The 55,548-nt window shown below is 71.7% G+C and carries 51 protein-coding genes, 1 other RNA gene, 2 pseudogenes and 1 riboswitch; of the genes and pseudogenes, 23 read left to right on the top strand and 31 right to left on the bottom strand.

The window, feature by feature from the left end; translation table 11 throughout:
• Positions 1-448: 448 nt before the first annotated feature.
• The 9 genes and pseudogenes from ACFULQ_RS27465 to ACFULQ_RS27425 all read right to left on the bottom strand — a co-directional run bounded on the left by ACFULQ_RS27465 (position 449) and on the right by ACFULQ_RS27425 (position 8,182).
• Positions 449-808: a hypothetical protein gene (locus ACFULQ_RS27465; protein WP_383548520.1), complete on the bottom strand. Its 360-nt coding sequence runs from the start codon at positions 806-808 to the stop codon at positions 449-451.
• A gap of 754 nt (positions 809-1,562) precedes the next feature.
• Positions 1,563-2,285, bottom strand: coding sequence for a hypothetical protein (locus ACFULQ_RS27460; RefSeq protein ID WP_383548517.1), 723 nt, complete (start codon positions 2,283-2,285; stop codon positions 1,563-1,565).
• Positions 2,286-3,187: 902 nt separating this feature from the next.
• Entirely contained in the window at positions 3,188-3,322 is a 135-nt protein-coding gene (locus tag ACFULQ_RS27455; RefSeq protein WP_383548514.1) for a hypothetical protein, read from the bottom strand.
• Positions 3,323-3,451: 129 nt separating this feature from the next.
• Positions 3,452-3,856: RNase P RNA component class A (gene rnpB, locus ACFULQ_RS27450), an RNA gene on the bottom strand.
• Positions 3,857-3,989: 133 nt separating this feature from the next.
• Positions 3,990-4,709, bottom strand: a pseudogene (locus ACFULQ_RS27445) (DMT family transporter); the annotation flags it as partial.
• Between the two features lie 82 nt (positions 4,710-4,791).
• Complete coding sequence (locus tag ACFULQ_RS27440) at positions 4,792-5,625, bottom strand: AraC family transcriptional regulator (RefSeq protein WP_383548511.1); 834 nt, start codon at positions 5,623-5,625, stop codon at positions 4,792-4,794.
• A gap of 20 nt (positions 5,626-5,645) precedes the next feature.
• Complete coding sequence (locus ACFULQ_RS27435; protein WP_383548508.1) at positions 5,646-6,221, bottom strand: TetR/AcrR family transcriptional regulator; 576 nt, start codon at positions 6,219-6,221, stop codon at positions 5,646-5,648.
• Positions 6,214-6,642 carry a DUF4260 family protein gene (locus ACFULQ_RS27430; protein ID WP_383548505.1) on the bottom strand — a complete coding sequence of 143 codons (429 nt, stop codon included), beginning with the start codon at positions 6,640-6,642 and terminating at the stop codon, positions 6,214-6,216. The genes ACFULQ_RS27435 and ACFULQ_RS27430 overlap by 8 nt, the downstream gene beginning before the upstream one ends.
• 115 nt (positions 6,643-6,757) lie before the next feature.
• On the bottom strand, positions 6,758-8,182 hold the full coding sequence (locus ACFULQ_RS27425) for an RNB domain-containing ribonuclease (RefSeq protein ID WP_383548503.1): 1,425 nt from the start codon (positions 8,180-8,182) through the stop codon (positions 6,758-6,760).
• A gap of 63 nt (positions 8,183-8,245) precedes the next feature.
• Here ACFULQ_RS27425 and yaaA point away from each other — a divergent pair, with 63 nt between their 5' ends.
• Together yaaA and eda are read left to right on the top strand one after the other, a co-directional pair.
• Complete coding sequence (gene yaaA / locus ACFULQ_RS27420) at positions 8,246-9,028, top strand: peroxide stress protein YaaA (RefSeq protein WP_383548500.1); 783 nt, start codon at positions 8,246-8,248, stop codon at positions 9,026-9,028.
• Between the two features lie 63 nt (positions 9,029-9,091).
• On the top strand, positions 9,092-9,763 hold the full coding sequence (eda, locus tag ACFULQ_RS27415; protein WP_383548497.1) for a bifunctional 4-hydroxy-2-oxoglutarate aldolase/2-dehydro-3-deoxy-phosphogluconate aldolase: 672 nt from the start codon (positions 9,092-9,094) through the stop codon (positions 9,761-9,763).
• Here eda and ACFULQ_RS27410 read toward each other — a convergent pair.
• The 3 genes from ACFULQ_RS27410 to ACFULQ_RS27400 are packed head-to-tail and all read right to left on the bottom strand — an operon-like array spanning position 9,746 to position 12,582.
• Positions 9,746-10,990 carry a bifunctional RNase H/acid phosphatase gene (locus tag ACFULQ_RS27410; RefSeq protein WP_383548494.1) on the bottom strand — a complete coding sequence of 415 codons (1,245 nt, stop codon included), beginning with the start codon at positions 10,988-10,990 and terminating at the stop codon, positions 9,746-9,748. The two genes, eda and ACFULQ_RS27410, sit on opposite strands and share 18 nt — an antisense overlap.
• A gap of 12 nt (positions 10,991-11,002) precedes the next feature.
• The gene (locus ACFULQ_RS27405) at positions 11,003-11,746 is read right to left on the bottom strand and encodes a zinc ribbon domain-containing protein (RefSeq protein WP_383548529.1); all 744 of its coding nucleotides are present in this window, start codon (positions 11,744-11,746) and stop codon (positions 11,003-11,005) included.
• Positions 11,743-12,582, bottom strand: a complete 840-nt coding sequence (locus ACFULQ_RS27400; protein WP_383548491.1) for a Nif3-like dinuclear metal center hexameric protein — start codon at positions 12,580-12,582, stop codon at positions 11,743-11,745. Before ACFULQ_RS27400 ends, ACFULQ_RS27405 begins: the two co-directional genes overlap by 4 nt.
• Before the next feature lie 500 nt (positions 12,583-13,082).
• Here ACFULQ_RS27400 and ACFULQ_RS27395 point away from each other — a divergent pair.
• Both ACFULQ_RS27395 and ACFULQ_RS27390 read left to right on the top strand, forming a co-directional pair.
• A pseudogene (locus ACFULQ_RS27395) lies at positions 13,083-14,306 on the top strand (hypothetical protein); the annotation flags it as partial.
• A gap of 633 nt (positions 14,307-14,939) precedes the next feature.
• Positions 14,940-15,092: a hypothetical protein gene (locus ACFULQ_RS27390; protein WP_162952113.1), complete on the top strand. Its 153-nt coding sequence runs from the start codon at positions 14,940-14,942 to the stop codon at positions 15,090-15,092.
• A gap of 81 nt (positions 15,093-15,173) precedes the next feature.
• Here ACFULQ_RS27390 and ACFULQ_RS27385 read toward each other — a convergent pair whose 3' ends face one another.
• The 3 genes from ACFULQ_RS27385 to ACFULQ_RS27375 are packed head-to-tail and all read right to left on the bottom strand — an operon-like array spanning position 15,174 to position 18,107.
• Positions 15,174-16,124 (bottom strand): 3-oxoacyl-ACP reductase, encoded by a 951-nt coding sequence (locus ACFULQ_RS27385; protein ID WP_383548488.1) that lies wholly within the window; start codon positions 16,122-16,124, stop codon positions 15,174-15,176.
• Positions 16,125-16,132: 8 nt separating this feature from the next.
• On the bottom strand, positions 16,133-17,209 hold the full coding sequence (locus tag ACFULQ_RS27380) for a Zn-dependent alcohol dehydrogenase (protein WP_383548485.1): 1,077 nt from the start codon (positions 17,207-17,209) through the stop codon (positions 16,133-16,135).
• Between the two features lie 40 nt (positions 17,210-17,249).
• Positions 17,250-18,107: a MaoC/PaaZ C-terminal domain-containing protein gene (locus ACFULQ_RS27375; protein ID WP_383548483.1), complete on the bottom strand. Its 858-nt coding sequence runs from the start codon at positions 18,105-18,107 to the stop codon at positions 17,250-17,252.
• Positions 18,108-18,451: 344 nt separating this feature from the next.
• Between ACFULQ_RS27375 and ACFULQ_RS27370 the strand changes: the two genes are divergently transcribed.
• Positions 18,452-20,008: a histidine kinase gene (locus ACFULQ_RS27370; RefSeq protein WP_383548481.1), complete on the top strand. Its 1,557-nt coding sequence runs from the start codon at positions 18,452-18,454 to the stop codon at positions 20,006-20,008.
• Positions 20,009-20,189: 181 nt separating this feature from the next.
• Positions 20,190-20,822 carry a response regulator gene (locus tag ACFULQ_RS27365; RefSeq protein WP_383548526.1) on the top strand — a complete coding sequence of 211 codons (633 nt, stop codon included), beginning with the start codon at positions 20,190-20,192 and terminating at the stop codon, positions 20,820-20,822.
• Between the two features lie 27 nt (positions 20,823-20,849).
• On the opposite strand, the gene ACFULQ_RS27360 is transcribed toward ACFULQ_RS27365, so the two are convergent.
• The 3 genes from ACFULQ_RS27360 to ACFULQ_RS27350 are packed head-to-tail and all read right to left on the bottom strand — an operon-like array spanning position 20,850 to position 23,710.
• Complete coding sequence (locus ACFULQ_RS27360; protein ID WP_383548478.1) at positions 20,850-21,665, bottom strand: hypothetical protein; 816 nt, start codon at positions 21,663-21,665, stop codon at positions 20,850-20,852.
• On the bottom strand, positions 21,662-22,204 hold the full coding sequence (locus tag ACFULQ_RS27355) for a SigE family RNA polymerase sigma factor (RefSeq protein WP_383548475.1): 543 nt from the start codon (positions 22,202-22,204) through the stop codon (positions 21,662-21,664). The genes ACFULQ_RS27360 and ACFULQ_RS27355 overlap by 4 nt, the downstream gene beginning before the upstream one ends.
• Before the next feature lie 51 nt (positions 22,205-22,255).
• Positions 22,256-23,710 (bottom strand): MFS transporter, encoded by a 1,455-nt coding sequence (locus tag ACFULQ_RS27350; RefSeq protein ID WP_383548473.1) that lies wholly within the window; start codon positions 23,708-23,710, stop codon positions 22,256-22,258.
• 136 nt (positions 23,711-23,846) lie between these two features.
• On the opposite strand from ACFULQ_RS27350, the gene ACFULQ_RS27345 reads away from it, so the two are divergent.
• The 6 genes from ACFULQ_RS27345 (at position 23,847) to ACFULQ_RS27320 (ending at position 29,994) form a co-directional block, all read left to right on the top strand.
• Complete coding sequence (locus ACFULQ_RS27345; protein WP_383548470.1) at positions 23,847-25,580, top strand: MFS transporter; 1,734 nt, start codon at positions 23,847-23,849, stop codon at positions 25,578-25,580.
• Between the two features lie 380 nt (positions 25,581-25,960).
• The gene (locus tag ACFULQ_RS27340) at positions 25,961-26,614 is read left to right on the top strand and encodes a class I SAM-dependent methyltransferase (protein ID WP_383548467.1); all 654 of its coding nucleotides are present in this window, start codon (positions 25,961-25,963) and stop codon (positions 26,612-26,614) included.
• Positions 26,615-26,636: 22 nt separating this feature from the next.
• The gene (locus ACFULQ_RS27335) at positions 26,637-27,536 is read left to right on the top strand and encodes an N-acetylmuramoyl-L-alanine amidase (RefSeq protein ID WP_383548465.1); all 900 of its coding nucleotides are present in this window, start codon (positions 26,637-26,639) and stop codon (positions 27,534-27,536) included.
• An 86-nt stretch (positions 27,537-27,622) separates the two neighbouring features.
• Positions 27,623-28,459, top strand: coding sequence for a DUF5336 domain-containing protein (locus tag ACFULQ_RS27330; protein WP_383548462.1), 837 nt, complete (start codon positions 27,623-27,625; stop codon positions 28,457-28,459).
• 190 nt (positions 28,460-28,649) lie between these two features.
• Positions 28,650-29,660 carry an LLM class F420-dependent oxidoreductase gene (locus ACFULQ_RS27325; RefSeq protein ID WP_383548459.1) on the top strand — a complete coding sequence of 337 codons (1,011 nt, stop codon included), beginning with the start codon at positions 28,650-28,652 and terminating at the stop codon, positions 29,658-29,660.
• 40 nt (positions 29,661-29,700) lie between these two features.
• Positions 29,701-29,994 carry a hypothetical protein gene (locus ACFULQ_RS27320; protein ID WP_028810033.1) on the top strand — a complete coding sequence of 98 codons (294 nt, stop codon included), beginning with the start codon at positions 29,701-29,703 and terminating at the stop codon, positions 29,992-29,994.
• A gap of 79 nt (positions 29,995-30,073) precedes the next feature.
• On the opposite strand, the gene ACFULQ_RS27315 is transcribed toward ACFULQ_RS27320, so the two are convergent.
• Genes ACFULQ_RS27315 through ACFULQ_RS27305 form a run of 3 tightly spaced genes read right to left on the bottom strand, consistent with a single transcriptional unit; the run spans position 30,074 to position 33,602 of the window.
• Positions 30,074-31,144 carry a prenyltransferase gene (locus tag ACFULQ_RS27315; protein WP_383548457.1) on the bottom strand — a complete coding sequence of 357 codons (1,071 nt, stop codon included), beginning with the start codon at positions 31,142-31,144 and terminating at the stop codon, positions 30,074-30,076.
• Positions 31,141-31,875: a class I SAM-dependent methyltransferase gene (locus ACFULQ_RS27310; protein ID WP_383548454.1), complete on the bottom strand. Its 735-nt coding sequence runs from the start codon at positions 31,873-31,875 to the stop codon at positions 31,141-31,143. Before ACFULQ_RS27310 ends, ACFULQ_RS27315 begins: the two co-directional genes overlap by 4 nt.
• Complete coding sequence (locus tag ACFULQ_RS27305) at positions 31,869-33,602, bottom strand: glycosyltransferase (protein WP_383548452.1); 1,734 nt, start codon at positions 33,600-33,602, stop codon at positions 31,869-31,871. Before ACFULQ_RS27305 ends, ACFULQ_RS27310 begins: the two co-directional genes overlap by 7 nt.
• 227 nt (positions 33,603-33,829) lie before the next feature.
• Here ACFULQ_RS27305 and ACFULQ_RS27300 point away from each other — a divergent pair, with 227 nt between their 5' ends.
• Complete coding sequence (locus ACFULQ_RS27300) at positions 33,830-34,465, top strand: TetR family transcriptional regulator (RefSeq protein ID WP_383548449.1); 636 nt, start codon at positions 33,830-33,832, stop codon at positions 34,463-34,465.
• A 253-nt stretch (positions 34,466-34,718) separates the two neighbouring features.
• Here ACFULQ_RS27300 and ACFULQ_RS27295 read toward each other — a convergent pair whose 3' ends face one another.
• The 3 genes from ACFULQ_RS27295 to ACFULQ_RS27285 form a co-directional block, all read right to left on the bottom strand.
• On the bottom strand, positions 34,719-35,582 hold the full coding sequence (locus ACFULQ_RS27295; protein ID WP_383548446.1) for a tetratricopeptide repeat protein: 864 nt from the start codon (positions 35,580-35,582) through the stop codon (positions 34,719-34,721).
• A gap of 174 nt (positions 35,583-35,756) precedes the next feature.
• Positions 35,757-35,990 (bottom strand): ferredoxin, encoded by a 234-nt coding sequence (locus ACFULQ_RS27290; RefSeq protein ID WP_383548443.1) that lies wholly within the window; start codon positions 35,988-35,990, stop codon positions 35,757-35,759.
• Positions 35,991-35,994: 4 nt separating this feature from the next.
• On the bottom strand, positions 35,995-37,452 hold the full coding sequence (locus ACFULQ_RS27285) for an aldehyde dehydrogenase (RefSeq protein ID WP_383548440.1): 1,458 nt from the start codon (positions 37,450-37,452) through the stop codon (positions 35,995-35,997).
• Positions 37,453-37,628: 176 nt separating this feature from the next.
• On the opposite strand from ACFULQ_RS27285, the gene ACFULQ_RS27280 reads away from it, so the two are divergent.
• The 7 genes from ACFULQ_RS27280 to ACFULQ_RS27250 all read left to right on the top strand — a co-directional run bounded on the left by ACFULQ_RS27280 (position 37,629) and on the right by ACFULQ_RS27250 (position 45,261).
• A complete protein-coding gene (locus ACFULQ_RS27280; RefSeq protein ID WP_383548438.1) occupies positions 37,629-38,654 on the top strand; it encodes an MBL fold metallo-hydrolase in 1,026 nt (341 codons plus the stop codon).
• 76 nt (positions 38,655-38,730) lie between these two features.
• Positions 38,731-38,860: riboswitch (cobalamin riboswitch) on the top strand.
• A 120-nt stretch (positions 38,861-38,980) separates the two neighbouring features.
• Complete coding sequence (locus ACFULQ_RS27275) at positions 38,981-40,159, top strand: prenyltransferase/squalene oxidase repeat-containing protein (RefSeq protein WP_383548435.1); 1,179 nt, start codon at positions 38,981-38,983, stop codon at positions 40,157-40,159.
• Positions 40,156-40,785: an SCO2322 family protein gene (locus ACFULQ_RS27270; protein WP_383548432.1), complete on the top strand. Its 630-nt coding sequence runs from the start codon at positions 40,156-40,158 to the stop codon at positions 40,783-40,785. Before ACFULQ_RS27275 ends, ACFULQ_RS27270 begins: the two co-directional genes overlap by 4 nt.
• Positions 40,778-41,959, top strand: a complete 1,182-nt coding sequence (locus ACFULQ_RS27265; RefSeq protein ID WP_383548429.1) for an energy-coupling factor transporter transmembrane component T — start codon at positions 40,778-40,780, stop codon at positions 41,957-41,959. The genes ACFULQ_RS27270 and ACFULQ_RS27265 overlap by 8 nt, the downstream gene beginning before the upstream one ends.
• Entirely contained in the window at positions 41,956-43,704 is a 1,749-nt protein-coding gene (locus ACFULQ_RS27260; protein ID WP_383548426.1) for an ABC transporter ATP-binding protein, read from the top strand. The genes ACFULQ_RS27265 and ACFULQ_RS27260 overlap by 4 nt, the downstream gene beginning before the upstream one ends.
• Complete coding sequence (locus tag ACFULQ_RS27255) at positions 43,701-44,555, top strand: ECF transporter S component (RefSeq protein ID WP_383548423.1); 855 nt, start codon at positions 43,701-43,703, stop codon at positions 44,553-44,555. The genes ACFULQ_RS27260 and ACFULQ_RS27255 overlap by 4 nt, the downstream gene beginning before the upstream one ends.
• A 286-nt stretch (positions 44,556-44,841) precedes the next feature.
• Positions 44,842-45,261: a transglycosylase SLT domain-containing protein gene (locus ACFULQ_RS27250; RefSeq protein WP_383548420.1), complete on the top strand. Its 420-nt coding sequence runs from the start codon at positions 44,842-44,844 to the stop codon at positions 45,259-45,261.
• 92 nt (positions 45,262-45,353) lie between these two features.
• On the opposite strand, the gene ACFULQ_RS27245 is transcribed toward ACFULQ_RS27250, so the two are convergent.
• A complete protein-coding gene (locus ACFULQ_RS27245) occupies positions 45,354-46,604 on the bottom strand; it encodes an alpha/beta hydrolase family protein (protein ID WP_383548417.1) in 1,251 nt (416 codons plus the stop codon).
• A gap of 104 nt (positions 46,605-46,708) precedes the next feature.
• On the opposite strand from ACFULQ_RS27245, the gene ACFULQ_RS27240 reads away from it, so the two are divergent.
• Entirely contained in the window at positions 46,709-47,407 is a 699-nt protein-coding gene (locus ACFULQ_RS27240) for a YoaK family protein (protein WP_383548414.1), read from the top strand.
• 5 nt (positions 47,408-47,412) lie between these two features.
• Here ACFULQ_RS27240 and ACFULQ_RS27235 read toward each other — a convergent pair whose 3' ends face one another.
• Positions 47,413-48,246: an alpha/beta fold hydrolase gene (locus tag ACFULQ_RS27235; protein ID WP_383548411.1), complete on the bottom strand. Its 834-nt coding sequence runs from the start codon at positions 48,244-48,246 to the stop codon at positions 47,413-47,415.
• A 104-nt stretch (positions 48,247-48,350) separates the two neighbouring features.
• Between ACFULQ_RS27235 and ACFULQ_RS27230 the strand changes: the two genes are divergently transcribed.
• Complete coding sequence (locus ACFULQ_RS27230; RefSeq protein ID WP_383548407.1) at positions 48,351-50,651, top strand: ATP-binding protein; 2,301 nt, start codon at positions 48,351-48,353, stop codon at positions 50,649-50,651.
• Between the two features lie 376 nt (positions 50,652-51,027).
• On the opposite strand, the gene ACFULQ_RS27225 is transcribed toward ACFULQ_RS27230, so the two are convergent.
• The 5 genes from ACFULQ_RS27225 to ACFULQ_RS27205 all read right to left on the bottom strand — a co-directional run bounded on the left by ACFULQ_RS27225 (position 51,028) and on the right by ACFULQ_RS27205 (position 54,014).
• Positions 51,028-51,447: a hypothetical protein gene (locus ACFULQ_RS27225; RefSeq protein WP_383548404.1), complete on the bottom strand. Its 420-nt coding sequence runs from the start codon at positions 51,445-51,447 to the stop codon at positions 51,028-51,030.
• Between the two features lie 140 nt (positions 51,448-51,587).
• Positions 51,588-52,037, bottom strand: coding sequence for a pyridoxamine 5'-phosphate oxidase family protein (locus ACFULQ_RS27220; RefSeq protein ID WP_383548401.1), 450 nt, complete (start codon positions 52,035-52,037; stop codon positions 51,588-51,590).
• A 1-nt stretch (position 52,038) separates the two neighbouring features.
• Positions 52,039-52,494: a hypothetical protein gene (locus tag ACFULQ_RS27215; RefSeq protein ID WP_383548399.1), complete on the bottom strand. Its 456-nt coding sequence runs from the start codon at positions 52,492-52,494 to the stop codon at positions 52,039-52,041.
• A gap of 77 nt (positions 52,495-52,571) precedes the next feature.
• Positions 52,572-52,811, bottom strand: a complete 240-nt coding sequence (locus tag ACFULQ_RS27210; RefSeq protein WP_383548396.1) for a hypothetical protein — start codon at positions 52,809-52,811, stop codon at positions 52,572-52,574.
• 33 nt (positions 52,812-52,844) lie between these two features.
• Positions 52,845-54,014, bottom strand: a complete 1,170-nt coding sequence (locus tag ACFULQ_RS27205; RefSeq protein ID WP_383548393.1) for a steroid 3-ketoacyl-CoA thiolase — start codon at positions 54,012-54,014, stop codon at positions 52,845-52,847.
• Positions 54,015-54,253: 239 nt separating this feature from the next.
• Between ACFULQ_RS27205 and ACFULQ_RS27200 the strand changes: the two genes are divergently transcribed.
• Positions 54,254-55,492, top strand: coding sequence for a cytochrome P450 (locus ACFULQ_RS27200; RefSeq protein WP_383548390.1), 1,239 nt, complete (start codon positions 54,254-54,256; stop codon positions 55,490-55,492).
• The last annotated feature ends 56 nt before the right edge of the window (positions 55,493-55,548 follow it).

The following is a 55,548-nucleotide window of genomic DNA, read 5'->3' as shown; positions in this document are numbered from 1 at the left end:
CTTGGCCGCGGCTCGGTGACATCGACACCTGGAGACCCAATACCGCCCGCCCCGCGGCCCCGAGATGCACCAGCCAGCCTCCTGCGCTGGCCAGGCCGCAGACGAACTGCTGTCCTGGCTTGGCTGCGACGACGAGCGCAACACCCCTAACATCGTCACCGCCACCAGCCCGGCCCCCGGACCAGCTACCTCCTCCCCCGCAGCGTCGGTGCCCACGACCGTTACGTCGCCCTCGCCGGCCGCGGCAGTAAGGCTCCGGGCCCAGCGGCATGCTTCTCGGTCACCGAGGAGCGTCTGCGCGAGACGGCCAATCAGCACCAGCTCACTGAGGTAACCCGCTGTTCATCCTCTCCCCTGTGATCCCAAGGAGCTCGTCTTCGACGAAAAGTAGCTGATCAAGTCAGTGAGCGATGTTGCAGAGCCACGCCGTATAAATTGACGTGTCACATCAGGCAGCTAGAGCCTCTTTCGCTGCTTTCATGAAGTCAGAGGCCCATCGATTGGCTGCTTTGATCCCCTCAGCTGCATCGTTAGCATATCTCGTGGTATTCTTGCCGTTTTCCGCCGCTCTGACCCAAGATTCCAGGCTTGATGCCCAATCCTCAAGCCCAGAAATGATACCCCTTGAATATTCTGCGACTTTTGAAGAACCTTCTAGGCTAATCAACGTCGCCAGGCGATCTGCTTCATCTACATGTGACCGCACTTCGCTGGCCTTTGTTTTCGCCGAGAGCATTTCCGGCGGTTGAGCACTTAGCGCTTTTTCGGCGTCATTAGCCGAGTCGATGGCATGCTCGACTGCTGTCACGAAGGCGGCGTATATGTCTCGGCGACTCTGGCGCTGCCACTGTTTCCGCTCGGATCTTCCTTGGAGGAGAGTAGCGCACACAGAACCTAAGATGGCTCCAATGCCACCGGCGACGGCACCCAAGATGGCGGCAATCCCTTGATCCATGAGATCAGTATGACGCGCTGCACAATGTGCCGCAATTCAATCGGTCCCAGGCTGCCCAGGTGCCGCCGCTGCGAAGCCCAGCGGGATTTTTCCCGATGCACGGGTAGAGATCTCCGGGGGGCTTGGTCTCGATAATGTCCTTGTGGCCGCAGACTCTGCGACCGGACAGAATCGGACCCGACCTCGATTTTTCACGCGGGTCCGTCACACAGCGCTGCGTGCACACCGAGACGGCGCGGCGGCCGTCGTTAGTTGCACGTCCGAGAGCCCAAGCGCGCGTCCTCCGTCGTCCTGAAAATATACTTCCTCGAATCCTTCGGCGATGATCCCACGCATCTGCTCGTCGCTGGCGCCGGCGCCGCGGGCGTCGAAGAGGCGCTGTTGCCCCACAGTGAAGCGGAGGTCCGACCTGCACTGCTACTGATGTGCCAGATGCGTGCCAGATCTGGCGGAGCATCACGGGGAACAACGGATTCTGCATCGCGGTCGGACAGTACACCGGAGCTGCTTCGCCGCTGGTCAGCTGAGCGTCTGCCTGTCGAGCACTCGAGCGTCCAGGCTGAGGGACTGGAAGCCATCGTCACGGACCAGCCGTCATGGGCCTGCTCTACAACTCCGCATCCCAGCGCGCTCGTAGTGACGCACCACCGGCAAGGCTGTCGTCGAGGAAGCCGGACAGTTCCTGAAGTGCCCCCAAGACGCGCTGAAGGTCAGGGCGACGTTCACCGTTGGCGATGGTGAGGTGGAACCAGATGAGGGGGTCAGCCCACACTCTTCGATCCGGTTGCGAAAGGAGATCGCAAAACTCTCTGTAACTTCGGAGTCGTCCATCGGGTTCGAGAATGACGTCGGTGCCGAGGCTGGTCTGTGTTGCGTAGTAGACGTCACACAGAGCGAATGCTACATGGACCTTCAATATCAGAGCGGCCAATCTTGTGTCGTCCCTTCCGGGTAATCGCAGAAATGGTATGTCGCTACGGGCGCGAGTCATCTGGGCGAACAGGCATGCGATCATCCAGATGCTGGAAACCAGCGCCACGCCCGTCCCGGCGAACCAATCAGCGTCCTTGTTATCGATGTCCTGCGGCTTGTTGACGAGCTGAGCAGGCCGATAACAGCCGTGACGGTCGACGGCAGTGGCGTAGAGAGAGAGCCGATGGTGAGCTTCAGCGGTGTGCCACCTCAGGGGGTTGAGGTACGACATGTTGTGGTTCTCGCGTTGAGTGCGCTTGATATCTAGCCGTTGCTGTCGGCCCGTCAGCCACACGAGCCCCATGGAGATCACACCTGAAGTCAATGCCGAGACCAGCGTTACCGAGAGGGCGTTCACACGACTATCTCCTTCGATATTTCCCTGCAGCGGCCCGAACAGCCTCCTCGCCAAGAGTCCGCCGGGATGGATTCCCTCATCAAGACCGCGGCCCTATGAGTGAGGGCGCCGCAGCCCAGTCACACGGTGTGCTGTACAGCAGCCTCCCCGGCACCCGACCATGGTCGAGGGCAATTTCAGGGCACGGAGAGGGGAGAGCATGGCTGACAGGGAGACGGCAATCCGCGCTGTAGCGCGCCGATCTGACCGCGTCCACTGGGTACGGGAGTGGCCCGACCAGCCGACCTTGCGGGACCGGCTCCGCCGATTGATGAACCCTGCCTCCTACCACTTCGACGGGACCGCGACCCCATCGGAACCCTGGGTGGACCGGCCCGCCGGCTACTACGAGCGAACAGGCTGGCGCATCCGAGCGGCCTACGTCCTATCCGACCTGGCTTTCGAGGTCGAGTACGTGGTCTGTGAGCTGTGCAAGATCGGCTGGGTTGAGGCTCCTCACTCGTACGAAGGCTACAAACGTTGTGGCCTTGCCTCAGCCGCTCTCCGGTCGCTGCGCCATGGGCACTCAGAAGTCCAATGGCACACAGGCGGCGGCCATTTCCGCGAGGCCGAGCCGTTCTGGAGTTCCGTCAGCGTCGGCGTACCCGGCGGCTACACCCAACGGCAAAGGTGTCGTCACGTGGAACTGTGGCGAGCACGGTGATCGTTAACACGCTTCTGGGTGCGTGACCAGTGAACTCGTGATGGCCGTCCCTCTCAGTTTCCGTCTCATATAGCCCCGTTCACGGCCGTTCAGAGGCTGAACGCAAGATCGCAGCAAGGCAGAGCTTCGCGAGGTGCTACGAGATCCGGTACCAGCTGGAGGTCTTCGCACCGCGTGCTGTTGTTGAGCCGGCGCTGAACTACTTTCGTAGCGTCCGTCGGGCACGAGAGGCAACCATCCTGGGGGTGTCGAACGGCGATGAAGGATACGAAGTCGCGTTCCACGAGGTGATGGAAGCCCTGACCGCTGTTCGCGCCGCAATGCGCCATGACATCGGCACCGATAGGCTGCCCACCGACTGAGCGGGCAGTGCACGCTTGCACGGGCCCAGTCAGAAGCTGGAAGCGCGCCGACGCGATAAAGGGCCCGACCAGGCTATAAGACTGGGTCGGAGCCCAAATGGCAGACGAGTCGGGCTATACGCCGGGTTCTGTCACCCAGCCGCCTCGCGGCGGCCGGGGAGACGGCCATCCATCTAGGGCCTGCGTTGCCGCAGGCCTCATGCGGTCTACCCAGGGACTCGGGCGGGCAGCCCTCGAACGTCCCCGCAGGAGCGCCAAGGCGCTCCCTTTTGACCTTGCTCCGGGTGGGGTTTACCTAGCTGCCCAGGTCGCCCTGGGCACTGGTGGTCTCTTACACCACCGTTTCACCCTTACCCAGCACCGAAGCGCCGGGCGGTTTGTTTTCTGTGGCACTTTCCCGCGGGTCACCCCGGGTGGCCGTTAGCCATCACCCTGCCCTGTGGAGCCCGGACGTTCCTCGGGGGGTCCTCCAAGAGGGGACTCCACGCGGCCGTCCGCCCGGCTCGTCTGCCGTGGGGACCATGTTACCGGGGACTCGGTGCAGGCTGGTTCGGCGGTGACGCGGACCGGGCCCGCGGTGGCCAGGACCGAGCCCGTCAGGATCAGCGCGAAGGCCACGCCCACGCCGAGAGTCAGCGGCTCCGACAGGAACAGCACCCCCGCCGCCACCGCCACCGCTGGGTTGACGTACGTGATCACCGTCGCCCTCGTCGGGCCGACCTCCTTGATCAGCTCCAGGAACGCGACGAACGCCACCGCCGTGCAGATCACTCCCAGGCCTGCCAGCGCGGCCAGGACCGAGGTCGAAGGAAGAGAAGACGGCCAGGTCAGTGCCGCCCCCGGCGCATACACCACCGCCGCCAGCGCCAAGCACGGAGCCGTGAGCTGCAGCGACGGGATGTCCTTCAGCCACCGCGCCGCGATCAGCGGGGCCGTCGCATACCCCACCACCGTCACCAGCACCTCCGCCATCGACTTCGCGTCACCCCCGGTCAGGTGCGGGACGGTCAGGAATCCCACCCCGGCCAGGCCCAGTGCCAGGCCCGTCACCCGCCGAGCCCCCAGGCTCTCCGTGTCGCCGAAGTAGCGGGCCAGCAGGACGCCGACTATCGGTACGCCCGCTATCAGCAGGCCGGCCGTGGAGCTGGAGAGGTGGCGTTCCGCGTCCGTCAGCGTGTACCAGGGGCCCATGATCTCGATCACCGCGAAGGCCAGCATGGGGCGCCAGTGCGACCGTACGACATCCACAAGGCCGCCCTGCCTGATCGCGAACGGCAGCAGGAGCAGCGCGCCCAGGGCGCAGCGTACGAACACCACCATCGCCGCCGACAGCGGGGCGTCCACCGCCACTTTGATCATCAGGTAGGGGATGCCCCACACCACTCCCATCAGGGAGAACAGGAACCAGCCGCGTGCAGTCATGCGGACATCGTCGGCGCCCTCAGCGGCTCGCGTCTTGAACGCTGTTGCGGTACGCCGCCGGGGTCACCCCGAGCACCCGGCGGAACCAGCGTGTCAGGTGGGCCTGGTCCGCGAAGCCCACCAGCGCCGCCACCTCGGAGGGGCGCAGGCCCGACTCCAGCAGGCACCGCGCTCTGCCGACCCGGTACTGGGCCAGCCATGCGTACGGCGGCGCGCCCATCGTCGTACGGAAGGCTCTGAGGAGTTGGTAGCGGGACAGGCCCAGGTCCGTCGCCAGGTCGGCCAGGGACGGGGGTGACAGCATTTCGTCGGCCAGGCGGTCGCGGACCACGCGTGCCACCGCCGCCGCGCCGGGGATCGCGCAGGTCTCCACGCGCGCCGTGGAGTGCCGGCAGGCCAGGGCCGTCAGGAGCCAGGGGAGGCGGGACTCGGCCTCCAACGGGTCCGGGCAGACGCTCAGTTCGGAGTGGGCCGAGAGGATGGCCGCGGCCAGTTCCGGGTCGTCCAGCAGGGGGTCCCGGAAGTGCGGGAGGGACTCGTCGGGAGAGCCGTCCGTGAGGAGGGCGGGTGCCGCGTAGAGGGCTCGGTAGGCGTAGCCGTCCGTCGTGTTTCCCGGGCCGCCCGTGTGCATCTCCCCCGGCGCCAGGACGACGATCGAGCCGGGGCCCGTGCGGATGTGGCCGCCGCGGTAGTCGATGATCTCCGAGCCGCCCACGCAGACGCCGATCGTGTACTCGTCGTGGGCGTGCGGGGCGTAGATGTGCTTGTCGAAGCGGGCCGTCAGGAGGTCCAGGGGCGGGCCGCAGCGGCCCAGCCTGGTTCTCGTCCACAGGGCCTGTTCCCGTGCGCTCATCCCCACACCCCCGACCACGACTACTGAGGGTGCAACGTCTGAAGGCCCCGCTTCCATGCCGCGTCCAGGTCCGCGTCGTCCGGAAACCTGCCGTGGATCTCCAGGATCACCATGCCGTGGGCGAAGGCCCACACCGAGCGGGCCAGGTCCAGGTCGCCGCCGCAGGCCCGCATCAGGGGCATCGCGGCGCGGTCCTCCAGGCCCGGGGGGAGCGCGGGGCGCGGGAGGGGGCGTTCGGTGCTGAGGCAGTAGAGGTGGGGGTGGGCCAGGGCGTACGCCCGGTAGGCCTCGGCCAGGGCCGGGAGGGAGCCGGGCGCTCGCCGCTCCGCCGCCTCCAGCGCCTGCGCCGACTCCTCCAGCATCTGCGCGATCAGCTCGACCTCCACGGCCTGCTTGTCCGGGAAGTGCTTGTAGAGGGAGGGCGCCTTGATGCCGAGGCGGTCGGCGAGGGCCCGCAGGGTGAGCGCGGTGGGGCCGGACTCCTCCAGCAGTTCGCGTGCGGCGGTCGCGATCTGCCGGGCGCGGGGGGTGAGACGGTCAGCCCGCCCACGCGCTACGACGGCCCCGGCCGGCTCTCCCGGTTCGCCCTCAGCCACGCTGGAAACCCTCTTTCGTCCGCAGCCCGTACCCGAAGGCGCGATCGTACGAGATGTGGGCGAGCCAGCCGCACAGGGCCGCGAACGCCGGGGGCCAGGCCACCGGGCCAACCGCGTACAAAGCCATCAGCGCCAGCGGGACCAGCGCCCGGTGCAGCGCGTTGTAGTACGGCACCGCGCGCGGCGGCAGCTGCCCCTTCTCCATCGCCGGCGCCTCGTCGAGTGCGACCAGGAAGGTCAGGTCCGGGAGGACGAAGAAGGCGAGAGCGAGGGTGCCGGCGAGCCAGCCGTGGTTCATCGCCTCCAGGACGGCGAACGCGGACCAGAACAGCGCGCCCGCGAGCCAGGCCGTACGGCGGACGACGGTGAGGGTGCGAACTCGGCCCTTGTTCAGGCGGGCTTTGGCGGTGACAGCACTCATGATCCCCTCCGACAAGCGCGAGTAGCTAACAGCGTTAGCCGCAACCGTAGGGCTAACACCGTTAGCCGTCAAGGACAGGGCCCCCCGACGGCCTCGACGGCCTCGCACACGTAGATCACGCAGGCGCGAAGCGCACCCTCGCCACCCCCGGCCCCGGATCCGCCTGCACCACCCTCACCCGCAGCCGCTCCCCCAGCGACACCCCCTCCCCATCGATCCGGCCGATGACCGCCGGCGACTCCAACTGCACAGTCCCCACCCCCGGCCGGTGTTCGTCCACGTCCACCACGCTTCCGTCGAACACCTCCCCCACCCGGTCCTTCAGCACCGCCGCCTCGACGAGGTCGACGCACGCCCGGTCCACCGCGGCCGCGCGCCGGCCGCCCTCGGACATCTCGCGGGGCAGGGAATCAAAAGCTGCGAGCACCCATTCCGCCACCGGCTCCCCCGCCACCGCCGCCAGGCAGATCTCCGACGCGTACCGGTCGGCCAGCCGCCGCAGCGGTGCCGTGCAGTGGGTGTACGGGGCCGCGACCGCCGCGTGGGTGGTGAGGGAGGGCCGGATACCGTCCCGGAAGACCGTGTAGCCCGCGCCCCTCAGCAACGTCGTGCACTCCTGGAGGAAGGCCGCGTGCGACGGGACCCCGGGGTCCAGGGAGCGGACCAGCGCCGCGTACGACACGTGGTGCGGCCAGTCGATGTGGAGGGCGAGCGCCGTACGGCGCAGGCGACCCACCGCACCGTCCGGGGCCGCCGGGAGCGTGCGGAGCACCCCCGTGCCGTACGTCAGCATCAGGTCCGCCGCCGCCATGCCCGTGAGCAGGGAGATCTGGGCGTTCCAGGCGTCGGCCGGCACCCCGGCGCGATACGTCAGCTCATACCCGCCGTCCCGCTCCACGATCTCCTGCTCCGGGACCCGCAGGGAGATCCCGCCGCGCTCGACCTCCAGCCGTTCCCGCAGCTCACCGATCTCCTGCAGCAGGAGAAGCGGTTCCTCGGCAGTGCCCGTGTCGATCGCCTTCTGCACGCCCTCGTAGTTCAGCTTGGCGCGGCTGCGGACCAGGGCGCGGCGGACCTCGGCGGCAGTCTCACGGCCTTCCCCGTCCAGGTCGATCGTCCACAGCGCGGCCGGGCGCACCTGGTCCGGGAGCAGGCTCGCGGTGCCCTCGCTCAACACCGGCGGGTGGAGCGGAACGCGGGTGTCCGGGAAGTACAGGGTCATCACCCGTCGATGCGTCTCCGCGTCGAGCAAGCCGCCCGGTGCGATGAAAGCGGCTACGTCGGCGATGGCGTACCGCAGGCGGTAGCCCGTGCCCCGCCGCGCGAGGTGCATCGCCTGGTCGAGGTCGGTGGAGGTGGGTGGGTCGATGGTGAACAACGGGATGTCGGTGGCGTCCTCCCGGCCCTCCAGAAGAGGTGTTCGTTCCGCCTCCGCCAGCACCTCGGGCGGGAAGTCCGACGGCACGCCCAGCTCGGTGCGCAGCGCCGTGAAGGCGGCCCGCAGCGGGTCGTCGGTCACACGTATGCGGCGGCGAGGCATACAGCGAGGGTAAGCAGATCGGGCGCCGTACGCTGTCCGGAGCTCAACAGAAGGAGATCCTCCGTGCTTGTCCTGCTGCCTCCCTCCGAAGGCAAGGCGTCCTCCGGTCGTGGCGCCCCGCTGAAGCTGGAGTCGCTGTCGCTGCCCGGGCTCAACGAGAGCCGAGAGGCCGTCCTTGACGCGCTCGTCGAGCTGTGTGCCGGGGACGAGGAGAAGGCGCGCGAGGTGCTCGGGCTGAGCGAGGGGCTCAGGGGCGAGGTCGCGAAGAACGTCGAGCTCCGGACCGCGGGTGCGCGGCCTGCCGGGGAGATCTACACAGGAGTGCTTTACGACGCCCTCGACCTGGCATCTCTAGGCGCTGCCGCGAAGAGGCGTGCAGGGCGTTCCCTTCTCGTGTTCTCGGGGCTTTGGGGAGCGGTCCGGGTGACCGACCGGATTCCGTCGTACCGCTGCTCGATGGGGGTGAAGCTGCCGGGGCTCGGGGCGCTGGGCACGCACTGGCGGGCGCCGATGGCCTCCGTGCTCACCGAGGCCGCGGGGGACGGGCTCGTGCTCGACCTGCGGTCCTCCGCGTACGCGGCCGCGTGGAAGCCGAAGGGGGAGGTCGCGGGGCGGACGGCGACGGTGCGGGTGCTGCACGCGCCGACCCGGAAGGTCGTCAGCCACTTCAACAAGGCGACCAAGGGGCGGATGGTGCGGAGTCTGCTGTCGGCCGGGGTCGCTCCGAAGGGGCCGGCCGAGCTGGTGGAGGTGCTGCGGGAGCTCGGGTACGTGGTGGAGGCGGAGGCGCCCGCGAAGGCGGGGCAGGCGTGGGCGCTGGATGTGCTGGTGGACGAGATCCACTAGAGCTCCATTGCAGAGGGCGCAACGGCCTTTGCGCACATCGCACCGCTTCGGCAGGATGACGCCATGGCCTCCTCCCCGCATGCCTCTCCCCGTGCCTTCCCCCATGTCTCGCTGCTCGACCTCGCCCCCGTCGTCCCCGTCGTCGTCCTCGACGACCTCTCCGACGCCGTGCCGCTCGCCCGCGCCCTGGTCGCCGGTGGGCTGCCCGCGATCGAGGTGACGCTGCGGACGCCCGTCGCGCTCGACGCGATCCGGGCGATCGCCGGGGAGGTGCCGGACGCGGTGGTCGGGGCGGGGACCGTCATCACGTCGGCGCAGGTGGAGGAGTCGGTGGCGGCGGGTGCGCGCTTCCTCGTCAGCCCGGGCTGGACGGACGTACTGCTGGAGGCGATGCGGGCGGCCGGGGTGCCGTTCCTGCCGGGGGTGTCGACCACGTCGGAGGTCGTGGCGCTGCTGGAGCGGGGCGTCACGGAGATGAAGTTCTTCCCGGCGGAGGCGGCCGGGGGGACGGCGTATCTGAAGTCGCTCTCCGGGCCGTTGCCGCAGGCGCGGTTCTGTCCGACGGGAGGGATCGGGCCCGGGAACGCCCCCGCGTACCTGAGCCTCCCCAACGTCGGCTGCGTGGGCGGGACTTGGATGCTGCCCGGCGACGCGATCGCCGCGCGGGACTGGGGGCGGGTCGAGGTGCTGGCCCGCGAGGCCTCCCGGCTGGGGCGGCTACGGCCGCAGGTGTGACGTGTCGTTGAGGAGCCGTACGCTCGCGTTGCCGTCGGCGTAGTACGCCACCGCCGACAGCGAGGCCGCCGAGAGTTCCATGCGGAACAGGGACTCGGGCGGGGCGCCGAGGGCGAGCCGTACGAACGTCTTGATCGGGGTGACGTGGGTGACGAGCAGGACCGTGCGGCCCGCGTACGCCGCCACGAGCTTGTCCCTGGTCGCCGCGATCCTCGTCGCCGTGGCCGCGAAGCTCTCGCCGCCGCCGGTGGGTTCGGCCTCGGGGTCAGCCAGCCACTTGGTGAGGTCGTCCGGGTAGCGCTCGCGCACCTCGCCGAAGGTGAGACCCTCCCAGGCGCCGAAGTCGGTCTCGATGAGGCCTTCCTCGATGGTGACCTCGATACCCAGGCGCTCGGCGACGGCGGCTGCGGTCTGGCGGGTACGGGTCAGGGGCGAGGCGAGGATGTGCTGGATCGTGCCCCGCTTGGCCAGGGCTTCGGCCGCCCGCTCGGCCTGTTCCCTGCCGATCTCGGAGAGGGAGGGATCCGTGCCGCCGCTCCCCGAGAACCTCTTCTGGGGGGTCAGCGGAGTCTCGCCGTGCCGCAGGAGCACGAAGGTGGCCGGAGCGCCCATGTCGGCCGGGGCCCAACCGGGACTGGCGACGGCCTTGGCAGCCCGTACGTCGGCATCAGCCTTGCTAGCCCGTACGTCAGCGTCGGCCCTGGCGGCACGCGCGTCAGCATCAGCCTTGGCGGCACGCACGTCGGCGTCCGCTTTCGCGGCACGCACCTCAGCCGGAGCGCCCGTCTCGCCGGAAGACGGCTGCCGTACCGAACTCGCCGAACCCTCGGAGTCCATCGCCTCGTTCGCCAACCGATCCGCCCTCTTGTTCTGCTCGCGTGGGATCCACTCGTACGTGACCTGCCCCGGAGGGAAGATCCGCCCCGCCTCCGACGCCAGCGGCTTCAGGTCCGGATGCTTGATCTTCCAGCGGCCCGACATCTGCTCGACGACCAGCTTGGAGTCCATGCGGACGTGCACGCGGGCGGTCGGGTCGAGGTCGTGCGCGGCGCGCAGGCCCGCCAACAGCCCCCGGTACTCGGCGACATTGTTCGTCGTGACGCCGAGGTACTCGTACGTCTCGACCAGCGTCTCCCCCGTCGCCGCGTCCAGCACCACGGAGCCGTACCCGGCAGGACCGGGATTGCCCCGTGAGCCGCCGTCCGCCTCGACGATGAACTCCCGCACGTCCAGGGCTCCTTACAGACCGGAGTCGGACGTACGCACCAGGATGCGACGGCAGTTCTCGCAGCGCACCACGGTGTCGGGCGCGGCCGCGCGGACCTCGTTGAAGTCCGTGATGGAGAGCTCCTGGCGGCAGCCCTGGCAGGTGCGCTGGTACAGCTTGGCCGCGCCGATGCCGCCCTGCTGCTCGCGGAGCTTGTCGTAGAGCTTGAGGAGGTCGGCGGGGATGACGGCCGCGATGACCTCGCGCTCCTTGGTCACCGAGGCGATCTCGCCGTCCAGCGTCTCGAAGGCCGCGTCCCGGCGGGCGGTCGCGTCGTCGATCTTCGACTGGACGGAGGAGACGCGCTCGGTCAGCTCGGCGACCCGCTCCTGCGCGGACTCGCGGCGCTCCATGACCTCCAGGACGACGTCCTCCAGGTCGCCCTGGCGCTTGGCGAGGGAGGCGATCTCGCGCTGGAGGTTCTCCAGGTCCTTCGGCGAGGTCACGGCTCCGGAGTCCAGGCGCTGCTGGTCGCGGGTGGCGCGCTGGCGCACCTGGTCCACGTCCTGCTCGGCCTTGGTCTGCTCGCGGGCGGTGTCGCTCTCCTCGGTCTGCGCGGCGACGAGCAGGTCGCGCAGCTGGGTGGCGTCCTTGGTGAGCGCGTCGATCTCGGCGTGCTCGGGCAGCGAGCGGCGCTTGTGCGCGAGCTGCTGGAGGCGGACGTCGAGGGCCTGGACGTCGAGGAGTCGGATCTGGTCGGCGGGCGCGGCGTTCAGTTGGGGGCTCCAGGTGAAGGGGAGTGGCTGGTCCAGGGGTCGGTGACCGTCCTGGAGACATGCACGCGCAGGTCCCAGCCGTGGCGGTCGGAGATCTCGTCGAGCTGGGCGGCGGCCAGCTCGCACCAGGGCCACTCGGTGGCCCAGTGCGCCGCGTCGAGCAGCGCGAGGGGACTGTGGGCGACCGCCTCGGACACCGGGTGGTGGCGCAGGTCGGCGGTGAGGAAGGCGTCGACGCCGGCCGCGCGGACCTGGTCGAAGAGGCTGTCGCCGGAGCCGCCGCTGACGGCGACCGTGCGGACGAGCGCCTCGGGGTCACCCGCGACGCGGATGCCCTGTGCGGTGGCGGGCAGGCGTTCGGCGGCTCGGGCGGCGAGGTCCCTGAGCGAGAGGGGGTGCTCCAGCTCGCAGATCCGCCCCAGGCCCCGGCGGCCTTCCGTGTCGGTCGGGTCCGGCACGAGCGGTCGTACGACGCGGAGGTCCAGCGCGCCCGCGAGGGCGTCCGAGACTCCCGGGTCGGCGGTGTCGGCGTTGGTGTGGGCCACGTGCAGCGCGATGTCGTTCTTGATGAGGGTGTGGACGACCCGGCCCTTGAAGTGGCTCGCCGCGACGGTCGTCGTGCCGCGCAGATAGAGGGGGTGGTGAGTGACCAGCAGGTCCGCGCCCAGCTTCACCGCCTCGTCGACGATCTCCTGGACCGGGTCGACGGCGAACAGGACCCGCGTGACCTCCTGGTCGGGGTCGCCCACGACAGTGCCGACCGCGTCCCAGGACTCGGCCCGCTCGGCGGGCCACAGGTTCTCCAGCGCGGCGATGACTTCAGACAGACGGGGCACGGGGAAAAGGCTACCTGCCTGGTCTACCCCGTTGAACCCGAGCCGCCCAAGGCTGTCCCGCTCAGCACAGTCGCCCCGTTTTCCTCAGGCGAATCGTTCCTGGGCCACCCCTTTGTGTGAAGCGGAAGCCCGCCCGTCCCACGCCCGTGCGTACGAAAACTACTTTCGTGGCTGGAGGTGATCAGACGATGACGGCCTGTGCCATCGAGCCCGCGGCCTCGGACGAGGACGGGGACGGGGAGAACCCACGGACGGAGTACGTGATCGCTGAGGACGGGGGGACTCCGGGGACGGGGGGTGTGAACGCGGAGTACGTGGATGGCGGGGGTGAGGGGGCTCCGGGGGCGGAGTATGCGGATGCCGAGGGCGGGGTGGCTCCGGGGGCGGGGGATGTGGACGCCGGGGGCGGGGAGGGTCCGGGGGCGCTGTATTCGACTGCCGAGACCGGGGAGACCCCGGGGGCTGAGTACGCGGGTGCCGGGGGCGGGGTCGCTCCGGAGATGCAGTACGGGAGCGCCGGGGACGGGGTGGCTCCGCGTCGGGACTGGTCGGTGGCCGAGGGCGGGGTGGCTCCGCGTCGGGACTGGTCGGTGGCCGACGGCGAGGGGACTTCACGGACCGAGTGCGTCATCACCGTCGACGGCTCCTACGCGGCCCGCCTCGCCGCCCGGGACGGTGACTCCTGGTTCCCGGAGCGTTGGACCCTGGACGGCCCCGAGCCCTACGCCGTGCCGTTGCCGGGTCGGCAGCCGGAGGAGCCCGGCACCGAGGTGCATCCGATGGGTGACGGACGGGTCCTGATCCGGCGGTTCGCGGACGGGCGGCACAACTTCTCGCTGCTCTACCCGACCGGGCCCGAGACGGGCGAGCTGCCGCTCGGCGCCGTCGAGTGCCCGGACCCGGGGACGGTCCTACGGCTGCTGCCGCCCGCGCCGGGTGGGGAGCAGGCGTACGCCCTCGCCGTGGGCCGGCGCTCCAGTGCCGTGTGGCTGGTGGCGGGCGGTGCCTTCGGGCCGGAGCACCTCGCGGAGATCCCGGGGCGCTGCTCGGGCGGGGTGTGGCTGGACGGGTCCGGGCGGATGCTGGCCCTGGACCGCGAGGTGGCCGGGCGGACCAAGACGATCGTGGTGGACCTGGAACGGGGCGGCGAGGTCTCGCCCCTCCTCCAGATCGCCGACGGCAGCGACGACCGGCTGCTGCTCGCCGACCCGGACAGCGGGTTGCTGCTGATCTCCTCGGACGCGCCGTCGCCGGGACTGCCGCGCCTGGGCTGGGGAGTGCTGGGCAGCACGCTGCCGGTGCGCTTCCCGGAGTGCCTGCGGGTGCCGGGCTGCGCGGTGACGCCGTTCGCGATCCAGCCGGGGCAGGTGCTGATGCCGGAGAGCTGTGGGGTGGCGCTGCGGATCGACGGCCCGATGGGCAGCTGGGTGGGCGTGTGGCGGCCCGCCGCCCGGCAGGTGGAGCATCTCCCGGCGCCCGAGGGGTGGTTGACGGGCGCCGGGCTGTGGACCGCGGATGGAGAACTGCTGCTGCCGTATGCCACGGAAGGGGTGCCTTGCGGGGTGGCACGGTGGGCGACGGCGAACTCCGGGCCCGTCCCGGGGGAGGCCGGGCCGGTGGGCGGGGAAGCCGGGCGGGTCGGCGGGGAGAGCGGGCACGCGGCTGGGGGGCGCGGGTCTCTCTCCGGGGAAGCCCGGCCCTTCACCGGGGAAGCCGGGCCCGTCGGCGAGGAGCGCGGGCACGCGGCTGAAGAGGGCAGACACGTGGCTGGAGAGCGCGGGCGCGTGGGTGGAGAGGGCGGACACGTGGCTGGGGAGCGCGGACCTCTCTCCCAGGAAGCCGAGCCCTTCACCTGGGAAGCCGGGCCCGTCGGCGGGGAAGGCGGGCACGCGGGTGGGGGGCGCGGGCCTCTCTCCGAAGACGCCCGGCCCTTCACCGGGGACGCCGGGCCCGTCGGCGTGGAGCGCGGGCACGTCGGCGGAGAGGGCGGGCACGTCGGCGGGGAGGGCGGGCACGCCGCTGGGGAGCATGGGCCTCTGCCCCAGGAAGCCGGGCCCTACGCCGAGGAAGCGCAAGACCGGGGGGACACGGAGGCCTGGGCCGGGGGAAACGGGGCGGGGGAAACGGGGGCCTGGGGCGTGGGCCCGGAGGGGCCGGGCGGTGGGCCCGGCTCGGGCTCCCACCCCGGTCCTCCGGAGCCCGTCGCACCACGCCCCGTGCCCTTGCAGCAAGCCCCGTTGGGCAATCTTGTAACGAAGTAGTGCCGGTTGGTCCGGCCGCCTGGATTCGCCCCGTGGTGTGCCGGTTAAACTCGCCCCGCTGTAAGAAAGATCATGTTGACGGGGTGAATTACTTCCATGAGCGACGCCAGCACGAACCAGTCGACTGCCGACGTCCAGGAGCCCACCGGCCACGGCAAGCACCGGGGTCCGGTCTCGGTCCAGGACAGCGAGACGGCCCCGCGTGGCCGGCACCGCAAGTCGGTCGAGCAGACCGAGGCGGCAGCCTGACGGCGGACGACGACACACGGCCCGCTCCTCTCACGGGGAGCGGGCCGTTGCGCGTCAGCTCCCATCGGTCCACTCCCTGGCCTACTCCCTTTTGAGACCCAGCACTTCGGCCGCCGCGAACGTCTCCCCCGCCGGCCGCCGCGCATAGTGCGGAGTGAGCAGCGCGTCCAGTTCGTCGTACGTGAAGGTGTCCTGCTTGCTGTCGAACTTGGCCTGCACCCGCGGTCGTTCGACCACGGCGATCATCCCTCCGTGTACGACGAGCAGCTGACCGTTGACGCGCTCGGCGGCCGGTGACGCCAAGTAGCCGACGAGCGGGGCGACATGCTCGGGGGCGAGCGGGTCCAGTCCGGACTCCGGCTGCTCGAAGCCGGCTCCCGAGAAGACGTCCTCGGTCATCCGGGTGCGGGCGCGCGGACAGATGGCGTTGGCGGTGACGCCGTACTTGGCGAGCGCGAGGGCCGTAGACGTGGTGAGCCCGACGATCCCCCCTTTCGCGGCCGCGTAGTTGGGCTGTCCGGCGGACCCGGCGAGGAACGCCTCCGAGGAGGTGTTGACGATACGGCCGTACACCGGCCCGCCCGCCGCCTTGGACCGCTCCCGCCAGTGCGCCGCCGCGAACCGGGTCGTGTTGAAGTGGCCCTTCAGGTGAACCCGGATCACCGCGTCCCACTCGCCCTCGGTCATGGAGAAGACCATGCGGTCGCGCAGGATGCCCGCGTTGTTGACGAGGATGTCGAGCTTGCCGAACTCCGTGATCGCCAACTCGACCAGTTCCGAGGCCTGTTGGTGGTCGGCGACGTCCCCGATGTGGGCAAGGGCCTGGCCTCCCGCGGCCCGGATCTCCTCGGCGACCTGCTCGGCGGGGCCCGCGGAGGCCTCGCCGGAGCCGTCCCGGCCGGGCTGTCCGTAGTCGTTGACGACGACGGCGGCGCCGAGCCGCGCCAGCTCCAGCGCTTCGACCCGGCCGAGCCCCCGGCCGGCGCCCGTGACGATCGCCGTGAGCCCCTCGAGCGGCTGTGGCACAGTCATCGGGGCCCTCAGATCTCGATGCAGGTGCGGAGCGAGGTCCCGGTCCGCATCTGGTCGAGTGCCTCGTTGATCTCGCTGAGCTGCACCCGGTGGGTGATCAGGCCCTCCAGGTCGACGCGGCCGGCCCGCCACAGGGCGATGGTCCGCTCGTAGGAGCGCAGCACGTCCCCGCCGCCGTACATGGACGGCAGGATGCGCTTCTCGTCGAAGAACAGCTCGAACATGTTGAGCTGGAGGAAGTCGTCCATGGCGCCCGCGCCGACGATCACGAGGGTGCCGCCGCGCCGGGTGGTCTCGTACGCCGTGCGCGCGGTCGCCGACCTGCCGACGACCTCGAAGACGTAGTCGAAGCCCTCGCCGGCGGTGACCTGCTGCTTGGCGTCGGCGAGTTCGTCCGGGGAGACGGCCCGGGTGGCGCCGAACTTCAGCGCGGCCTCCCGGCGGGAGGCGACCGGGTCGACGGCGACGATCTCGGCGGCGCCCTTGAGCCGGGCCCCCTGGATCGCGGAGATGCCGACGCCGCCGCAGCCGATGACGGCGACCGACGAACCGGCCTCCACGTCCGCCGTGTTGAGCGCGGCCCCGAGCCCGGTGGTGACCCCGCAGCCGATCAGTGCCGCTATGTCGAAGGGCACGTCGTCGGGGATCGGCACCGCGCAGCCCGCGTCCACGACGACCTCCTCGGCGAAGGTGCCGGTGCCAGCGAAGCCGAAGACATCGCCGCCGGGGCGCCGGAAGTTGGGGGTGCCCGCGTTCATGAACCCCGCCAGGCACAGTTCCGTCTGACCGCGCTTGCACGCCGGACAGACACCGCAGGCGGGCAGCCAGCAGACGACGACCCGGTCGCCCGGCTTCAAGTGGCTGACCCCCTCCCCGACTTCGAGGATCTCCCCCGCGCCCTCGTGCCCGGGGACGAAGGGCGCCGGCTGCGGCAGGACCCCGCTCATCGCGGACAGGTCCGAGTGGCACAGGCCGGTGGCCCGGACCCGGATCCGCACCCTGCCGGGCCCGAAGCCCACCGCCTCGACGTCGTCGTGGACCTCGAGTTTTTCCTGGCCGATCTCGTGCAGTACGGCTGCGCGCATGGTGCGGCTCCCCTCGTACGGCGTGCTGGTTCAGGAGTTTTCAGGCGTGTTCGACGATCGTGTCGGCGAGGACGGGCGCGTCATCGCGTTCCACGGCACTGACGGCGACCCTGGTGGACTCCGGTCGGTGCCACATCCGGATGCGCAGGGTCTCCCCCGGGTAGACGACCCCGGCGAACCGGGTGGCGTAGGACCGCACCCGGGTCACGTCCCCGCCGAGCAGCGTGTCGACGACCGCCTTGAGCGTGATGCCGTAGGTGCACAGCCCGTGCAGGATGGGCCGTTCGAACCCGGCGACCTTGGCGAACTCCGGGTCGGCGTGCAGCGGGTTCCAGTCGCCGGAGAGCCGGTAGAGCAGGGCCTGGTCCTCGCGGACGGGGCGCTCGACGGTGCGGTCGGGCTCGCCGGCCGGGGGGTCGAGGCGGGCGGAGGGGCCCCGGTCGCCGCCCCAGCCGCCCTCTCCGCGCACGAAGATCTGGGCGTCGTTGGTCCACAGCGGTCCCTCGGCGTCCGCGACCTCGGTCCGCAGGACCAGGACGGCCGCCTTGCCCTTGTCGTAGACGGCGGCGATCCGGTTGGTGGCGGTGGCGGTGCCCGTCGCCGGGAGGGGCCGGTGGATGACGAGGCTCTGACCGCCGTGCAGGACGCGGGCGAGGTCGACCTCGATGCCCGGCATGGACAGACCGCTGATCACTCCCGGCGACCCGGACCCCGCGACGGTGGCGAAGCTCGGCAGGACGTGCAGCCGGGATTCGAGGGTGTAGCGGAGCTCGTCGGGGTCGGTGGCGGGGATGCCCGCGCCGATCCCCAGGTGGTAGAGCTGGACGTCCTTCGAGGTCCAGGAGATCTCGCCGGTCCGGGGCTCGGCGGCGAGGGCTGTGGCGGCGTCGATGGGCATACGGCTCCTGACAGCGACGGATCCAAGACCCCGGTACGGCCGTCCGCACCGTCGGCCGCACCGAGGTCGTCACGGGCCGATCTAGAACGCGTTCCAGTCCGGCGCCCTCTGTATAGCCGAGCCCACCGCACTTGTGAAGGCTCCTGACGGAGTGTCAGGTCCGTGGCTTCTCCTGGCCCCGACACCTAGCCCCCGGCACCTGGCTCCGCCGCCTGGCTCCGGCACCCGTGACATTTGTCCTGCCCGGGTCCGTACATCCGCCTCTGCCGGGCGGGGATGCCGATCCGTAGCGTTGTTCCCGTCGTCCCGGCGCCTCGCCGGGGCCCCTGAGCGGAGGAACGGTCATGTCCTGGTCGCGCAAGTTCTCGTGCCGCGTGGACGAGCTCCGTGACGGTGTGCGTTCGGCGCGGGAGCAGCAGCGGTACTACGCGGCGAACAAGGAACGCCTCAACGCCGAGTACAAGACCGCGCAGAAGGCCGGGGAGGTCCCGACTCACGCGGGCCTGGGCAGCGGCTTCGGTCTGCTGCCGTGGCTGCTGTTGGGGATGGGTGCCTTCTCCAACCTCTTCCAGGGCGAGGCCGCCAACCCCTGGATCGGCGGCCTAGGGCTGCTCACCTTCAACTCGCTCTACATCTACGTCGCCTTCCGAGCCTTCCGCCCCCAGACCCGGGACGCGCTCTCCACGCGGGTGGCGCTGGTGGCGATGGGCCTGGTGACCTGCGGTCTGGCCATGGGGTACGGCGGCAACTGGCTGCTGTTCTTCCCCCTGTTCGGGCTCGCGACCGGGGCGGTCGTGCGGCTGCCGCAGCTGCGCTGGGTGGGTGCCGTGGTGACCGTGGTCGCCGGTGCGGCCTCCGTCTTCCGCGACGGCTGGGGCGGGCTCGACACCGCCTACGCCACGTGGATCTCCACGATGGTCACGGCCGCGATCCTGTCCCTCTCCGAGGCGGTACGGCAGTTGCGGGAGGCCCGCGAGGAACTGGCCCGGCGGGCGGTCGAGGAGGAACGCCTGCGGTTCTCCCGGGACCTGCACGATCTCCTCGGCCACACGCTGTCGGTGGTCGTGGTCAAGTCGGAGGCGGCCCGCCGCCTGGCCCCCCGCGACCTGGACGCGGCGCTCGTCCAGATCGCCGACATCGAGTCGGTCGGCCGCCAGGCACTCACCGAGATCCGCGAGGCGGTGACCGGCTACCGCGAGGGCAGCCTCAGCACCGACCTCGACCGGGCGGCCTCCGCCCTGCGTGCCGCGGGCATCGAGCCGGCCGTCCACCGCTCCGGACCGCCGCTCGCCGCCCAGACCGAAGCGCTGCTGGGCTGGGTGGTACGCGAGGCGGTGACCAACGCCGTCCGGCACAGTGGGGCGGCCCGGTGCGAGATCTCCGTGGAGGGCTCGGCGGAACGGGTACGGCTGCGTGTGTGGGACGACGGCCGGCGCGTGCCCGCGGGTACGCCGGTTCCCGAGAGCGACGGCACGGCACCGGCGCCGCGGGCTTGTACCGACGTGCCGTCCGCGCCCCTCACGCCGGGTATCGGCGGGACCGGCCTCAAGGGACTCGCCGAGCGGCTGGCCGCGGCCGGAGGACGCTTGGAGGCCGGGCCCGGCCCCCGGGGCGGGTTCGTGGTGCGGGCCGAACTGCCGGTCGAGTCGGTGGAGCCGGTACGGATCGGTGAGCGGGCGCGCACGGATGAGCCGCCGCGGGTCTGTGGGCCGGTGCTCACCGGTGAGCCGGCGCGGGCCGGTCGGGAGGTGCGGGCTGGTGAGCCGGCACGCGCCGATGAGCCCGTACGGGCCGGTGAGCCAGCGCGCCCCAATGAACCGACCCGGCCCAATAACCCGACGGGGCCCGGTGAGCCGACACAACCCGCACGCGAGCCCCGGGTCGGTGATGCGGCCCGCTGAGGGCGTACGGGGGCCGGCCACCCGCACGCCCTCAGCTCAGCGCCGCCCTCCGTCCTCGGCGCTCAGCCCTCCGGCCCCCATCCCGGCCTCACCCCTCCCTCTTCAGTTCTCAAAGACCACGCGCTCAAGCGCACTCAGGTCCCCTCACCCCCCGCCCCCCTACTCTTGGGCCGTGAACGAAATGCCCCGGGATCACCGCCCCGCCAAGTCGATCCGCGTGCTGCTCGCCGAGGACCAGGGCATGATGCGCGGGGCGCTCGCGCTGTTGCTCGGGATGGAGCCGGACATCCTGGTGGTGGCCAAGGTCGCGGCGGGGGACGCGATCGTGGACGCGGCGCTCACGCATCGCCCCGACGTGGCCCTGCTGGACATCGAACTGCCGGGCATGAGCGGTCTGGACGCCGCCGCCGAGCTGCGGGACCAGGTGCCGGACTGCCGGGTGCTGATCCTGACCACCTTCGGGCGGCCCGGCTACCTGCGGCGGGCCATGGAGGCGGGGGCCGCCGGTTTCCTCGTCAAGGACGGGCCGGTCGAGGAGTTGGCCGCCTGCATCCGCCGGGTGCTGACCGGTGAGACCGTGATCGACCCCGCCCTCGCCGCGGCCGCCCTCAGCGCCGGCCCGAACCCGCTCACCGCCCGCGAGTGCGAGGTCCTCAAGGCCGCCACGGACGGCGCGACGGTGGCCGACATCGCCGGCAGGCTCCACCTCTCCGAGTCCACCGTCCGCAACTACCTCTCCTCCGCGATCGGCAAGACCGGCACCCGCAACCGGATGGAGGCGGTACGGGAGGCCCGGCAGCAGGGGTGGCTGTGAGCCCGCCCCGCACTCACCGCCCCTCCCCTACTCGATCACCTCCGCCGACTTGTACTGCGTCCCCTTCGGTGCCAGGCACACGAACCAGTCGTAGGGCGAGCCCTCCGGGGAGCGGATCGCCGCGGCGTCCGTGCTGGTCCCCGCGCCCGCAGGGGGCCTCTCCACCACCGTCACCGTGTTGTTCGTCCAGACGCAGTTGACGCGCTGGGCGGTCTTGGCGACGGAGCCGATGACGAGCCGGACGTCCTTGGTGTTGCCGGGTTCGAGGGGGAGGGCGCCGGAGGTGAGGTCGGTGCCGGTCATGGTGTCCGTCGCGGGGACCGTGTTCTCCATGACCTTCGTGGACTCGTCGCCGTAGTCGCGGTGCACGAAGTACGCGATCTTGCCCACCAGGTCGGAGGCCTTGCGGACGTCGGGCGGGTCCTCGTCGTGCGCCCGCATCGCGTTCAACGTGGCGCGGGCCTCCGCGAGGTCGACCGGTGCCTGCCAGGTGTCGAGGGTGACCCGCCACACCTTGCCGTCCTCCGTGCCCGTCGCCAGCGTGATCCGGTTGGCGGGCTCGAACACGCGGGGCGTGCCGGTGACCGCCGGCTGGGTGGCCACCCCCTGCCCGCTGCCCTCCCCGCCCGGCAGCCCCGCCACCGCGAGCGTCGCCGAGGAGCCCGCGAGCACCAGTGCCGTGGCCGTGGCCACCGCCCAGCGACGGGCCCGGCGCCTGCGGCCGCCGCGGATCACCGCGTCGTAGGGGGCTATACCGATCTCCACCTCGTCGGCGGCGTCGGCCAGCAGGAGGGCGATGTCGCTGTCGCTCATGTGGTGGTCCTTCTTCCGGTCCGCGCTCATCCCTGCCGCCCTCCCTGCGTCACCATGTCGGCCAGCTGGGGTATGGCGCGGAGTTTCGCGATCCCCTTGGCCGCGTTGCTCTTCACCGAGCCGATCGAACAGCCCATCGCCTCGGCCGTCTGTGTCTCGGTCAGGTCCTCCCAGTAGCGCAGGACCACCGCCTCCCGCTGTCGGGGCGGGAGTTGGGCCAGCGCCTTCAGCAGGGCGCTGCGGTCGTCGGCCTGGGCGATGCGGTCACCGGTGTCGGCGACCTCGCGCACCAGCCCCGAGTCGTCCCCCCGGGCCAGGAACTCCCTGAGCCTTCTGCGGTGCTTGCGCGCGTGGGCGTTGACCATCACGCGCCGTACGTACGCCTCCGGATCGTCCGCCGAGCCGACCCTGCGCCAGGCCACATAGGCCTGTTCGAGCGTCGACTGGACCAGGTCCTCCGCTGCGTGCTGCTCCCCCGTGAGGAGAAATGCCGTCCGCATCAGCCGTGGCCAGCGGCCGATGACAAAGCTCTGGAACTCCTCGTCCCGAGCCTGTTTCCGATCCCCCATGGGCACCTCCTAGATGTCTAAAGGAGTCCATGGACCGCCGGGACCGTTGCCTCACTCCGCAGAATTTCCCGCTCGGCTCTGGGGAAGTTTCCTCGGCAGCCACACCACCATCAGCACCACCGCCCCGACCAGCACGACCGTCCCCGCCCGGAAGGCCAGCGCGTACCCCTCCGTCAGCGCCTGCGCCGAACCCCCGCTGCCCGTCCGGGCCGCGGCGACCGTCGACAGCACCGCGAGCCCCAGCGACCCGCCCATCGTGCGCGAGGTGTTGATCAGCCCCGACACCAGCCCGGCCTCCCCCGGCGCCGCCCCCGACGTGGCGAGCGAGGCGAGCGGGGTCGAGGCGAGGCCCGCGCCCAGCATCATCAGGATGCCCGGGCCCATGATCGAGGTGAGGTAGCCGCCGTCCGCCGTCATCGTCGACTGCCAGGCGTAGCCGGTGAGCGCGACGAGCGTGCCCAGGACCGCCACCCGGCGGGCCCCGGAGCGGCGCATGAGGCGGGGCGCGAGCTTGGAGCCGAGCACGATCGCCAGCGAGCTGGGCAGCATGGAGAGTCCGGCGTCCAGCGGGGAGTAGCCGAGGACGTTCTGGGCGTAGAGCGTGATGAAGTACCAGGTGCAGAACAGGGCGGCGCCGCTGAGGAACATCGCCGCGTTCGCCGACGCCACGGCCCGCACCCTGAGCAGTCCGAGCGGCATCAGCGGGGCGGCCGTACGGGACTCGACGAGGAGGAAGGCGCCCACGAGCGCCGCTCCGACGGCCAGCGGGACCAGGGTGGCGGCCGCCGTCCAGCCCTCGGCCTCGGTCTGCGCGATGCCGTAGGCCAACACCGCGAGGCCCCCGGTGACCAGCAGGGCGCCCGGCAGGTCCAGGCGCCGTCCGTCCCCGGCGCGGCTCTCGGTCAGCCACAGCAGCGAGCCCAGCAGGACCACCGCGCCGACCGGCACGTTGATCAGCAGCACCCAGCGCCAGGACAGGGTGTCCACCAGGAGGCCGCCGAAGAACCCGCCCGCCGCGCCGCCGCCCGCGCCCACCGCGGTCCAGGTGGCTATCGCGCGGGCCCGCGCGGGGCCCTCCGGGACGGCCGAGGTCACGATGGTCAGGGTCGCGGGGGCCAGGACCGCCGCGCCGAGACCCTGCGCCGCGCGCGCGAGCAGCAGTTGCCCGCCGCCCTCGGCGAGCCCGCCCGCCAGCGAGGCCACGGTGAACAGGCCGAGCCCGACCAGGAACATCCGCTTGCGGCCGTAGAGGTCGCCGGCCCGGCCGCCGAGCAGCATGAACCCGGCGAAGGCGATCGCGTAGGAGTTCACCACCCACTGGAGGCCGGTTCCGCTCATGCCCAGGTCGGCGCGGATGGAGGGCAGCGCCACATTGACGACGGACACGTCGAGCACGACCAGGAACTGGCCCGCGCACGCCAGGGCCACCACCAGCCAGGCGGGCGGCGCGGAGCGAGAACGGCCGGACACACGAGCGACATCTGCGGCTTCGAGCATGGTCGTCATGGTCTCAACCGGCTCCGACTTCCCCAAGAGAATATAAAGAAATCGTTAGTACGCCGAAGCATCGGAATAGTTGCCCATGCATACGTAGTTCAGAACACACGTAACTCGATCTTCCAGGCCCGGAGGCCTTCCTCACATGACGCACACGCCGACCGACCAGCCCAACCGGAGAGCGTCCGGCGCTGTCGTCCCGGTGCTCGCCTTCGCGGGCATCGTGGTCGCGGTGATGCAGACCCTGCTCGTCCCGGTCATCAAGGACCTGCCGCAGCTGCTGAACACGGAGCCCAGCAACGCCACCTGGGTCCTGACGTCCACCCTGCTCTCGGGCGCCGTCGCCACCCCGATCATGGGCCGCCTCGGCGACCTGTACGGCAAGCGCCGCATGCTGATCCTCAGCCTCGCCGTGATGGTCGTCGGCGCCCTGGTCAGCGCCCTCACCAGCGACCTGCTCACCATGATCGCCGGCCGTACCCTCCAGGGCTTCGCCATGGGCGCGATCCCCCTCGGCATCGGCCTGATGCGCGACATGCTGCCCCGCGAGAAGCTCGGCTCGGCCATGGCCCTGATGAGCTCCTCGATCGGCGTCGGCGGCGGACTCGCCCTCCCCCTCGCCGCGCTGATCGCCCAGCACGCCGACTGGCACGCCCTCTTCTACGGCGCCGCCGGCCTCGGCGCCCTCTCGATCGTCCTCACCCTCCTCGTCGTACCCGAGTCCCCCGCGCGCGCGGAGGGCACCTTCGACGTCCTGGGCGCGATCGGCCTCTCCACCGGCCTGGTCCTCTTCCTCCTGCCGATCACCAAGGGCAGCGACTGGGGCTGGACCTCCGGCACCACGCTCGGCCTCTTCGCCGCGTCGGCCGTGGTCCTGGTCCTGTGGGGCGTCATGGAGCTGCGGGTGAAGGCCCCCCTGGTCGACCTGCGCACCACCGCCCGCCCGGCGGTCCTCTTCACCAACCTGGCGTCGATCATGGTGGGTGTCTCCTTCTACGTCGTCTCGCTCGTCCTCCCCCAGCTCCTCCAGCTCCCGAAGGCGACCGGCTACGGCCTCGGCCAGTCGATGGTCGTCGCGGGCCTCCTGGTCGCCCCGCTGGGCCTGACGATGATGCTCACGGCGCCGGTGTACGCCCGCCTCTCCGCGAAGTACGGCCCCAAGGTCACCCTCATCCTCGGCATGCTGATCATCGCGATCGGCTACGGCGCCGGCCTCGGCCTCATGAGCGCGGCCTGGCAGAGCCTCGTCATCGCGGTGGTGCTGGGCGCGGGCATCGGTCTCGCCTACTCCTCGCTTCCCGCGCTGATCGTCGGGGCGGTCCCGGCGTCGGAGACGGGGGCGGCGAACGGCCTCAACACGCTGATGCGGTCCATCGGTACGTCCGTGTCGAGCGCCGTGATCGGCATGGTGCTGGCCAACACGGCGAACGACGTCGGCGGTGTCGCGGTCCCCACGATGCACGGTTTCCGGGTCTCCTTCCTGATCGCGACGGGTGCGGTGGCGATCGGCCTGCTGATGGCGGTGTTCCTGCCGAAGCCGAACCGGGCTCCGCAGCTGCGCGCCAGCAGCGAGGAGGAGGCGAACCTCGAGCACGCGGAGGAGGTTCTGCGGGGCTTCCGGGGCCGTGTCCTAGACGCCTCCGGGGCTCCGGTCGCGCGCGCCAAGGTCACGCTGATCGACCGGCGGGGGCGGCAGGCGGGGTCCGCGGTCGCCGACGAGGACGGCGTGTACGCGCTCAGCGTGCCGGGCGAGGGAGCGTACGTGCTCGCGGCGCGAGCCGTGGGGCACGGTCCGCTCGCGTCCTCGGCGACGCACTCCGGGGACGAGCGCGCGGTGAACCTGGACCTGGCCCTGCCGGGCGAGACCGTCACGGCCTGACCGACCCGTTGCCGCCCCGCACCCCCGCCCCGCGCCTGGGACGGGGGTGCGGTGCGTCGGCGGGAAGCGGAAGGCCGTAGGACCGACTCAGGGTCATCGAACCGGTGCCGGTCCGCACGACGGCCCGGCCCGACCCGGGTCCTCGCGCGGCGCGTGCCCCGACCACGCGGGGATCGGCGCGCCCGGCACATACCGCGCCACTCCACCAGAACAGCCACTCCACCAGAACAACCGGCGCCCCCGCGCACACCGCCCCACCCCGCCAGAACGACCCGCCCCCCGTCACTCCTCCCACAGGGCGTGCGGCAGCATGGGTCGTTCGCAGGGGCTCCGGCGTCTGCTCGCCCTCTTCACCGACCCGTACGACCGAGAGGACCCCCATGGCCGCGGCCGCACCCAAGCCCGAGATCCTGGCCGCCTTCGAGGCCGCGAAGGGGTTCATGCCGGTCGGCGAGGGGCTGGCTCTCTACGACGCCGCGCTGGAAGCCGGGCGGCTCGGGCTGCCGTTGCTGGAGGTGGGCACGTACTGCGGGCGTTCCGCGATCCTGCTCGCCGACGCGGCCCGGGAGACCGGTGTCACCGCGCTCACCGTCGACCACCATCGCGGCAGCGAGGAGCAGCAGCCGGGGTGGGAGTACCACGACCCGGGGACCGTGGACGCCGAACTCGGTGTGATGGACACGCTGCCGACCTTCCGCAGGACCCTCCACCGGGCCGGGCTGGAGGAGCACGTGGTCGCGCTCGTCGGGCGCTCCCCGCAGATCGCGCACCTGTGGAACAGCCCCCTCGCGCTCGTCTTCATCGACGGCGGCCACACCGACGAGCACGCGAACGCCGACTACGAGGGCTGGGCCCCCCACGTGGCCGAGGGCGGGCTGCTCGTCATCCATGACGTGTTCCCGGAGCCGGAGGACGAGTTCACCGGCCAGGCCCCGTACCGGATCTACCTCCGGGCCCTCGCCTCCGGCGCCTTCACCGAGGTCTCGGCGACCGACTCGCTGCGGGTCCTGCGGCGGACGCGGGCGGGGATCTGACGGCGGGGTTAGAGTCGCTGACGTGTCGTACGCAGGCCCTGAATTCGAGTCCCCCCAGCCGCGCCCCCGGCGCCGGCCCCTGACCCTCGCTCTCGCCGTGCTCGTGCCGGGTGCGCTGCTCGGGTGGCTGGTGTACGAGGGGGTGGGCGGGGCGGCCGACGGCGGCGGGACCCCGGCCGCGGTGAACGCGCCGGTGAGCGCCCCGCCGACCGTCTCCTCCACCACGGCCGACGACAAGGCACTGTCCGCCCCGCTCAGGGGCAAGGTCGTCGTCATCGACCCGGGGCACAACCTCACCAACTTCCGGCACACGGCCGAGATCAACCGCAAGGTGGACATCGGTACGGGCCGCAAGGCCTGCGACACGACGGGGACGTCCACCAACTCCGGTTACGCGGAGGCCAAGTTCTCGCTCGACGTCGCCCACCGGCTGCGCACCCTGCTGGAGCGGCAGGGCGCGACCGTGAAGCTGACGCAGGACGGCGACCGGCCCTACGGCCCCTGCGTGGACGAGCGGGCCAGGATCGGCAACCGGGCCAAGGCCGACGCCGTGGTGTCGATCCACGCGGACGGCGCGGGCGCGGGGCAGCGCGGCTACCACGTGATCCTCCCGGGCCGCGTCCACAAGGGCATCGCCGACACGCGCCGTATCGTCGTCCCCTCCGCCGCACTGGGCAAGCGCATCGCGGCCGACTTCGGACGCGCGACGGGCACCAAACCCTCCAACTACATCGGCCACGGAACCGGCCTTGACACCCGCACGGACCTCGGCGGCCTCAATCTGTCAACGGTCCCCAAGGTCTTCATCGAATGCGGCAACATGCGCGACAGCAAGGACGCGGCTCTGCTCACGAGCGCGGCCTGGCGCCAGAAGGCCGCGCAAGGGATCTCTGAGGGAATCGTGAGTTTCCTGCGCGGGTAACGATCAGCGCGCTCAACCCGCCGTACGCTCCGCCAGGGCGGACGATAGGGTCTACCGACGACGAGACGACCTACGAAGGACCTGAAGTGAATATCCGCTCCCTCACTCGGGGCGACGGCGTGGTGATCGGAGCAGCGGTATTGCTGTTCATCGCGTCGTTCCTCGACATCTACGCGGTCGACGGGGCTCCCGACGACGCCGAACTCCCCAACTCCTGGGAGAGTGGCCCGGTTCTGATGGGGGTCATTCTCGCGGGCATCATCGGTGCCGGGCTCGTCGTCGCCTCGCGCGGCCTGCCGCAGGTTCCCAAGGTCGCCGGGCTCGATCTCGGCCAGTTCGGCGTCGCGTTCACCGTCTTCGCCGCCTGGTCCGCGCTCGGCAACATCTTCGACCCGCTGGGCGGCGCCGACAACGGCGGCTCCGGTACGGGCAGCGGCGTCAGCGCCGGCATCGGTCTGATCCTCGCTCTCGTCGCGACCCTCGTCATGGCCGGTGCCGCCATCGCCACCCCGCTGGTCCCCGCCCTCCAGGCCGGCCTGATCCCGGCACCCAAGCCGCCCCAGCCGCAGCCCTACGGCGCCCAGCCGCCCGGTGGTTACGGCTACCCGGGCGCCCAGCAGCCGGGACAGCCCGGTCAGCCGGGACAGCCCTACGGCGGTCAGCCGCAGCCGGGTCAGCCGTTCGGCGCGCAGCCGCAGGCGTCGGCCCCGCAGCCGCCGGCCGCGGAGTTCTCGCCGTTCTGGTTCGCCGTGCCGGTGCCGCGTCCGCTGTTCGCGGAGGACGGCACGCAGACGCCGATCGCCGAACTCGCGCCGGGCACCTGGTACTTGGCCGTCGAGCAGCGCGGTCCCGGTCTGGTCGCCCAGACCCAGGACGGCCGCCGCGGCGTGCTCCAGGACACGAGCGGCATCCAGCGCGGCTGAGCCCTTCACGGTCGTACGACGGCCCCTCGCCCCTTCCGGGCGGGGGGCCGTTGCCGTTCATGCCCCTTCCGGGCGCGGGCCGTTCCCTTCCGGGCGGGCGCCGCCACGCTTCATGCCCCTTCCGGGGCGGGGGCCGTTGCCGTACATTCGCGAGCGGTCCACAGGAACTGACACACCGTCAGGAGGCGTCGTGCGACTCGGTCTTGCGCTCGGTTACTGGGGTCGCGGCCCCTCCCCCGACCAGGTGCCGCTGGCCCAGGAGGCCGAGCGGCTCGGGTATCACTCGGTGTGGACGGCCGAGTCGTGGGGGTCGGACGTGTTCACCCCCCTCACCTGGATCGCGGCGCGGACGTCAACGATCATGCTGGGTACGGCGGTTGCGCAGATGGCCGCCCGGTCGCCCACCACGACCGCCATGCACGCCCTCACCCTGGACCATCTCTCCGGCGGGCGGGTCATGTTGGGGCTCGGGCTGTCCGGGCCGCAGGTCGTCGAGGGGTGGTACGGGCGGCCGTTCCCCAAGTCGCCGCTGACCGCGACCCGGGAGTACGTCGACGTCGTACGGCAGGTGCTGCGGCGGGAGGCACCGGTCGCGTCGCAGGGGCGTTTCCATCCGCTGCCGTACCGGGGGCCGGACGGGACGGGCCTCGGCAAGGCGCTGAAGCCCATCACCCATCCCCTCCGCCCCGACCTGCCGATCCTGCTCGGCGCCGAGGGCCCGAAGAACGTCGCCCAGACGACCCGGATCGCGGACGGCTGGCTGCCGCTGTACTGGTCGCCGACCCGGCCCGAGGTGTACGAGGCCTCGCTCGCCGGCACCCCGGACGGTTTCCTAATCGCTCCCATGGCCCAGGTGCGGGTCTGCGACGACGTGGCCGAGGGGTTGCTGCCGGTCAAGACGATGCTCGGCTTCTACATCGGCGGGATGGGCCACGCGGCCCGCAACTTCCACGCCGACCTCATGGCCCGCATGGGGTACGAGGAGGAGGCCCGCAGGATCCAGCGGCTGTTCCTGGAGGGGCGGCGGGAGGAGGCGGTGCTCGCCGTGCCCGACGCGTTCGCCGACGAGATCTCCCTGGTCGGACCGCGTGAACGGATCGCCGAGCGGCTGGAGTTGTGGCGCAAGGGGCCGGTGACGGATCTGCTGGCGCTGGCACCGGATCCGCACACGCTGCGGGTGCTGGCGGAGCTCAACGGATGACGCCAGGTTTCGTTCGAGCAATCCCGGCCATTCGAACACCATGTCCACTCATACGCGCCGTGGTGCCAATTCAGCCGGGACGGTCATAGCGGTCGTCGCCGACATCATGGCCCTCATCCTGGGCCTGTGGATTCTGATGTACCTGCTGGACGCCAACCGCGGGAACGACTTCGTGCAGTTCATCCACGACGCCGCCCGCTGGCTCGCCGGCTGGTCCTACGACCTGTTCACCTTCGACGAGGCCTGGGCCCGCGTGGTCGCCGGCTACGGCCTGGCGGCTGTGGTGTACCTGTTCGTGGGCCACGCCATAGCCAATAGGGCTCACCGTCACTGAACCCAGTCAGGGGCGCGGGGAACTGCGCGACCAGCCACGGATCACCCGCAGCCGCCGTCGCGCAGCACCCTCCGAGCTCTCAGGCGCAGCAGTCCGGGTCCAACCCCAGTGGCAGGCGGTCTCCCCCGAACACCGCGCACGTGGCCTCATGGCCTCCAAGCGCGGCAACGGCCAGTAGAAGCGAGCCCGCCGTCCATGTGGTGAGTTCGCGGGGCCAGATTGCCTGGTCCTCGAACACGTAGCCCGTCCAGTACAACCCGCTCTCGGCGTCCCGCAGATGCTGGATGGACTGGAGGATCTCCAGCGCCCGGTCGGACTCGCCCGTCACCCACAGGGCCAGGGCGAGTTCGGCCGACTCCCCGCCCGTCACCCACGGGTTGGGGACGACGCACCGCACTCCGAGGCCGGGCACGACGAACCGCTCCCAGCCCTCCTCGATACGGGACTTGGCCTCCGTACCGGTCAACGCCCCGCCCAGGACCGGGTAGTACCAGTCCATGGAGTAGCGGTCCTTGTCGAGGAAGCGCTCGGGGTGGCGGCGGATCGCGTGCCGCAGGGCGCCGACGGCCAACTCCCAGTCCGGCTGCGCCTCTTCGCGCTGTTCGGCGATCGCGAGAGCGCACCGCAGGGCGTGGTGGATGGAGGAGGATCCGGTGAGCAGCCCGTCGGCGACGGCACGGCCGTCGTCCTCCCGCTTCCACCCGATCTGCCCACCCGGCTGCTGGAGCCCCAGCACGAACTCCGTCGCCGCGTACACCGTCGGCCACATCCGGTCGAGGAAGGTGTCGTCGCCGGTGGACAGGTAGTGGTGCCACACTCCTACGGCTATGTAGGCGACGAAGTTCGTCTCGCGCCCCCGGTCGGTGACCTCCGCGAAGTCGCCGTCCTGGTAGGCCGCGTACCAGGAACCGTCCGTGTTCTGGTGCCGGGCGAGCCACGCGTAGGCCCGCTCGGCGGCCTCGTGCTCGCCCGCCGCGTCCAGGGCCATCGCGGCCTCGGTGTGGTCCCACGGGTCGAGGTGGTGCCCACGGAACCACGGGATCGCCCCGTCCTCGCGCTGCACGGCCAGGATCCCGGCGACGGTCGCGGCGGCCTGCTCGGCGGTCAACACCCCGGGCAGGACGAGGTGTTCGGTACGCGGAGTCGTCACCGCGCGTCCACGGCGGGCAGGTGCGGCTTGGTCGCATAGGCCACGAAGCTCTTGCCGATCAGGGGGTTGAGGGCCTGCTCGGCGACCCGGGTCGCCAGCGGCTTCTTCATGATGTCCCAGACCAGCAGCTTGTGGTATGCCTTCACCGGCAGCGCCTTGTCGTTGTCGACGCCGAACGCGCACTTCAGCCACCAGTACGGGGAGTGCAGGGCGTGCGCGTGGTGGGTGCCGTACGGCTGGAGCCCGGCCTCGCGGATCTTCGTGAGCAGTTCGTCCGCCTTGTAGATGCGGATGTGGCCGCCCTCGACCTCGTGGTACGCGTCGGAGAGCGCCCAGCAGACCTTCTCGGGGCCGTAGCGCGGGACGGTGATCGCGATCCGGCCGCCGGGCTTGAGCACCCGGACCATCTCGGCGAGTACGCCCTTGTCGTCGGGGATGTGCTCCATGACCTCGGAGATGATCACGACGTCGAAGGACTCGTCGGGGAAGGGCAGGGCGAGGGCGTCGCCCTCCATGGCGGTGGCGGTGGCGCCCTCGGGGGCCTCGCCGGCCTCCTTCATCGCCGCGAACCACTTCGCGACCTCGCGGATCTCCTCGGCGTTCTGGTCCAGCGCCACGACCTGCGCACCGCGCCGGTAGCACTCGAACGCGTGCCGGCCGGCCCCGCAGCCGAGGTCCAGGACACGGTCGCCCGGCGCGAGCGGGAACCGGGAGAAGTCGACGGTCAGCACGTGGCCCTGCTTTCGGGAGAGACGCCGGAGTCTGTGGTGGAGGCTGCGGTCTTGGGAACGGCGGACACGGCACCGCTGTTGCTTGGAGAGGCGGGGGCGGGGGTGGTGGCGGGCTCGCGGACGGCGGCGGTGCGGTCGGCGCGGGCAGCGGCCTCGCGCACCGCGGGGGTGCTGCCCGCGGTGGCGGCAGGCTCGCGCACGGCCGGAGTGCGGTCGGCGCTGGCGGCGGGCTCCGGGGCGCCGGTGGGGCCCGCATCACCACCCTCCGCGGTCACCGCGTCCGCCCCGCGGCTCGCGGGGGCCGCAGGAGCCACGGAAGCCGCCACAGGGGCCAGGGAGGCCGGGGAAGCCGCCGAGGCCGGGGAAGCCACGGGAGCCACGGAGGCCGCAGAGCGCGTCTGGCGTGGGGTCGCCGGGGCGGAGCCGGATCCCGGCGTCTCCGCGGCGATCGCCTGCCGGTATCTCGCCACCGTGCCCTCCGCGGCGCGGGCCCAGGTGAAGTGGGCGAGGACGCGTTCACGGCCTGCTGCGCCGAGTCGGGCCCGCAGGTCCGGGTCGCCCAGGAGGCGGCTCAGGCCCACCGCCAGCGCACCGGGGTCCCCGGACGGTACCGCGAGGCACGTCTCGCCGTCGCGGCCGGCCACCTCGGGGATCGCGCCGCCCGTGGTGGCGACCAGCGGGGTGCCGGTCGCCATCGCCTCGGCGGCCGGCAGGGAGAAGCCCTCGTAGAGCGACGGCACGCAGGCGATCTCCGCCGAGCGGACCAGGTCGACCAGTTCCGCGTCCGAGATGCCCTTGACGAAGTCGACGGCGCCTTCGAGGCCGTAGCGCTCGATCGCGACGGCGACCGGGCCCTCCGTGGGCCGCTTGCCGACGACCACCACGTGCGCGCCGGGGTGTTCGGTGCGCACCTTCGCGAGGGCCTCGACGAGGAAGACCAGGCCCTTGAGCGGGACGTCCGCACTGGAGGTCGTGACGATCCGGCCGGGGACCACCGGCACGGACGGATCCGGCTTGAACAGGTCGGTGTCGGCGCCGATGTGCACGACGTGGATCCGGTCGTCCCGGACGCCGAGGTGCTCGACGATCTCCTGCCGCGAGGTGCCGGAGACGGTGAGCACGGAGGGCAGCCGGCGGGCCACGCGCTTCTGCATCCGGGTGAAGGCGTACCAGCGCCGCTTGGAGAGCCGCTGCTGCCAGCCGTCGGCCGCGTCCAGCTCCAACTGCCGGTCCACGGTGATGGGGTGGTGGATGGTGGTCACCAGCGGCGCGCCGATGTCGCCCAACAGGCCGTAGCCGAGGGTCTGGTTGTCGTGCACGACGTCGAACTCACCAGTGCGGGCCCGGAGATGGCGTCGGGCCCGCAGGGAGAAGGTGAGCGGCTCGGGGAAGCCGCCGGTCCACATCGTGGCGACTTCCAGGGCGTCGATCCAGTCCCGGTACTCGTCCCGTTTCGGGGTGCGGAAGGGGTCCGGGGAGCGGTACAGGTCCAGGCTCGGCAGCTCCGTGAGCGGCACGCCCTCGTCGAGGACGGGGTACGGCTGGGAACCGATGACCTCGACCCGGTGGCCGAGCCGGGCCAACTCGCGCGAGAGGTGCCGGGTGTAGACCCCCTGGCCCCCGCAGAACGGGTTCCCCTTATAGGTGAGGAGCGCGATACGGAGCGGTCGCTCGCCGTCGGCGGCCGGGTCCTCGAAGGGCCCGGCCTGACTGGCCTCAGCGGTCACTCTGGGCCCCCTTCTGCCTGCACTGTCCCGCGAGATTACGACGAGACGGTAATCTAGAACAAGTTTCAGACTTGATCGTTCAGGAGGCTCTGAATCTACCGGCAGGTAGGGGTCGTGTGAGCGGTGGATCAGGTGATTCACGCCACGAACGCGGCGCCCGCGCCACGGCTCGGCACCCTGGCATGCTGAGTGATCACACGCCCTCACGGACTGTCACGGAACCCAAGGTGGACAAGGTGGCCAAGCCGCCCAGAGTGGAAGCCAGTATCGCGCGACCGGACGCGCCGCCGCTGACCGAGCGGCAGGAGGCGCGGCGCCGGCGCATCCTGCACGCGAGCGCGCAGCTGGCGAGCCGGGGTGGGTTCGACGCGGTGCAGATGCGGGAGGTCGCGGAGTCCTCGCAGGTCGCGCTCGGCACCCTCTACCGCTACTTCCCGTCCAAGATCCATCTGCTGGTCGCCACCATGCAGGACCAGTTGGAGCACATGCACGGCACGCTCCGCAAGAAGCCGCCGCAGGGCGAGACGGCGGCGGAGCGGGTCGCGGAGACCCTGATGCGGGCCTTCCGCGCGCTCCAGCGCGAGCCGCATCTGGCGGATGCGATGGTCAGGGCGCTGACCTTCGCGGACCGCAGCGTGAGCCCGGAGGTCGACCAGGTCTCCCACCAGACCACGCTGATCATCCTGGACGCGATGGGCCTTGAGGACCCCACCCCCGAGCAGCTCTCCGCGGTCCGCGTCATCGAACACACCTGGCACTCGGCCCTGATCACCTGGCTGTCGGGCCGGGCCTCCATCGCCCAGGTGAAGATCGACATCGAAACCGTATGCCGCCTGATCGACCTCACGGAGTCGCGGCGGTAGGCCTTTTGACGCGGAGCTCCTTCGCGCACGCCAGTTATGTACGACCCGTCTCGCGCGCCCTGCGCTGGGGCTCGCCCGCTCGGGGCCGGCTGGCGCATCGGGGCTGACGCGGGGCAACTGACCGCGGGCGCGTAGCCGGTGGCGCGGCGCGTCGGCGGAAACGGCTGGCGCGTGGTCGGTGGCAGCCGGCGCACGGCCGCGGACGGCTGGCGTACGGCCGGCCGCCGCGCGCTCACACCTGGCGCGTGGATGGCTAGCCCACCGCGGTGAGTCCGCTCCAGGTTCGGCCGATCGCTGTTTCGGCCGCCCACTGCTCCAGGAGTCGCCTCGCCTCCTCCTCGGGGGCGGCGAGGGAGACCTGTTGGGCGCCGGCCTCGGTGGTGCGCTGTTGCTCGTGCGTGCCCTCGCTGCAACACGCGCACAGGATGCGGACGCTGCTCGCGGGTTCGGCGCCGAAGTCGTGGTCGGTGAAGAGTTGGACGAGTGCCTCCAGGTCGGCCGCCTCGCCCGCGGCTACGGTGACCTCCAGGGTGGGCAGGGGGGAGGCCTCGAAGAGCAGCAGCTCGTCGAAGACGGGGAAGGTCGAGCCCTCGACGACCCGCTCGCCCTTGGGTTCGCCGTCGTGGACCACGATCTCGCCGTACCGTCGGCCGCCTGTGACCGGCACGTTGACGACCCGGCCCCGGGTGGGGCACAGCCGCTCGATCCAGACGACCTCGCGCTCACCGCCGGTGTCGAGGCGGACGCAGGCGTGTCCGAAGCGGCCGTCGATCTGCCCCTCGCCGTCGGGGAGTTGGATCCCGAAACCGGTCCACGCGTCGCGCGCGGTCGCCCAGTCCCGCTGGATGGTGGCCGCGATGCCGAGGTTCCAGTACGCCGGGTCGCCCTCGCCGCGCGGGCTGCGGGCGGCCGCCTCCCGGCCCAGCTCGTACGCCTTGGCCCAGTTCCGCAGGAACTTGTGGGCGAGCGCGGCGTCGTACCACCACACCGCGCTCACCTCGAGGTCCGGGAAGTGCGCGAGGACCTGCTCGTAGAGTTCGGCGGCCCGCAGCCACTCCTCGGCGTCCCAGGCCGCACGCGCCTGCTCGACCAGCTTCTTCGCCTCGGACTTCGTCATGTGTTCCACCCCTGCCGTACGACAACCGCAGGAGCGTACGCCGTCGTTCTCGGGGCGCGGACACCGGCACGGACGGCTCGGTGGAAACGAGTACGCCGTCTCCCTCCGCAACGCGCCACCCCGACGGAAGCGGCACCACCGAACAGCTCCTGACCCTGGAAACGAACCCGCCCCCTACTCCTCCGGCGGAAACACCGGCTCCCCGTTCCCCAGCAGGCTGATCATGATCGCCTCGACCGGGCAGTTCTCGGCGGCCGCCAGGATCTTCTCGTTGGCGTCGGTCTCCGGGTCGGTGGGGTGGGACTGGCGGGCCGTGTCGAGGTGGAAGGCGTCGGAGGCGGTGTGGACGCACTGGGCCGAGCCGATGCACAGGGAGCGGTCGACCTCGACGTGCCAGCGGTCCCCCATCGCCTCAGCCCTCCCAGCCGGCCGGGAGGTGGATCATCTTGTGCTCCAGGAACTCGCCGTAGCCCTCCGGGCCGAACTCCCGCCCCAGACCGGAGGACTTGTAGCCGCCGAAGGGCCCGAGCATGTCGAGGCTGAAGGTGTTGACGTTGTACGTGCCGGTGCGGACCTGCTTCGCGACCTCGATGCCGCGCTCGACGTCGGCCGTCCACACGCTGCCGGACAGGCCGTAGTCGGAGTCGTTCGCGATCTTCACCGCCTCGGACTCGTCCCCGTACGGCAGCAGGCAGATCACCGGGCCGAAGATCTCCTCCCGCGCGATCCGCATCGAGTTGTCGACGTCCCCGAAGAGCGTCGGCTCGACGTACCAGCCGCGGTCCAGGCCGGCCGGACGCCCGCCGCCGGTGAGGATCTTCGCGCCCTCCTCCTGGCCGATCCTGATGTAGTCGAGGTTGCGCCGCTGCTGGCGCTCCGCGACCAGGGGGCCGACCTGGGTGGCCGGGTCCAGCGGATCGCCCACGACCAGGGAACTCGCCGCCGCCGCAAGGGCTTCGGCGAACTCGTCGTAGCGGGAGCGGGGCAGCAGGATGCGGGTCTGGGCCACACAGGCCTGGCCGTTGTTCATCCAGGCGGAGGGGACGATGCCCGCGACGGCCGTCTCGACGTCCGCGTCCGGCAGGACCACGGCCGCCGACTTCCCGCCCAACTCCAGTGTCACGCGCGTGAGGTTGCGGGCCGCGACCTCCATCACCCGCTTGCCCGCGCCCACCGAGCCGGTGAAGGAGACCTTGTCGATCCCCGGGTGCCCGACCAGGTACTCACTGACCTCACGGTCGGCCGGGAGGATCGACAGCACCCCCTCCGGCAGCCCGGCCTCCTTGGTGATCTCGGCCAGGATGTACGCGTCCAGCGGCGACTCGGGCGACGGCTTGAGCACCACCGTGCAGCCGGTGAGCAGCGCGGGCGCGAGCTTGGCGGCGGCCACGAACTGCGGGACGTTCCACGGCACCACGGCCGCCACGACCCCGACCGGCTCGCGGCGCACGAGGATGCGGCCGAGGACTCCGTCGCGGGTCTCCTCGTAGACGAAGTTCCGGGCGACCGTGATCGCCGAGTCCCAGACCATCATCGCGCCGAGGGCCTGGGCGAGGACGCTCCAGGAGTACGGCGAGCCGTTCTCGGAGGAGATCACGCGGGCGATCTCCTCGTGCCGTACCGCGATGGCGTCCTTGATCCGGGTGACGACCTCGATGCGCTCGTCGAGGGACATCCGCGGCCAGGGGCCCTCGTCGAAGGCGGTGCGGGCGGCGGCGACGGCCGCGTCCACGTCCGCGCGGGAGGCGTGCGGCACCCGTCCGATGACCTCCTGGGTGTGCGGGGAGATCACCTCGATGACGTCCTTGCCCAGGGGGTCGGTCAACTCCCCGCCGATGAACAGCTGTCCGTGTTCCACGAGCTCGGCCATGGCGAACGCCTCCCAGGGGCGGCTTGCTGACGATCCATCAGATAACCGGATACGGAACTGATACCAGTTCCACTCGGAGGAGTCCACGGCCCGCACGCCACGGCTGTTGGTGACCTCAGGCTACCGTCGAAACCCGTTCTAGTTATGATGGCCGGAACGCGGTGATTGGGGAGCTCATGGCGCAGGTGTACGACCATGGTGGCGGCGTCCGGTCCGTTCAGGTGCCCATCCCCGACAACCCCCTCGGCCACACGCTCGTGTACGTCGTCGAGACCGACCGGGGTCCGGTGCTGGTGGACACCGGGTGGGACGACCCGGCCTCCTGGGACACCCTCGCCGAGGGACTGACCGCGTGCGGGACCGGCGTCGGCGAGATCCACGGTGTGGTCATCACCCACCACCACCCCGATCACCACGGTCTGTCCGAACAGGTCCGGGAGGCCTCCGGCGCCTGGATCGCCATGCACGCGGCGGACTCCGCGATCGTGCGGCGCACCCGGGAGACCCGGGCCGAGCGCTGGTTCACCTATATGACGGCCAAGTTGGAGGCGGCGGGCGCCCCGGAGGAGCACGTGGCGCCTCTGCGCACCGCCCGCCGACGCCAACTCCCGGGCTTCTCGCCCGCGTTGCCCGACCGCGAGATCGTCCCCGGTGAGCTCCTGGACCTCCCCGGCCGCAGACTCCGCGCGATCTGGACCCCGGGACACACCCCCGGCCATGTCTGTCTGCACCTGGAGGAGGAGCACCCGGCTCACCTGCCGGGCCGCGGACGTCTGTTCTCCGGCGACCATCTGCTGCCCGAGATCACCCCGCACATCGGCCTGTACGAGGACCCCGACGACGCCACCGTGACCGACCCGCTGGGCGACTACCTCGACTCCCTGGAGCGGATCGGCCGCCTCGCGCCCGCCGAGGTCCTCCCCGCCCACCAGCACGTCTTCACCGACGCCGAGGCGCGCGTACGGGAGTTGCTCGCCCACCACGAGGAACGCCTCACCGACCTGCGCTCCCTCCTCGCCGAGCCCCTCACCCCCTGGCAGCTCGCCGAGCGCATGGAGTGGAACCGGCCCTGGGACCAGATCCCCTACGGCTCACGGAACATCGCGGTCTCCGAGGCCGAGGCGCATCTGCGGCGGCTGGTGAAGCTGGGGCGGGCGGAGGCGGTGACGGGGAGCGATCCGGTGACGTACGTGGCGGTCTGAGCACACCGGCTCCGGCTCCGCACAGGCTGATCAACGGAGGCAGCTCCGCACAGGCGCCCCTCAGCCGCTTCCCTACGGGCGAGTACAGTAGCCGGGTCGTCATCACACCCGTACGGGGGAAAGCCGGTGCAATTCCGGCGCTGACCCGCAACCGTAACCCGCCCCCACAGGCGGTGAGCCGGACTGCCCCGCACGGCCAGTGACCGGCTCGCGCGCACCGGCAACCGGCCGATGCGCGGCACCGTCGAGGTATACGGAGCCGAGCCGCCCGGGGGGGTCCTCCCGTGCTGCCCGGTTCCCCGCAGGGAGAAGGGCATCCGCCGATCATGAACGTCCGCCGCAGCGCCGCGGTCCTGGCCGCCGCCGTCGTGATCGGGGGTACGGCCACGCCCGCCGTCGCCGCATCGCCGTCCCCGAAGCCGTCCCTGCCCTCGGGGCTCTACGGCAGCGGCGACCCCACGTACGACGGGGTCTGGCGGCAGTCCTACGCGCTGATCGCCCTGCACCGGGTCCACGAAAACCCTCCCGCCGCGGCCGTCGAGTGGCTGGCCGGACAGCAGTGTGCGAACGGGGCGTTCCCGGCGTTCCGCGCGAACCCGGCCAAGGCCTGCGACGCCAAGCTGATGGTCGACACCAACAGCACCGCGGCCGCCGCCCAGGCCCTCTCCGCGGTCGGCGGGCACGACAGCGCGGTCACCGAGGCGGTGGCCTGGCTGAAGTCCGTCCAGAACAAGGACGGCGGCTGGGGCTACGCGCCCGGCGGGGCCAGCGACGCCAACTCGACGTCCGTGGTGATCGGCGCGCTCCACACGCAGGACCTCTCCGTCCCGGAGGTCCGCGTCGGCACGAAGTCGCCTTACGACGCCCTGCTGAAGCTGTCCCTGCCGTGTGCGGACGGGGGCGCCTTCGCCTACCAGCCGGACAAGAAGGGCGAGCTCAGGGCCAACGCGGACGCGACGGCGGCGGCGGTCGTCGCCGCGTCGGGGAGGGACCTGCTGACGGCGAAGCCCGACATCCGGGGTGAGCTCACCTGCGCCGACGCGCCGGACCTCACCCGGACGCGGGCCGCGACCAACGGAGCCGCCTATCTCGCCGCGGCCGTCGCGAAGGACGGCTACCTGAAGTCCGCTCTCCCCGGCGCCGAGAATCAGCCCGACTACGGCAACACGGCGGACGCGGTCGTCGCACTCGCCGTGCAGGGCGGTACCGGGGCCGCGCGCAAGCCCCTGGAGTGGCTGAAGCGGAACTCCGCGAAGTGGGCCGAGCAGAACGGCCCGGCGGCCTGGGCCCAGCTGATCCTCGCCGCCGAGGCGACCGGCACCGACCCGCGCGACTTCGGCGGCACGGACCTGGTGGAGCGGCTGACCGCGACCGGACCGACGCCGGTCAGCGCGTCCCAGGACGACTCCGGTACGTCCGTGTGGTGGATGGTCGGCGCGGGCCTCGCCGCCGGTGCGGGCATCGGCTTCCTCCTCAGCGCCCGCAACAAGAGGAAGCAGCCGTGATCCGCCGGGCGGCCCTCCTCGGCGTCCTCGCCGGGCTGCTCCTCGCCGTCGCGGGCCCGGCCCACGCCACCGGCTACCGCTACTGGTCCTTCTGGGACCGCACCGGCACGACCTGGACGTACGCCACGCAGGGCCCCTCGACCGCGGTCCCCTCGGACGGCGACGTCCAGGGCTTCCGCTTCGCGGTGAGCGAGGACTCGGCGGACGCGAGCAGGCCCCGCGGGTCGGCGTCGTTCACGGCGATCTGCGCGCGCACGCCGGCCCAGGAGGGCCGAAAGCGCGTGGCCCTGGTCATCGACTTCGGTACGGCCGCGGACGCGCCCTCCGGTGAGCAGCCCCCGGCGCAGCGCGGCGCGTGCGCGGTGGTGCCCCGCGACGCGACGACCGCGGAGGCCCTGGCGACGGTCGCGAAGCCGCTCCGCTACAACACGAACGCCCTGCTCTGCGCGATCTCGGGGTACCCCCGGACGGGTTGCGGTGAGGCGGTGACAGGGTCGAAGAAGGCGGCACCCGCCGAGAAGAAGCACGACGACGGCCCGTCGCTGGGCCTGTGGGCGGGAGCGGCGGCCGTAGTGGCACTGGCCGCCGCAGCGACCTGGCAGGCGAGGCGCCGCCGCGATGCGTAGCGAGGCCGGACACCCGACGGACGGCACCGACACCGGCACAGGTCCCGGCACCGGCACCGGCACTGACCCCGACACCGGCACCCGACCTGCCCCGCCGGCCCCCCGCCCGGCGTCCCTGCACCCCGGTGCCTGGTGGCTCTGGGCTCTCGGTCTCGGTGTCGCGGCCACCCGGACCGGCAACCCGCTGCTCCTCGCGCTCCTCGTCGCCGTCTCCGCCCACGTGGTGGCCACGTGCCGCCGGCCCTCCCCCTGGTCCCGGTCCTACGCCGCCTTCCTCAAGCTCGCCCTCGCCGTCCTCCTCGTCCGCCTCCTGTTCACCGTCGTGCTCGGCTCCCCCGTGCCCGGCACCCACGTCCTGGTCACGCTCCCCGAACTCCCGCTCCCCGACTGGGCGCAGGGCATCCGGCTCGGCGGCAGGGTGACCGCGGAGTCCCTCGTCTTCGCCCTCTACGACGGCCTGAGACTGGCCACGCTCCTCATCTGCGTGGGCGCCGCGAACACCCTCGCCAACCCGCACCGCCTCCTGAAGTCCCTCCCCGGCGCCCTCTACGAACTCGGCGTCGCCGTGGTCGTGGCGCTCACCTTCGCCCCCCACCTCATCGCCGACGTCCAACGCCTGCGCGCCGCCCGCCGGCTGCGTGGCCGCCCGGACACCGGCCTGCGAGGTCTCCTCCAGGTCGGACTCCCGGTCCTGGAGGGCGCGTTGGAGCGTTCGGTCGCCCTCGCCGCCGCGATGGACGCCCGCGGCTACGGCCGTACCGCCGAGGTCGCGCCCCGGGTCCGCCGTACGACCACCGCGCTCACCCTCGGCGGTCTGCTCGGGGTCTGCGCGGGAACGTACGGACTGCTCACCGCCGAAGGCGGCACGTACGGCCTCCCCGTCCTCCTCGCCGGTCTGACCGCCGCCCTCGCGGGCCTGCGGCTGGGCGGCCGCCGCACCCCGCGCACGCGCTACCGGCCGGACCGCTGGACTCCCCGTGCCGTCCTGGTCGCCGGTTCCGGCGCGGCCGCCGCGGCGGCGCTGTCCCTCGCGAGCGTCACGGACCCGGCCGCCCTGAACCCCGGCGTGGTCCCGCTCGTCGCGCCCGCCCTCCCGCTGTGGCCCGCCGCGGCCGTCCTGGTGGGCCTCCTGCCGGCCTTCCTCTCCCCCGCCCCCAAGGAGCCGTCGCCGTGATCCGCTTCGAGGACGTCTCCGTGACGTACGACGGGGCCGCCGAACCCACCGTCCAGGGCGTCGACTTCGAGGTGCCCGAGGGTGAACTGGTGCTGCTCGTCGGCCCGTCGGGGGTCGGCAAGTCCACGGTCCTCGGCGCGGTCAGCGGGCTGGTCCCGCACTTCACCGGCGGCACCCTGCGCGGCCGGGTCACGGTGGCCGGCCGCGACACCCGCACCCACAAGCCGCGTGAACTGGCCGACGTGGTCGGCACGGTGGGCCAGGACCCGCTGTCCCACTTCGTGACGGACACGGTCGAGGACGAACTCGCCTACGGCATGGAGTCGTTGGGCCTGCCGCCGGCGGTGATGCGCCGCCGGGTGGAGGAGACGCTGGACCTGCTGGGCCTGGCCCCGCTCCGCGACCGCCCCCTGGCCACCCTCTCCGGCGGCCAGCAACAGCGGGTGGCGATCGGCTCGGTCCTCACCCCGCACCCCCGGGTCCTGGTCCTGGACGAACCGACCTCGGCCCTGGACCCCGCGGCGGCCGAGGAGGTCCTGGCCGTCCTCCAACGCCTGGTCCACGACCTCGGCACCACGGTCCTCATGGCCGAACACCGCCTGGAACGCGTCATCCAGTACGCCGACCAGGTCGCCCTCCTCCCGACCCCGGGCGCGGCACTGCGCGTGGGCACCCCGGCCGAGATGATGGCGGTGTCCCCGGTGTACCCACCGGTGGTGGACCTGGGCCGCGTGGCGGGTTGGGACCCCCTGCCGCTGACGGTGCGGGACGCCCGCCGCAGGGCGGGGGCCCTGAGGGAGCGACTGGCCGGACGGGTACCGACGGACAACGCACCCGCAGCCGCAGCCACCGCACCCGCAGCCGCCGACGGCGGGCCCGCCCCACAGGGGCCACCCGCACCCGACAACGAAAGCCGCATGGGTGGTGCGGGTGGGAACCCCGGAACGCCCCGCCGAAGGCGGGCGTTCCGCACCCGCCCCACTCCCCCCGCACCGAACCTCGCCGACGTCACCGCCCTTTCCGTCCGCCGGGCCCACGTCCAGGCCCTGCGCCACCTCGACCTCACCATCCGCCCCGGCGAGACCATCGCCCTCATGGGCCGCAACGGCGCCGGCAAGTCCACCCTCCTCAACACCCTGGTCGGACTCGTGACCCCGACCACCGGCGCGGTCCAGGTGGGCGGTGCCCCACCCCACCGCACCCCGCCCCGGGACCTCGTCCGCCGAGTGGGCCTCGTCCCGCAGGAACCCCGCGACCTCCTCTACGCCGACACGGTCGCCGCCGAGTGCCGAGCCGCCGACAAGGACGCCGCCGCGGCACCCGGCACCTGCCGCGCCCTCGTGACCGACCTGCTCCCGGGGGTGACCGACGACACCCACCCCCGGGACCTGTCCGAGGGTCAGCGCCTCGCCCTCGCCCTCGCCGTGGTCCTGACCGCCCGCCCACCCCTCCTGCTCCTGGACGAACCGACCCGCGGCCTGGACTACGCGGCGAAGTCCCGCCTGGTCGGCCTGCTGACGGACCTCGCCGCCGCCGGCCACGCGATCATGCTGGCCACCCACGACGTGGAACTCGCCGCCGAGCTCGCCCACCGGGTGATCCTGCTGGCCGAGGGCGAGGTGATCGCCGACGGCCCGGCCGCGGAGGTCATCACGTCCTCCCCCTCCTTCGCCCCCCAGGTCAGCAAGATCCTCGCCCCGCAGCGGTGGCTCACGGTGGCCCAGGTACGGAAGGCCCTGTCATGACCCGGGCCCCCGGCACGCCCAGCACACCCCGCACACCCCGCACGCCCAGAGCCGTCCCCCTGGGCCCCCGCTCCCTCCTCACCCTCACCCTCGTCAGCGCCGTGGGCGTCGTCGCCTTCGGCTGGCCCTTCCTCGCCCCGCCCGACTCCCAGGTCGGCAGCCACACCCAGGACGCCCCCTGGCTCTTCGCCGGCCTGCTGGTCCTCCTCGTGGCGGTGGTCGCGGCGTCGATCGCGGAGTCGGGCCTCGGCCCCAAGGCCGTGGCGATGCTCGGTGTGCTCGCCGCGACCGGCGCCGCCCTGCGGCCCATCGGCGCGGGCACCGCCGGTATCGAGCCGATGTTCTTCCTGATGGTGCTCAGCGGCCGCGTGCTGGGCCCCGGCTTCGGTTTCGTGCTCGGCAACGTCACGATGTTCGCGTCCGCCCTGCTCACCGGCGGGGTCGGCCCCTGGCTGCCGTTCCAGATGCTGGCGATGGGCTGGTTCACGATGGGCGCGGGCCTGCTGCCGGTACCGGCTCGCGCGGCGGGCCGTACGGAGGTCCGGGTCCTGGCCGCCTACGGCTTCCTCGCCGCCTTCGCCTACGGCACCGCCATGAACATGGCCGGCTGGCCCTTCATGGGCGCCCTCGCCTCGAACATCGCCTTCGACCCGCACGCCGGGGTCCCCGCCAACCTGGCCCGGTTCGTGGCGTACTGCCTGGCCACGTCCCTCGGCTGGGACCTGGGCCGGGCGCTGGTCACCGTCGTCCTGACCCTCACCCTCGGCCCGGCCCTCCTCAGGGGGCTGCGCCGGGCGACCCGACGCGCGGCTTTCGAGGCCCAGGTCACATTCGAGGCGCCCGGGCGGTGAAGCGCCCCACATGACCCAGCTCACCTACTAGGGGGAACAGTAGGAGCAATTCCGACATAACGCCCATCGCGCACCCCTTCTGACCTGCACTTTGAGAGCCGGATCACACGTACGGCCATTCCCGGCGATTCGACCACCACTAGTAAAAGGGGTTATTGCGGACGCCTGCCGAGCCTGTTTCTGTGGACGACGTCGCACGGCGCCGACACGCCCACGGGCCTCGGCGCCGACGCATGTCCCCCCGGGACCGCGAGCGACACCACCGTCCCCGACGAAAAGGTTCTCCGTGTCCGTCTCCCGCATCGCCCGCCGCATCGCTTCCCCGAAGAAGGCCATCACCACCGCCGCGATGGCCGCCGCCACCGCCGGCCTGGTCCTGACCGCGGCGCCGGCCCAGGCGGCCACGACCAGCTCCTCCGCCCAGGCCAAGGCCATCGCCCACCAGATGATCCCGAACGCCGCCCAGTACGCGGCCTTCAGCAAGATCGTCGAGCACGAGAGCGGCTGGGACGTCAACGCCACGAACGCCTCCTCCGGCGCCTACGGCCTGGTACAGGCCCTCCCGGGCTCCAAGATGGCCTCCGCCGGCTCCGACTGGAAGACCAACGCCAAGACCCAGATCAAGTGGGGTCTTGACTACATGAACTCCCGCTACGGCAGCCCGACCGGCGCCTGGGCCTTCTGGCAGGCCAACGGCTGGTACTGAGCCACCGCGCCCTGAGCCCCGCGCCCAGCACCGCCGTACACCTTCGACCCACCGCGCGGCTCACCGCCGTACGGCCAAAGCCACCGTGCGACTCACCGCCGTACGCCGTCGAAGAACCGCACCACCTGGGGCGCCGACACCACGGCCGAGCCGAAGTGGTCCACGGCCCCCTGCTCGACCACCCGCACCCTCGCTCCCTGACCTGCGAGGGTGCGGGCGCATGTCCGGGTGTTGGCGAGGGGCACGTCGGTGTCGCCGGTGGCGGCGTACAGCCGTACCGGAGCCGCCGGCTTCCAGTCGCAGGTGTGGTCGGCGGCGCGCATCGCGTCCAGCACCGGGCCGGAGGGGTGCCGCAGCCGGTCGTGGAAGGTGGGGGTGAGCAGCTGTTCCACCGTCGGCGCGAGGCCCCTGACGACCTCCTCCTGCTCGTGGCTGCCGTCGAGGAGGCGCTCGACCCGGCTCGCGTAGGGGGCGCGGAACGCGTCGGAAGGGTGCTGGTAGAGGGGGTGCAGCCGGTTCTGCGCGACCAGCCAGTACGCGGTGTACAGGACCCCGCTGACGTCGTTGACCCGGCCGTCGAACAGCGCGGGCATCTCCTGGCCCTCCAGGTCGTACGGGCCGCTGACCGGGGCGAGTGCCCGCAGCCGGAAGTGCCGGTCGGCGCCCTTGTCCAGCGCCTTCCCGAGCGCCATCGCGACCTGGCCGCCCTGCGAGAAGCCCGTCACGTACAGGTCCCCGGTGAGCGGGCGGCCGAGCCGGTCCGCTGCCGTCCGGGCGGCGCGGAGCATGTCGAGGGAGGCGGTCACGGACGAGGCGGTGTCCATGTACGGGTGAGGGCCCGGCCCCCTGCCGAGGCCGAGGTAGTCGGGGGCGGCGACCGCACGGCCCGCGCTCGCGTTCAGATACGACGGTATGCGCCCGAAATCCTCGCTCGCCGAGGGCGCGTAGTCACGGTCGACCATGGTGCCGTGGGTGTCGGAGACCAGGTCGAGGCGGTGCGGGCCGCCCTCGGGGAGCGTCAGCAGGCCGGTCGCGGTGGTGGGCGCGCCGTGCGGGTCGACGGTCCGGTAGGTCAGCCGGTACGCCCGTAGGCCGTACCGCACCACGTCGGCGTCGACGTCCCGCCCGGTCAGGAACGACCTGACCTGCCCGGCGTCCCGGTCGGCCACGGGCGTGACGGAGAGCAGGTCACCGCGGGGCGCCGGATGCGCCTCTCCGCCCCCGGCCGCCGCCACCGGGGTCGCGGCGAGCCCGGCGAGCAGCAGGGCCGCCGCTCCGGCAAGCCCCCTCCGCCCGCACCAACTCAGGCCTTTTCCAGGGTATTTGCGCGTCTCATCACTCATGTCCATCGACGCTACGGACGCGCCGTTCACCCCGACATCCGAGAGTCCCCCGCTTCCGTGGTGGACTTGGGTGCACCCCGTCCGTCCGGCCGTCCGGAGACCCGATGAGCGAACAGAGCGGTACCGGCACGAAGCCGGCCGCCGACCCCGAGGCGCGCGGACTGCGCCTGGTGCCCGTGCTGTTGGGGCTGACGGTGGTCAGCGGGCTGATCGACGCGGTCAGCTATCTGGGCCTGGAACACGTCTTCACCGCGAACATGACCGGCAATGTGGTCGTGCTCGGCTTCGCGGCGGCCGGTGCCCCCGGCTTCTCGGTGGCGCACACCCTGACCTCGCTGGGGTCCTTCGTGGTGGGCGCGACGGCGGGCGGCCGGGTCGCCGTACGGCTCGGTGCCGGCTCCCGCCGGACCTGGACCCGGCGCACGCTCGCCGCCGAGGCGGTGCTGCTCGGTGTCTCGGCCGTGGTCGCCTTCGCCGCGCCCGGCGCCACGGCCACCGCCTACACCCTGATCGCCGTGACGGCCTTCGCGATGGGCCTGCGCAACGCCACGGTCCGCAGGCTCGGCATCCCTGACCTGACGACGACCGTGCTGACCATGACGCTGACCGGCCTCGCCGCCGACTCGCGCGCGGGCGGCGGCCCCGGCACCCGCTCTCCGCGCCGTACGGCGTCCGTGGTCGCGATGGTGGCCGGGGCCGCCCTGGGCGCGTGGCTGGTGCTCCACCACGGCCTCGCCCTGCCGCTGGCGATCGCGGCGGGGCTGGTGGCCGTGCTCGCGGTGACCGCCTCCGGGCGCGAGTAGCCCGCCTACTTCGCCAGGAAGGAGAGCAGCGCCGAGGTGACCTCCTCGTGGTGCGTCCACAGCAGGCCGTGCGGCGCGCCCTCGATCTCGACGTACTCGGCGGACGGCAGCAGCGCGTGGAAGGGGCGGCCGGTGGAGTCGATCGGCAGGATGCGGTCGGCGGTGCCGTGCAGGATCAGCGCCGGTACGTCGATCTTCGCCACGTCGGCCCGGAAGTCGGTGATCCAGGTCGGCACGCAGGCCACCGAGGCGTGCGCCGAGGCACCCGCCGCCACGTTCCAGCTGCCCCGCACGGCCGCCTCGCTGATCCGGCTGCCGAGCGTCTCGTCCAGGTTGTAGAAGTCCTGGTAGAAGGCGTCGAAGTAGGCGTAGCGGTCCTTGGTGACGGCGTCCAGGATGCCGTCGAACACCGACTTGTCGACGCCCGTCGGGTTGTCGTCGGTCTTGAGCAGGAAGGGCTCCAGGGAGGCCAGGAAGGCGGCCTTCGCGACCCGGCCCGAACCGTAGGCGCCCAGGTAGCGGCCCACCTCACCGGTGCCCATCGAGAAGCCGACGAGGACCGCGTCGGTCAGGTCCAGGGTGGTGAGCACCTTGTCGAGGTCGGCGGCGAAGGTGTCGTAGTCGTAGCCCGTGGTCGGCTGCGAGGAGCGGCCGAAACCGCGGCGGTCGTAGGTGATGACCCGGTGGCCGGCCTCCAGGAGCGCCGGCAGCTGCTTCTCCCAGGAGTGGCCGTCGAGCGGGTAGCCGTGGATCAGGACGACCGGCTGCCCGGTGCCGTGGTCCTCGTAGTACAGCTCGATCGGAGCGCTGTTCTCTTCACCGACGGTGATGTACGGCATGGGGTTCCTCTCCCTTGGACGAGGCTCCAGCTCACCAGGAACCGCCCATGGTCACCAGGCAGAAGTGCAGGCGGAAGTAGCGAGTGCTTGTTCTAATTGTCGTGATGACCAGTCATGACCACGAAGTCCCGCAGTCCGAGGTGCCCCGGGGCGGCACCGCCTTCGGTGTGATGCTGCGCTCCCTGCGCCGGGCCGCCCGGCTGACCCTGGAGGAGCTGTCCGAGGCGTCCGGGGTGAGTGTGCGCGCCCTCGGTGACCTGGAGCGCGGCCGCAGCCGGGGCCCGCAGCGGCGTACCGTCGAGGCGCTCGGTGCCGCCCTCCGGCTGGACGCCGAGCAGCGCGAGCGGCTCCAGCGGCTGGCCGACGCCGGCCGGGAGCGCGCGGCGGCACCGGCACCGCCGTATCTCCTGCGGACCGTCCCGGACTTCACCGGCCGCCGGCAGGAGCTGGCGGATCTGGAGGCGCTCGCCACCGGCACGCGCACGCGTGCCGCGGTCCTCTTCGGGCCGGGCGGGCAGGGCAAGACGACCCTGGCCGCGGAGGCCGTACGGCGGCTGAGCGGCTCCTTCCCGGACGGCAGTGTCTGCGTCCAGCTGCACGGCATGAGCGAGGCGCCGCTGCCGCCCGCCGAGGCGCTGGTCCTGCTGCTCACCGCGCTCGGCCAGCCGCCCGACCGGATCCCGGTCGACCCGGTCGCCCGCGAGGCCCTGTACCGGACCACGATCGCCGGTCGGCGGGCGCTGATCGTCCTCGACGACGCGGCCGACGAGACCCTCACCCGGCCGCTGCTGCCGGACGCCGAGGGCAGTTTCGTGCTGGTCACCAGCAGACGGCCGCTGGCCGGTCTCGAAGGCGTACGGCGGATCAGGCTCGGCGGGCTCAGCGGCGGGGAGTCGGCGCGGCTCCTGGGGCGGATCCTCGGCGCCCCGCGCACCGACGGCCAGTCCGAGGCGATCACCCGGCTGACCGAGCTGTGCGGCCATCTCCCGCTGGCCCTGCGGATCGTCGGCAACCGTCTCTCCAGCCGGCCGAGCTGGACACCGGCCCGGTTGGTGGACCAACTCGCCGACGAGGGGCGCCGGTTGAGCGGCCTGGTGGCGGGCGACCTCGCCGTGCGCAGCGCGCTCGCCCTCTCCTACGGCCAACTCACCGCATCGCACCGGTTGTTGCTGCGCCGACTCGCCCTGGTCCCGGGCCATGACACCGGCCCCGAGCTCGCCGCCGTCCTGACCGGCGAGGACCCGCTGACCACCGAGGACTCCCTGGACCTGCTGGTCGACCGGGGCCTGCTGGAGGAGACCGCGCCCGGCCGGTACGCCCTGCACGATCTCGTACGGCTCTTCGCGCGGGAGCAACTGGCCGCCGAGGAGCCCGAGTCGGCGGCCGGGGAGGTCCGGCTGCGGCTGGCGGACTGGCTGTTGCGGTCGGCCTCGGCGGCGGGACGCCGGTTCGAGGCGCCGGGTGCGCCGGAGCCGTGGCCGGGCGGGACCGCCGCCTTCGCCCCCGAGTCCCCGGAGGCGGCGGAGGAGTGGCTGACCGCGGAACGCGCGAACTGGGCGGGCGCACTGCCGGTGCTGTTCGCCGCGGAGCGGCACGCGGAGATCCTGCATGTCTCGCGCACCCTGTACTGGTTCTCCGACCGGTGGAGCCCGTGGCCCGAGTGGCGGACCCTCTTCTCCTACGGCGCCCGGTCCGCGGCCGCCCTCGGGGACCGCACGGCCGAGGCCCACCAGCTCAACTGTCTCGCCTGGGCCCACTCGGTCGGCGCCTACCAGTACGTGGAGGGCGAGCAACTGGCGCGCAGGGCCCTTGCGTTGGCGACCGAGACCGGTGCGCTCGACGAGCAGGCGTGGGCGTGGGCGTACATCAGCGGGGCCTGTCTGAGTCTGGAGCGGCCCGCGGAGGCGGCTCAGGCGGCCGCGCGGGCCACCCGGCTCTTCGAGGAGACCGGCGACACCGCGGGCCGGGCGGTCTCCCAGCGGGTCCTCGGCAGGGCGCTGCGGGAATCCGGCCGCGCGGAGGAGGCGTTGACCCTGCACCGGGCCCTGCTGGGCACCTCCGCCGGGGACGTGCCCGGCCTGGACGCGTACATCGAGGCCCATCTCCGGAACGAGATAGCGAGCGACCTGCTGGCACTGGAACGCTGGCCCGAGGCGGTGGCGGCCTACCGGACCGTCACCCCGCCCCTCTCCCACGACGGCCTCGACCGCCTCCAGGCCCAGGCCCTCACGGGCCTCGCCACGGCGTTGCGCCACTGCGGCGAACACAAGGAGGCCCGCACGCACTTGCACCGGGCCCACGAACTGTTCACGGCGGTGGGGGACACGGCGTCCGCGTCGAGCACGGCGACGGCCATTGCAGAGCTCGGGGAGTCGGTTGAGGTGACCGGGAGGTCGGGCGAGTGACTGGGATGTCGGCCGAGGTGAGTAGGGCGTCGGGCCGGTGACTGGGAGGTCGGGCGAGGCGACCGGCAGGTCGGCCGAGTGACCGGGACGCCGGCCGAGGTGACCGGGGAGTCGGGCCCGTGACCGGGACGCCGGCCGAGGCGAGCGGGACGTCCGGCCGGTGACTGGGACGTCGGGCGAGGCGACCGGCAGGTCGGCCGAGTGACCGGGACGCCGGCCGAGGCGAGCGGGACGTCCGGCCGGTGACTGGGAGGTCGGGCGAGGCGCGCAGGTCGGCCGAGTGACCGGCAGGTCGGCCGAGGTGACAGGGGAGTCGGGCCAGTGACCGGGACGCCGGCCGAGGTGACCGGGCCGCCGGTCGGCCCGACAGGTGGCGTCAGGCCCCCGGAGTCGTCCGCGCCGCCCTGCCCCGCGGGGCGGCCTCCTGTGTCCGCCTGCGTCGGCCGCCGACCAGGCCGCCCGCGGCGCCCAGGGAGACCAGGCCCATCGCGGCGGCGGCGATGATTCCGTCGACCCCGCCGAGGACGACGTACAGGACCACGGCCGTGACGCCGTTGAAGAGGAACAGGAACCACAGGGTGCCGGGTCGCGACAGGAACGCCCTGATCCTCGGCTTGGCGGCGATCCGCGACCCGGCGAGCAACGCGACGACGGACCCGCCGTAGGTCACGACGTCCTTCCGGGTGCCGTCCAGCACGGCCCCGGCCGCACCGCCGGCGGCGAGACCGCCGACGAAGAAGGCCCACAGCAGCAGGTCGGCGAGGAAGGACTTGACGGAGGTGAGCGCAGAGGACACGGGATCTTCCTTAGGGGTGGGGAGGCCAGGGTGACCAGGACCGATGGATCCGTCGCGATCCGTCGCGATCCGTGATCCACGATCCCGTCCCCCGCCCGCCCCCACGAGGGACCGCGCTCCCGAACCCCCGGTGTAGCCCGCTACACCCTCACCCGGTGATCCGGCCGCCCGTCCTTCGCCAGCATCGAGTGCGACTCGGCCACCGCCCGGTAGAGCCGCATCCCGGAGTCGCCGCGCACGTCGTCGACGGTCCAGACCCGCCCGCCGTGCAGCAGCGACCGCCGCGAGTACACCTCCAGCGCCCGCTCGGCCCCTTCCCCGACCTCCTCGGCGACGCCGGACATGTACACCCCCTGCCCGGTCCCGATCTCCGCCGTGGAGTCGAAGACGACGATGCCCACCTGGGGCCGTACGGCGATGTTCCGCGAGTGCGTGACGTCCGGCGAGGACACCCAGAAGAACTCCCGGCACTCCACGTGCGCGAAGTAGACCGGCGTGCTCCACGGCCGCCCCTCCGCGTCCGCGGTGGCCAGCACCAGATACCGGTTCGCCTCGACGATCCCGCGGGCGCTGTCGACGCCCGGCCGCATCTCAGCGGCTCCTTCGATACGTCAGCGGGAAGTCCGTCTCCCACTCCGCCGACGCGGCCCTCGACCGCTCCCACACCCCGTGGATGCTGTCGCCGTCCGCGCCGAGCCGCCCGGTGAACCGCTGCCGGAAGGACAGCGGCGAGAAGTCCTCCTCCTCGCGCAGCAACTGCCACACCGCACCGTCGAAGGTCATCGCGTACACCCGCACGACCCCCCGCGAGTCGAAGTAGTGCTGCGTGTACGCCCCGGTCTCCGGCTCGACCGACACGATCGCCATGCTGTCCGGAGCGGGTCCCGGCGCCCGGGTCCGCTGCACCAGGAACCGCCCGCCGGGCTCCCACGCGAACACGGACCGCCCCGACGCGGCCCCCTGCCCGGGAAACTCGGCCTCGACCACCCACTCCCCGACCAGGACCCGCAACCGCTCCAGAGCTTCCTGCTCCGCCGTCGCACCCATCGCGACCACCTCCTCGCAGTCAGGACCGCGAGGGCGGCGGAAACTCATCGGTACGGCTCCACGGGACGGGTGAGGCGTCACGCCTGCGCCGTGGCGGCCCCTTCCTTCGCCGCCCGGTGGGTTCTCCACTCCTTGCGGAAGAAGTACCCGCGCAGGACCGCGATCGCCAGGAACAGCAGGCCGAAGCCGCCCCGGCCCAGGCCCCCGTCCGTGACGAACCAGTAGAGGGCAAGGCCGGCGAAGAAGAGACAGATCCCGATCATGATCGGTTCACGGACGTAGAAGGGCAGGGCACGGAGGATGACATTGATCAGCATCCGCCAAGTTGACCAGTACGCAACAAACCCTGTCTACAGCCTTTGAATGATCGTGCCGGTGGCCAACCCACCCCCCGCACACATCGTGATCAACGCGAACTCCCTGTCCGCGCGCTCCAGTTCATGCAGCGCCGTGGTGATGAGCCGCGCCCCCGTCGCCCCCACCGGGTGCCCGAGCGCGATCGCGCCGCCGTTGACGTTGACCTTCTCCAGGTCCTGCTCGAAGACCTGGGCCCAGCTCAACACCACGGACGCGAAAGCTTCGTTGATCTCCACGAGGTCGATGTCCTTCAGGGACATGCCCGCCTTGCCGAGGACCGCGCGGGTCGCGTCGATCGGGCCGTCCAGGTGGAAGTGCGGGTCGGCCCCGACCAGCGCCTGCGCCACGATCCGCGCCCGGGGCTTCAGCTTCAGCGCCCGCGCCATCCGCTTCGACGCCCACATGATCGCCGCGGCCCCGTCGCTGATCTGGGACGAGTTGCCGGCCGTATGGATGGCCGTGGGCATGACCGGCTTCAGGCCCGCCAGCGCCTCCATGGACGTGTCCCGCAGCCCCTCGTCCCGGTCCACCAGCCGCCACATGCCCTGTCCGGCCCGCTGCTCGTCCTCGGTGGTCGGCACCTGGACCGCGAACGTCTCCCGCTTGAAGCGCTCCTCGGACCAGGCGACGGCCGCCCGCTCCTGGGAGATCAGGCCGAGCGAGTCGACGTTCTCGCGGGTCAGCCCCCGGTGCCGGGCGATGCGTTCGGCCGCCTCGAACTGGTTGGGCAGGTCCACGTTCCACTCGTCGGGGAACGGCTTGCCCGGCCCGTGCTTCGAGCCGGAGCCCAGCGGCACCCGGGACATCGCCTCGACCCCGCAGCTGATCCCGACGTCGATGACCCCGGCCGCGACCATGTTGGCGACCATGTGGGAGGCCTGCTGGGAGGAGCCGCACTGGCAGTCGACGGTCGTCGCCGCCGTCTCGTAGGGCAGCCCGACCGTCAGCCAGGCCGTGCGCGCGGGGTTCATGGACTGCTCACCGGCGTGGGTGACCGTGCCGCCGACGATCTGTTCGACCGCGTCGGCGGGGATGCCGGTGCGGCCGAGGAGTTCACGATAGGTCTCGCCCAGCAGATAGGCGGGATGCAGATTGGCGAGCGCGCCGCCGCGCCTGCCGATGGGGGTGCGGACGGCTTCGACGATCACGGGTTCGGCGGCCATGGGTGCGGGTCCTCTCCTCCGAACGGATCCCTGGAACTCCGAAAACTCGGGAACTAGTACGTGTTCTAGTTAGCACACTGCATGCAGTCTGCTGACGATCCGGCCACCACCGCAAGGGTCGTGCAGGCAATTGGGGTCTCCGCACCCCTTGCCTCTTGTAGAACCCGTTACTACCTTCACGGCAGCTCTGTTCCTGATGGACCGTCAGAAAGCTGTCGAACAGCTGGAGTGAGTTGCCGATGCAGTGTCCAGCGCTTCCCGACGGGTTCGACTTCACCGACCCCGACCTGCTGCAAAGCCGCGTACCACTGCCGGAGTTCGCCGAACTGCGCCGGGCCGAACCGGTGCGCTGGATCCCCCAGTCGGGCAACATCGCCGGCTTCCAGGACGAGGGGTACTGGGCGGTCACCCGGCACGCGGACGTCAAGTACGTCTCCACCCACCCGGAGATCTTCTCGTCGTACCTCAACACGGCGATCATCCGCTTCAACGAACACATCGAACGCGACGCGATCGACGCGCAGCGGCTGATCCTGCTCAACATGGACCCGCCCGAGCACACCCGGGTCCGCGGGATCGTCCAGCGCGTCTTCACCCCGCGGGCCATCCGCGCCCTGGAGGAACGCCTGCGCGACCGGGCCCACGCGATCGTCGAGACCGCCCGCGCGCTGCCCGGCGACTCCTTCGACTTCGTCACCCAGGTGGCCTGCGAACTGCCCCTTCAGGCCATCGCCGAGCTCATCGGCATCCCGCAGGACGACCGGGCGAAGATCTTCGACTGGTCCAACAAGATGATCTCGTACGACGATCCCGAGTACGCGATCACCGAGGAGGTCGGCCAGGAGTCGGCCATGGAGCTCATCGCCTACGCGATGAACATGGCGGCCGACCGCAAGCAGTGCCCGGCCAAGGACATCGTCACGACGCTGGTGTCCGCGGAGGACGAGGGCAACCTGAACTCCGACGAGTTCGGCTTCTTCGTGCTGATGCTGGCGGTCGCGGGCAACGAGACGACCCGCAACGCCATCACCCACGGCATGCACGCGTTCCTGACCCACCCCGACCAGTGGGAGAAGTACACGGCGGAGCGCCCCTCCACGGCCGCGGAGGAGATCGTCCGCTGGGCGACCCCCGTCAACGCCTTCCAGCGCACCGCCACCCAGGACACCGAGCTCGGCGGCAAGCAGATCAAGAAGGGCGACCGGGTCGGCATCTTCTACGCCGCCGCCAACCACGACCCCGACGTCTTCACGAACCCGGACGTCTTCGACATCACCCGCGACCCCAACCCGCACCTCGGCTTCGGCGGCGGCGGCCCGCACTACTGCCTCGGCAAGTCCCTGGCGGTCCTGGAGATCGACCTGATCTTCAACGCGATAGCAGACGCCATGCCGAACCTCCGCGCGGCGGGCGACCCACGCCGCCTGCGCTCCGCGTGGATCAACGGAGTGAAGGAACTCCAGGTCACCTTGAGCTGACATCCGGCGCCCCGCGCCCCTCAGGGGCGCGGGGAATCGCGCGACCGGCCACGACG

This window comes from Streptomyces sp. NPDC057253, from assembly GCF_042669125.1.
GTDB lineage: Bacteria > Actinomycetota > Actinomycetes > Streptomycetales > Streptomycetaceae > Streptomyces.
This window is presented reverse-complemented; position numbering and strand designations above follow the sequence as displayed.

What these genes read in the sequence shown, in the direction of transcription:
- ACFULQ_RS27240 (WP_383548414.1), top strand. Translation starts at nt 46,709, where the DNA reads ATGAGCGAACAGAGCGGTACCGGCACGAAGCCGGCCGCCGACCCCGAG.
- ACFULQ_RS27440 (WP_383548511.1), bottom strand. Translation starts at nt 5,625, where the DNA reads ATGAGCGCACGGGAACAGGCCCTGTGGACGAGAACCAGGCTGGGCCGC.
- ACFULQ_RS27350 (WP_383548473.1), bottom strand. Translation starts at nt 23,710, where the DNA reads ATGACGACCATGCTCGAAGCCGCAGATGTCGCTCGTGTGTCCGGCCGT.
- ACFULQ_RS27385 (WP_383548488.1), bottom strand. Translation starts at nt 16,124, where the DNA reads ATGACTGTGCCACAGCCGCTCGAGGGGCTCACGGCGATCGTCACGGGC.
- ACFULQ_RS27290 (WP_383548443.1), bottom strand. Translation starts at nt 35,990, where the DNA reads ATGGGGGACCGCTGGCACGTCGAGGTCGACCGCTCCCTGTGCATCGGC.
- ACFULQ_RS27345 (WP_383548470.1), top strand. Translation starts at nt 23,847, where the DNA reads ATGACGCACACGCCGACCGACCAGCCCAACCGGAGAGCGTCCGGCGCT.
- ACFULQ_RS27455 (WP_383548514.1), bottom strand. Translation starts at nt 3,322, where the DNA reads ATGTCATGGCGCATTGCGGCGCGAACAGCGGTCAGGGCTTCCATCACC.
- ACFULQ_RS27205 (WP_383548393.1), bottom strand. Translation starts at nt 54,014, where the DNA reads ATGGCCGCCGAACCCGTGATCGTCGAAGCCGTCCGCACCCCCATCGGC.
- ACFULQ_RS27375 (WP_383548483.1), bottom strand. Translation starts at nt 18,107, where the DNA reads ATGCCCATCGACGCCGCCACAGCCCTCGCCGCCGAGCCCCGGACCGGC.
- ACFULQ_RS27245 (WP_383548417.1), bottom strand. Translation starts at nt 46,604, where the DNA reads ATGAGTGATGAGACGCGCAAATACCCTGGAAAAGGCCTGAGTTGGTGC.
- ACFULQ_RS27200 (WP_383548390.1), top strand. Translation starts at nt 54,254, where the DNA reads ATGCAGTGTCCAGCGCTTCCCGACGGGTTCGACTTCACCGACCCCGAC.
- ACFULQ_RS27275 (WP_383548435.1), top strand. Translation starts at nt 38,981, where the DNA reads ATGAACGTCCGCCGCAGCGCCGCGGTCCTGGCCGCCGCCGTCGTGATC.
- ACFULQ_RS27320 (WP_028810033.1), top strand. Translation starts at nt 29,701, where the DNA reads ATGTCCACTCATACGCGCCGTGGTGCCAATTCAGCCGGGACGGTCATA.
- ACFULQ_RS27235 (WP_383548411.1), bottom strand. Translation starts at nt 48,246, where the DNA reads ATGCCGTACATCACCGTCGGTGAAGAGAACAGCGCTCCGATCGAGCTG.
- ACFULQ_RS27365 (WP_383548526.1), top strand. Translation starts at nt 20,190, where the DNA reads ATGCCCCGGGATCACCGCCCCGCCAAGTCGATCCGCGTGCTGCTCGCC.
- ACFULQ_RS27295 (WP_383548446.1), bottom strand. Translation starts at nt 35,582, where the DNA reads ATGACGAAGTCCGAGGCGAAGAAGCTGGTCGAGCAGGCGCGTGCGGCC.
- eda (WP_383548497.1), top strand. Translation starts at nt 9,092, where the DNA reads ATGGCCTCCTCCCCGCATGCCTCTCCCCGTGCCTTCCCCCATGTCTCG.
- ACFULQ_RS27390 (WP_162952113.1), top strand. Translation starts at nt 14,940, where the DNA reads ATGAGCGACGCCAGCACGAACCAGTCGACTGCCGACGTCCAGGAGCCC.
- ACFULQ_RS27285 (WP_383548440.1), bottom strand. Translation starts at nt 37,452, where the DNA reads ATGGCCGAGCTCGTGGAACACGGACAGCTGTTCATCGGCGGGGAGTTG.
- ACFULQ_RS27230 (WP_383548407.1), top strand. Translation starts at nt 48,351, where the DNA reads ATGACCAGTCATGACCACGAAGTCCCGCAGTCCGAGGTGCCCCGGGGC.
- ACFULQ_RS27255 (WP_383548423.1), top strand. Translation starts at nt 43,701, where the DNA reads ATGACCCGGGCCCCCGGCACGCCCAGCACACCCCGCACACCCCGCACG.
- ACFULQ_RS27280 (WP_383548438.1), top strand. Translation starts at nt 37,629, where the DNA reads ATGGCGCAGGTGTACGACCATGGTGGCGGCGTCCGGTCCGTTCAGGTG.
- ACFULQ_RS27425 (WP_383548503.1), bottom strand. Translation starts at nt 8,182, where the DNA reads ATGCCTCGCCGCCGCATACGTGTGACCGACGACCCGCTGCGGGCCGCC.
- ACFULQ_RS27380 (WP_383548485.1), bottom strand. Translation starts at nt 17,209, where the DNA reads ATGCGCGCAGCCGTACTGCACGAGATCGGCCAGGAAAAACTCGAGGTC.
- ACFULQ_RS27210 (WP_383548396.1), bottom strand. Translation starts at nt 52,811, where the DNA reads ATGCTGATCAATGTCATCCTCCGTGCCCTGCCCTTCTACGTCCGTGAA.
- ACFULQ_RS27370 (WP_383548481.1), top strand. Translation starts at nt 18,452, where the DNA reads ATGTCCTGGTCGCGCAAGTTCTCGTGCCGCGTGGACGAGCTCCGTGAC.
- ACFULQ_RS27360 (WP_383548478.1), bottom strand. Translation starts at nt 21,665, where the DNA reads ATGAGCGCGGACCGGAAGAAGGACCACCACATGAGCGACAGCGACATC.
- ACFULQ_RS27265 (WP_383548429.1), top strand. Translation starts at nt 40,778, where the DNA reads ATGCGTAGCGAGGCCGGACACCCGACGGACGGCACCGACACCGGCACA.
- ACFULQ_RS27340 (WP_383548467.1), top strand. Translation starts at nt 25,961, where the DNA reads ATGGCCGCGGCCGCACCCAAGCCCGAGATCCTGGCCGCCTTCGAGGCC.
- ACFULQ_RS27355 (WP_383548475.1), bottom strand. Translation starts at nt 22,204, where the DNA reads ATGGGGGATCGGAAACAGGCTCGGGACGAGGAGTTCCAGAGCTTTGTC.
- ACFULQ_RS27220 (WP_383548401.1), bottom strand. Translation starts at nt 52,037, where the DNA reads ATGCGGCCGGGCGTCGACAGCGCCCGCGGGATCGTCGAGGCGAACCGG.
- ACFULQ_RS27215 (WP_383548399.1), bottom strand. Translation starts at nt 52,494, where the DNA reads ATGGGTGCGACGGCGGAGCAGGAAGCTCTGGAGCGGTTGCGGGTCCTG.
- ACFULQ_RS27430 (WP_383548505.1), bottom strand. Translation starts at nt 6,642, where the DNA reads ATGAGTGCTGTCACCGCCAAAGCCCGCCTGAACAAGGGCCGAGTTCGC.